Here is a 54363-nt window from a genome sequence, read left to right as displayed (position 1 = left end):
TTCTCTCATGTCCGTGCTGGTGCTGAAGTTCGCGTTCGAAAGATCCCGGTCGCGGACGTGCCATTTCTCCGGATAGACCTGCGTGACCTTGATCGGCAAGGCGAGCGAAGCCTCGACCCACGATCGCAGGATATTGGCATCGGGCGCGACGCCGACGACCTTGAGGCCACCGACACGGCCTTTCCGGCTTTTGACATAGGCAAGGTCGCCCAGCGTTTCGCAAGGGTGGTTCGATTTGGTCCGGGCATTGATGACAGGCGCGTCCGCGGTCGCCGCCAGTTCGCGCAGGGCGGTCAGCAGTTTTGTGCGGACGATCAGGACATCGAACCAGTTGTCGAGATAGCCGGCGAGGTCGGCGGTTTCCTCACGCGCATTGAAGCTGATCGGCGCCTGCACACAGATGCCGCCCATCGCCTGCACGCCAAGGCTGAAAGCCGTGGTGTTCCGCCAGCCGCCGTCATCGGCGATCAGCGCGACATGCTTGCGCTCCAGGCTTTGCGGCATACGGCGATCCGCCCATGCGCCGGCCAGGACGTTGGCGCGGTCGAGAAGCGAAAGGATGATGTCCGATGGCAGATCGTGGAATTCGAGAAAGCTTTTTCCGGTTCTGCCAGGCATCTTCGCTCCGATACATGAGACATGTCCATGTCGTCATTAGCATCTGAAAATGATCGGCTCGCAAGAGTATTCAGCGCATGGGCGCTACCGTTGCCGGAAGATTATCCCTATCGTTCCGGCCAGGAGGCGTGAGATTGGAGGGCGGGTACAAGCTTCGATGACAGCTCTCGGTCCGAAGCCGCCATTCGATAGTCTACGAGGCAAATCCCGCATCGGCTTTTGGCAACCACTGGGCAATTTGCTCCGGCGTAAGATTTGCTCCGCACAGTATTGTCGCAACCCTCGTCCCCTGCATGGTCGCGGCTGTCGCCAAAACACCGGCCAGCCCCGCAGCGCCTGCCGGTTCAACCAGCCGGTTCCACCTGGAATGCGCAAACCGCATGGCATCGATTATACAGGCATCGTCGACAAGCACGATGTCATCGATCGTCGTGGCCAGCCAATCGACGGCAACCGGAACCGGATCGCGTACAGCGATCCCATCCGCGATCGTTGTCGCCTTATCTGTGGGAACGGGGCGGCCTGCCTGCCATGAAAGCTGCATGCAGGGAGCCCCTTTCGCGGCGACAGCGATGACTTTGGTGGCGGGCGATGCCGTTTTGAACCAGCAGCCGATCCCTGCCGCCAGCGCACCATTTCCGAGGGGCACAAAAACCGCATCGATATTGCCGAATGCCTCGGTGAGTTCGGCCGCGATCGTTCCGGCGCCTTCCGCGATGCTGGCGCTTGCGCCATCCTCCACGAAGGTTGCCCCTCTTTCCGAGGCATATTCCCGGGCTCTTGCTTTCGCTGCGTCGAAGTCATCCCCAAACAGAATGACCTCCGCGCCGAGCCTGCGCATAGCCTCGATCTTCAGCGGATTGGCGGAGAGGCTGGCGAATACGGTCAGCTCACGGCCCAGTTTTGCCGCGCCGTAGGCGAGCCCTTGGCCAAAATTGCCTGCCGACGCTGTGACCAGAGGTCCTTTTTCCGCGCTTGTGTGCGCCAGATAATAACCGGTGCCCCTGCCTTTGAAGCAACGGATGGGATTATCCGTTTCGTCCTTGGCTGCAAGTGTCAGGCCGAGTGTCGCGTCGGTGAGCAATGCCGAGTTCAGGAAGATCGGATCGATCCGCCTTCTGGCATCGACAATATTCGAAGAGGATAGCTGAGATTGTTTTGTCATGGGGGCAATGATAGATCTCATCGATGCGGAAATTCATCGATATTTACGGCAATTTCGCTGTTTTTCCGCATAGATGGCTATATTTCGGGGGAAATGTGCGTGGATGAGAAGGATCGCGAAATTCTGTCGATTCTGCAGGACAATGCTGACCAGCCCGCGAAAGCTATCGCGCAAGCCGTCAATCTTTCGCCTTCTGCAGTCGAGCGGCGTATCAGCAAGCTTAAACGCGAGGGCGTGATCGACCGGATCGTCGCCGTCGTCAGTCCTGCTGCCGTCCGTCGGAACCTCAGAATTTTGGTCGAAATCGAAATACAAAATGAGTATCGCCACAATCTCGAAGCTTTCCAACGTTGGCTCGTCCAGGCGCCGGAAGTCCAATCCTGTTGGTACGTCACCGGCGACACTGACTTCGTCTTGTCGGTAACGGTGCGGGATATTGAAGAATACAACGCCTTCATCGAGCGGATGATGACAGATCAGCGAGAGCTTGTGCGCAAGTACAAAAGCCTGATCGCGCTCAAAACGATCAAGCATGGGATGGCTCTTTCGGTGGATGAATAGGGCGTCGCCGGTCGTCGTCGCCGCATTTCGGTTCTAAGGGGACTCTTGCTGTTACCCCGCCTCCTTTATGATAGGCATGCGTTGTTTCAGCATGCGAACGAGAAGGAGCCAGCCGCAATGAAATGCCTGCGCATCTATGCCACTCCGGACGGCGAGTCGCATTTCGACGAAGTCGAATTGCCGACGACGAAGACGTCGGTGCACCCCGATGCCATCCAGTTCGATGTTACGGCCAGTTATCCGGCGTCCCGCGTCCGCCTCACCCACATCCCAGCAGGCATGCGCGAGGTTGCCTGGCATAAAGTCCCGGAGCCGGTGCTTACGGTCAGGCTGGATGGTTCGGTTGAATACGAGACGAGCGACGGAGAGGTGCGCCACGTTCAGGCGGGTAGCTTCGTGTTGGTGGAGGACACACACGGCAAGGGCCATCTGTCACGTCATTCCCCAGAGGCGCAAACCGTCATCTGGATCTCACTGCCGAACGGTCTCGAATTGCCGCCAGCTTAGTCCGCCTAGGCGCGTCGTCAGCGCCGCGATTGAGAACGATCGCAATTGGCGCGAAGCGGGCGAACGCTGTCGTCGCCTTTCGGCCCATTGCAGGCAAACTGGATGCGTAACGCGTCACGCCCTGGAAAGTCCCTCTGCGGAAGCTTCTCGACCAACCGTTTTTCATTCCCGTTGAGCTGACACCATCTGCATGATGAGGGTGATCCGGTGAGCCCGGAAAGCGGGTCTTATTCTGCCGTGGCGTTCAAGCTGCGCCAATCCGTGAAGTGCCGCCCAAAAAGTTTCGGTAGCCGTATCCACATCCTGGGAGAACGGCGCGATCACGGTCGCCATGGCTCCGAAACCTTCACGGAGCTGGGTTGGCGTGTCGGATCTGGCGAAGCGCAGACCAGTCGGCAGGACAAACATCGCCTCGTACATCGCAGGCCAGGCGAAAGCGAAATCGAGATAGGCGGTCGCGACGCCTTCTACCAACTCTCTTGGCGTAGACGATGGCCGGATCGCGGCGCGGAGGATCGCCGCCAGCTCGCCGAAGCCTTCGAGCGCGACCGCTCCGACGATCTCATCGCGATTTTGGAAATGAGAATAGAGAACCGGCTGACTGAATTCTATCTCGTCGGCGAGACGCCGGATCGTGACGGAAGCCCAGCCCTCGCGTTCCGCGATTGTCCTCGCAGCGACAACGATCCGGCGTTCACGCTCCTCCCGTTCCCTGGCCTTGCGTTCGCTGATTCCCACCGTGTGCCTCTATCTTCATTCGCGTGATTTCTCTGAAGTTGAGACTATCAAATAAAGCGGCGATTGACAATCTAGCGACGCTAGAATACATACCATCGATATGAAATGGCGCCTGACACGGGTCATCACAGAAGAGAACATCAATGAATCTTCCAATTCAAATTTTCACGGGTGCAACGCTGCTCGATACCATCCTGGTCTGGCTAGCGTCCGGGGCGTTTCTCCTCGGCTCTATTATTAACGCGAGTGGACATCCGAAAATCCGCGCAGGTTTTGTGCGACTTGGTTTTCCATTCTGGTGGTGCTGGGTAACGTCCGCCCTTGAGTTCGCTACCGCGGTGCTGTTGGTCACAGCCGGCACCCGATACATTGGGGTCGCGTTGGGCACCTGCATCATGTTGGCCGCGATCGCAACCATCCTGCGTATCCGGAACTACCGCGAACTCCCGCCGACTCTCGTGTTCCTGTTGCTGCTGATACTGGCCAGTCTCAGCGGCCACGCCTGAGCATCTCGCGGTAAACAGAGCCATCCGTCTGAGAATCCGCGCGTAGCCAAGCGGATAAAGGTCTCCATCGCCCAGGCGTCGGATGTCATCCAAACTCCAATCATCAACCCATCCGGAAGTCGCCGGACGGAGCGAACTCGTCTCCGGACAGCGCAAAGCAACGGCCCAAAGGAGGCCAAAATCACCATGTCAAATACAGTCATCGTCTATCATTCCGGCTATGGCCACACGCAGCGGATGGCGGAAGCCATCGCGGACGGTGCGGGCGGAGCGCTTTACGCCATCGACTCCGACGGCAACCTTTCAGATGACGGATGGGCCGCGTTGGACGCCGCTGACGCCATCATCTTCGGATCGCCAACCTACATGGGCGGCCCGAGCTGGCAGTTTAAGAAGTTCGCGGATACTTCCTCGAAGGCCTGGTTTACCAACAAATGGCAGGACAAAGTCTTCGGGGGTTTCACCAACAGCGCCAGTTTGAATGGCGACAAACTTAACACCCTCGAATACTTCGTTCTTCTGGCTGGACAGCACGGAGGCCTGTGGGTCAGTCTGGGGATAAAGCCAGCGAATGTGAAGGCGTCGAAGCGGGACGACGCAAACAGGATGGGTTCGTACATCGCGCCAATGGCGCAGAGCGATGCAGACGCAGCCCCAAGCGAGATGTCTGCCGGCGACGTCGAAACCGCCCGCCTTTACGGAGCACGCGTGGCAGGGGTTGCGCAGCGGTTCGCGTTGGCTCAGGTCGCCTGATGCAATGCCCTAACTCCCAACACTTGAAAGACCAATGAACCTGGCGAGCAGAGCACTCGTCTTCAGAATGACCGACCCACGACGTAGCGGCGTGATCGTATCAGTAAACGCAATAACCAAAACGAAGGTCATTCGCTCTGCTCGCCCAGCACGGCGGCATCAACGGCATCGTATCGGCACTCAGTTTATCGCTGCTACTTCGCTGGCTGCTTCTCCAACAGGTCCGGCCGGCGCTCTTTCGTCAGCTTCTCGGCTTCCTGTCTTTGCCATTTGGCGATGGCGCCGTGGTCACCGGAGGTTCCGGCATGGATGTCGCCCGTCTATCCGCCAGAACCGCTTAGACCGCTCGAACTTCGGCAAGCCGCTTGACTGCGTACTCGTCCTGCCAGCAAACGGCGGCTTCCCACGCGGCCGACGCTTGCGCGGCAATATCATGCGCGCCTTCGTCGAGATCGGCAGCGTTGTCGGGCAGTACCAGGTCAAGGTCAGGGGCGTCGACGTGTGATTCATCCCAGTCGATTAACGCGACATGATCTGCAGTCATGCGGATGTTGCCAGGGTTGTTGGGGTTTCCGTGGACAACGCATGTCTGACGCCCGATTAGCCGCGCCCACGCCGCTCGACATCGAGTAACGCCTTCAGGCGGCATCGTGGCGAGGTTGATCCTCGTTCCGGTTTCGGCATGCAGGAGGTCGGTCGACGATTTCCAACCGGGGCGCTGCGGCCAGCCCCGCGTCAACCGATGCAGCTCGCGGAGCGTGTCGGCCACGCGACGCCAGTCAGACTCAGTCTCGGGCGGCCCGCCCTCGATGTATTTCATCACCACCAGACCGTCCACGAACAGCCGGCCGTCAATCGTCGGGATTGGCACTGGAACGATTATACCTTCGCGGTCGAGGTGTTGGAGTAGCTCGGTTTCCCATGTGAGATCAGCGTCGATCCTGGAGCCGAGGCGACCGACCGCGATCTGCCCGCGGACGCGAACACTCCACACCTCGTTGGCAATCCCACCAGTGAGCGGTTCGATGCGAACCGCGTCTTCGCCCCATTGCCTGAGTGCTTCCCATCCCATTGGCTGATACCTCAGCGGCCTTGATTCAATTAACAGACGAAATAATGAAAGCTCGCGACGCCACAATGTCCGCTTGACCCAAAGCAGCCCCATGCTGCCGCCTAGCACGGCGGCATCAAATGGCATCACATCAGCAGCCCAGTCTATCGCTGCTATGTCTTGGGCTGCTTCTCCAGCAGATCCGGCCGGCGCTCTTTCGTCAGCTTTTCGGCTTCCTGCTTCTGCCATTTGGCGATGGCGCCGTGGTTGCCGGAGATCAGGACTGCGGGGATTTCGCGCTCTTCCCAGACTTGGGGACGCGTATAGTGTGGGTGCTCCAGCAGGCCGCCCTCGAAGCTTTCGTGCAGGCCTGAGAGATCGTTGCCCATGACGCCGGGCAGGATGCGGACGATGGCGTCGAGCAGGATCAGCGCCGCCGGCTCGCCGCCGGAGAGGATGTAGTCGCCGATCGAGACCTCTTCGAGATCGCGTCCCTCGATCACCCGCTGGTCGACACCCTCGAAGCGGCCGCAGACGATGATGACGCCGTCGCCGGAGGCGAGTTCGCGCACACGCTTCTGCGTCAGCGGCTTTCCACGCGGGCTCATCAGCAGGCGAGGGCGATTGTCGTTTTCGGAGGCATGGTCGATGGCGCGGGCAAGCACATCCGGCTTCAGCACCATGCCGGCGCCGCCGCCGGCCGGCGTGTCATCGACGGTGCGGTGCTTGTCGGTGGCGAAATCGCGGATCTGCACGGTGTCCAGCGCCCATTGCCCGCGCTCCATCGCCTTGCCGGCAAGCGACGCGCCGAGATGGCCGGGAAACATCTCGGGGTAGAGCGTCAGAATGGTCGCCCGAAAACTCATGAGCAGATCACTTCTTCGTCTTGCCGGGCGGCTTCGGCGGCTTGCCGGTGAGATCGTCGGGGCTGTCGATCAGGCCGGCAGCCATCGGGTCGATCAGGATCTTGCCGCCTTCGAGGTCGATTTCCAGCACGGCTGCCTCGGAGAAGGGGATCAGCACCGGGCGCTTGCCCGGCCCTTTCAGCTCCAGCAGATCGCCTGCGCCGAAATCATAGACCCCGCTGACCGTGCCATAGGCGGTGCCCTTGTCATCGACCGCTTCCAGGCCCTCGAGGTCGGTATAGAAGAACTCGTCGTCCTCCAGCTCGTCATCGGGCAGGTTGTCGCGTTCGATATAGAGTTCCAGCCCGTTCAGAGCCTCGGCGGCATCGCGGTTGTTGACGCCGCGAAAGCGCACGACCACCACGTTCTTGGCCTCGCGGATTTCCAGCACTTCGAAGATGCGGCCGTCCATGCTGTGCAGATGGCCGTAATCGCCGAGCGCAGTCGGGTCCGAGGTAAAGGCGCGGGCGCGCACTTCGCCCCGCAGGCCCTGCGCGGCGCCGATGGTTGCCATCAATACCGGGTTTTCAAGTTTCGTCATGGTCTCGTTGCCGACTGCCGGAGGATCGATTGCGTTCTCTCATAAGATGAAGCGCACGAATAGGAAACAAAAAACGGGTGGCATGTCGCCATGCCACCCGTTTCAGATCGTCGTTACGGCTGATTATTCAGCAGTAGCAGCGGCGGCGTCAGCAGCCTTCTGTGCCTTTTCAGCAGCGCGTTCCTGAGCGCGCTTGCCCGGCTTTGCCTTTTCCGGGTTGCTCTTGACTTCGCGCTTGGCAACGCCGGCTTCGTCGAGGAAGCGCAGAACGCGGTCGGTCGGCTGAGCGCCGTTGTCGAGCCAATGCTTGATGCGGTCGGCGTCGAGTTCAACGCGCTTGGCGTCGTCCTTGGCAAGCATCGGGTTCCAGGACCCGACCTTTTCCAGGAAGCGGCCATCGCGCGGCGAACGGGCGTCGGCGATAACAACGTGGTAGTACGGGCGCTTCTTGGAACCACCGCGGGCGAGACGAATTTTCAGTGCCATGTTTCTTACTCCTTAGGCTTTTTGTAACCGCTTTCTGGGGCGGCGTGTTTATTTGCTGTTTTTGTGTGTCGCATGATCTCTTCCGAAAACCGCTTCACACTTTTCGGGATCATGCTTTGAGATCAGCAGCGATCTGTTCGTGATGCCGGATGACTTCCTTGATGACGAAGTTCAGGAACTTCTCGGCGAAATCCGGGTCCAGATTGGCGTCCCTTGCCAGAAGGCGCAGGCGTTCGATCTGGAATTCCTCGCGCGCCGGGTCGGCCGGCGGCAGGTTGTATTTGGCCTTCAGCACGCCGACCTCTTTGGTGCAGCGGAAGCGTTCGGCCAGCATATGCACCAGGGCTGCATCGATATTATCGATCGACTGGCGGTAGTTGCCCAATTGGGCCTTGACGTCTGGATCAATCATGGGGGTCAACGATCCTTCTCACTTCTTCTTCGGCAAACCGGGCAATCCCGGGAAACCACCGCCGAGGCCTGGCAGCTTTGCGCCGCCCAGACCCGGCAATCCGCCGCCACCGAGGCCCGGCATGCCGCCGGGACGGCCGAGGCCGGCGGCTTCGGCCTGCTTCTGCAGGGCTTCGAGCTGCTTGGGATCCATGCTCGATAGGTCGGGCATGCCGCCCATACCGCCGCCAAGACCCATCTTGCCGGCAAGGCCGCCCATCATCTGTTTCATCATGCCGCCTTTGCCCTTGCCGCCCATCATCTTCATCATGTCCGCCATCTGGCGGTGCATCTTCAGAAGCTTGTTGATGTCGGAGGCGTCGGTGCCGGAGCCGCTAGCGATGCGCTTCTTGCGGGAATGCTTGAGCAGATCGGGATTGGCACGCTCTGCCTTGGTCATTGAGGAGATGATGGCGATCTGGCGCTTGAACAGGCGATCGTCGAGGCCGGCTGCGGCCATCTTGTCCTTCATGCCGGACATGCCGGGCATCATCCCCATGATGCCGCCCATGCCGCCCATCTTCTGCATCTGGCCGAGCTGATCGGCCAGATCGTTCAGGTCGAACTTGCCCTTGGCCATCTTGGCGGCCATGGCGGCCGCCTTCTCGGCGTCGATGTTCTCGGCGGCCTTTTCGACCAGCGAAACGATGTCGCCCATGCCGAGGATACGGTCGGCGATGCGGCGGGGATGGAATTCTTCCAGCTCGCCCATCTTTTCGCCGACGCCGATCAGCTTGATCGGCTTGCCGGTGACGGCGCGCATCGAAAGGGCAGCACCGCCGCGGCCATCGCCGTCCATGCGGGTCAGTACCAGGCCGGTAATGCCGACGCGGTCGTCGAAGTTGCGGGCGAGGTTGACGGCGTCCTGACCGGTCAGCGAATCCGCGACCAGCAGGATTTCGTGCGGGTTGGACTTCTTCTTGATGTCCGCCATCTCGACCATGAGCGGCTCGTCGATATGTGTACGGCCGGCGGTGTCGAGGATGACGACGTCATGGCCGCCGAGCTTGGCGGCCTGCACGGCGCGGGCGGCGATATCGGTCGGCGACTGGCCGGCGATGACGGGCAGCGTGTCGATACCGGCCTGGACGCCGAGCTGGCGCAACTGCTCTTGCGCTGCCGGACGGCGCGTGTCGAGCGAGGCCATCAGGACCTTCTTGCGGTCGCGGCTGGTCAGGCGGTGGGCGATCTTGGCAGAGGTGGTGGTCTTACCGGAGCCCTGCAGACCGACCATCATGACGACGACCGGGGCCGGCGCGTTGAGATCGATGCCGACACCCTCGCCGCCGAGCATCTCGATCAGCTCGTCATGGACGATCTTGACGACCATCTGTCCAGGCTTGATCGACTTTAGGATCTCGGCGCCGACGGCCTTTTCACGGACGCGGTCGGTAAAGGAGCGTACGACATCCAGCGCCACGTCGGCTTCCAACAGCGCGCGGCGAACCTCGCGCAGTGCTGCGGAAACATCAGCTTCCGAGAGCGCACCGCGGCCTGTCAGTCCATTCAGAATGGAACCAAGACGGTCCTGGAGGTTTTCAAACATCGTTTCTTCCTTATCGATCGCTCGGGGCTTTTGATTTGCGCCTATGCCTTATCTTTCTCGGCTCCGCCTCGAAAGGGACATGCGCGGGTCATCGCCCGAAAACGTCGTGCTTTTCCATGACGAAAACAAGACGCAAAGCCAAAAAGCACCCGAGGGCGCAACGCGCTGTCGGGTGTTGACCTCCGGGATCTCTTTATACCTTGTAGGGTCCCGGTCGGTGGCTCGGAGGCTTGTGCTCGTCGCAGATGAGCGCGGATAAACAGGAAACGGCCGGCAAAGTCAAGCCAAAGGGCAAAAATGCCACAGGCCGTCAATGTGACCAGTCGGAGCCGTGAATGGGATTTCGCTGATAGCACAGTCCGCTATTGTTGTGCCTACCCGCCGTGACGATGTGATTCCCCGAGACAGACGCGAATGAACGATGCAGCCCTGACCAATCTCCTGACTGCCTGCCGCATCTATGCCGGCGGTCGTGTCGATGCGCGTTTCAACGAAGCGGCGCAGGCCTTCTACGCAGGTGCCAAGGCACAGCCGAAGATCGTGTCGCGGGCGGCGCGCGAGCTGCGCAGCCTGCCGCCTCCGGGCGCCGCGATCCTTGCCAATATGCTGGGCACCATTGCCGAGACGGGCGGTTCGCCGGAGCGCAGCGGTGCGGCGGTGTGGGAACTCTATCTTGCCTGGCTGCCGCAGATCCATCGCGGTTTTTCGAGCCGCAAGCCGCTCAGCCCCCGGCAGCAGCAATTGCTGGAGGCCTTTCAGCTCGTTGGCCGGTCGGTTGTCTCGCATCTTGCGATGATGCCTGAGGAGAGAAGGTTGGCGGGGGAAAATGCGGGCCTCATGCCGCAGCTTCAGGATCTGCAGGATCATACGCCTGGTGCTGCCTGGGTGCGGCAGATGTTTCTCTGCCACAGCGATGAGTTGATCGTTCTGCACCAGCCAAGCGGCCGGGGTTTCCGGCTGCGCTATGAGAACATCGCCAATTGCTGCCATCTCTTCACGCTGATCCAGGCGGCCTTCGGCGAAACCCTGCCGGGCGGGCGCGAGCCGAACCGGTTCATCGTCGACATGGCGCGGTGCGTGACGCTGGTGGAAGAGGGGACCGATGAAGCCTGGTGGCATTATGGTGCTCCGGCGGGTCAGGCTGCCATTGCGGGCGAGGTCTCCGTCGACGGCATCCCGCGCATCGACGGCACGCAGATCGTCCTTCTCTCGCCCGCCGCTGCCGTCGCTCCGCTCTGGGATACGAGCTTCTTTACGCCGCAGCTCTTCGCGATGCCGGCGAATGTCGTGATCGAACGCGAATTGACGGCGGTGGAGAGCGGCGAATGGTTGGCAAAGGCCGGCGTGCCGGCGGGACAAGGAGCCGGCACGCAATGACAGACAAATCCGGCTCCGGCAAAAAGCAGAACCCCTACTATCAAGGTCCTGTTTCCGACCATTTCGACGGACTGCGGTTTTTCAATCCCGAAGGCGTCGAGCCAGGCGGCCTGCTCGATCTGCTGAGATGGCAGTTCGGCGGCGGTCGGGTACGCTGGCCCAATCCGGTCGTCAGCGCCTTTCCACCGGCAAAGCCCGACAGGCATGTCTTCGGTGACACATTGCGGGTGACCATGGTCGGCCACGCCTCGATGCTGATCCAGGTGGCGGGGCTGAATATTCTGACCGATCCGGTCTGGTCGGAGCGGGCGAGCCCTTTCACCTTCATCGGGCCGAAACGGGTCGTTCCGCCCGGCATCCGTTTCGAGGATCTGCCGCCGATCGATCTCGTGTTGGTCTCACACAATCACTACGACCATCTCGATCTGGCGACGCTGAAGCGGCTGTACGAGGCGCATGCGCCCACTATCGTCACGCCGCTCGGCAACGACACGATCATCAAACGCGGCGTTCCCGGCGCGAAGATTTCCACCATGGACTGGGGCGACCATCTCGCCATCAACGCCAAGGTGACCATCGATGCCGAACCCTGCCATCACTGGTCGGCGCGGGGGGCCGGCGACCGCCGCATGGCGCTCTGGGCCGCCTTCGTCATCACCACGCCGGTGGGCAAGATCTACCATGTCGGCGATACCGGCTTTCATGGCGGCATCAATTATGAGGCGGTTCGGGAAAAGCACGGCGGCTTCCGCCTCGCCATCCTGCCCTTCGGCGCCTATGAGCCGCGCTGGTTCATGCGAGGCCAGCACCAGAACCCGGCGGAGGCGGTTCGCGGCATGACGCTTTGCAACGCCGCTCATGTCGCCGGCCATCATTTCGCGACCTTCCAACTGACCGACGAGGCCATGGACGCGCCGGTGCGGGCGCTGGATGCGGCACTTAAAGAACAAGGTGTGGAGCCGGATCGGTTTCGGCCGTTGAGAGCTGGGGAAGTGTACGACGTCCCGGTTGTCTGAGGGACAACGCACGGACAAATTGGATCGCGACGATCGTCAACGCGATCCGATTGCAAGAGTCCTTGCTCGCCCCTCATGCACTATTCGTTGATATCAGGCTCCACGAGCTTTGCGAGGTTCCGCAATGACTCCTGCCAGCCGAGATAGCAGGCCTCGGGCGGGATGACATCCGGCACGCCCGCCTGCGTAATGTTGACCTCGGTCCCGACCAGGACCTTTTTCAATGTCACGGTCACTTCCATTTCGCCGGGCAGGTTGGGGTCGTCGAATTTGTCCGTGTAGATCACCCGTTCGCCGGGAACGAGCTCACGAAATTCACCGCCGAAGGCATGGCTTTTGCCCGTGGTGAAATTGCGGAAGGACATTTTGAACGTACCGCCGACTGTCGGCTCCATGTGATGCACGGTGCAGGCAAATCCGTTCGGCGGTAGCCATTTGGCGAGCGCGTCCGCCTCGATGAATGCGCGATAGACCTTTTCCGGGCTGGTTGCCAGGACGCGGTGCAGTCGTATGGTATTCGGCATGGTTATCATCCTTCTGAATGGACGGAGTGAACGAGCCTAGGACGTGCGACGTTTGCATGATCCGACATTGGATCGAATTTTTATTGAAATAAACTGCGTTGGGCATCCCTCGGCGGGATTGTGATCAAGATCAGGTAGAGATCGGCTTCAACCGACACCAAAGCGACGTGAAGCCAAAGGATGCCTCCAAAGCCAGAGCCCATCATGCCACTGGTAATTCCCCGACATTTCCGCCATATACAGCTCGAAAACACTGATGGACATACCACCATGAGCAATACGGTCGAATTCGCGCGGATGAACGGGCTTGGCAACAAGATCCTGGTTGTCGACATGCGTGGCCGGAAAGACGTGGTGACGGCGGCAGCCGCGATTGCGCTCAATGCCGATCCGGCGACCGAGTTCGATCAGATCATGGCGATCCACGATCCGAAGGCGGAGGGCACCGATGCCTGGATCGATATTCTGAATTCCGATGGCACCAAGGCGCAGGCCTGCGGCAATGGCACGCGCTGTGTCGTGCAGGCGCTTGCGGCTGAAACCGGCAAGAAGGTATTCACCTTCCAGACCGTCGCCGGCATTCTGAACGCCGTCGAGCATGAGGACGGCACGATTTCCGTCGACATGGGCAGGCCGGTCTTCGACTGGGACAAGATCCCGCTGGCCGAGGAATTTGCCGACACGCGCCGCATCGAGCTGCAGATCGGGCCGATCGACAATCCCGTCCTGCATTCGCCTTCGGTGATGTCGATGGGCAATCCGCATGCAATCTTCTGGGTCGACAAGGACCCGATGTCCTACGATCTCGCCCGCTTCGGGCCGCTGCTGGAAAACCATCCGATGTTTCCCGAGCGCGCCAATATCACGCTGGCGCAGGTGCTTTCGCCGACCTTACTGCGTACCCGCACCTGGGAGCGTAGCGCCGGATTGACGCTTGCCTGCGGTTCCGCCGCATGCTCGTCCGCCGTCAGTGCCGCCCGCACCGGCCGCACCGGCCGCAAAGTGACGATCGACGTCGCCTCCGCGCCGGCCTCCGGCCAGCTCACCATCGAATGGCGAGAAAGCGACGATCATGTCGTCATGACCGGTCCGGCGGAATGGGAATGGTCCGGCTTGGTCGATCCCGTGACGGGTAGCTTCACGCGCGCTCAAGAGCAGGGGGCTCAGGCGCGGTGAGCGGGGTCGAGGTCATTACCTTCGGCTGTCGTCTCAACACCTACGAATCCGAAGTGATGAGGGCCGAGGCAGAGAAAGCCGGGCTCAACAACGCGATCCTGGTCAACACCTGCGCCGTCACCGGCGAGGCCGTGCGCCAGGCGCGCCAGGCGATCCGCCGTGCCCGCCGCGACAATCCGCATGCCCGCATCATCGTCACCGGCTGCGCCGCGCAGACGGAAAAGCAGACTTTCGCCGAGATGGCCGAAGTGGATGCCGTACTCGGCAACGAAGAGAAGCTGACCAGTGCGTCTTATCGTTCGCTGCCGGATTTCGGCGTTTCGGCGGAAGAGAAGCTGCGGGTCAACGACATTATGAGCGTGCGCCACACCGCGCCGCAGATGGTCAAGCATATTGACGGGCATGTGCGCGCCTTCATCCAGGTGCAGAATGGCTGCGACCATCGCTGTACTTTCTGCATCATCCCCTATGGCCGTGGCAATTCCCGCTCGGTGCCGATGGGCGCGGTGGTGAGCCAGGCGCGCAATCTGGTGGAAAGCGGTTACCGCGAGATCGTGCTGACCGGCGTCGACGCCACCAGCTATGGCGGCGACTTGCCGGGCGAGCCGACGCTCGGCCTTCTGGCGAAAACGCTGCTGAAACAGATCCCCGAGATCCGCCGCCTGCGGCTATCCTCGATCGACAGCATCGAGGCGGACGCGCATCTGCTGGACCTGATCGCCGACGAGCCGCGCTTCATGCCGCATCTGCATCTATCGCTGCAGCATGGCGACGACATGATCCTGAAGCGGATGAAGCGGCGGCATTCGCGCGCTGACGCCATTCGTTTCATCGAGGATGTCCGGCGTCTGCGGCCGGAGATGAGTTTTGGCGCCGATATGATCGCCGGCTTCCCAACCGAAACCGACGCGATGTTCGAAAATGCCGTCAGCCTGGCGGAAGAGGCTGCAATCGCCCATCTGCACGTCTTTCCCTATAGCCCGCGCCCCGGCACGCCGGCGGCACGCATGCCGCAGCTCGACCGCGCGCTGATCAAGGAACGCGCCGCACGCCTGCGCGCGGCTGGACAAAGACTGCATCAGGCCCATCTCGATAGTATGGTCGGTACGCGGCAATGGCTGCTTGTCGAAAACAACGGCTTGGCGCATACGGAAAACTTCACGCTTGTCGCAGCACCTGGCCTTCGGCCGCGCGACCTTGTGCAGGTGGCGATCACCAGCCACAATGGCAAGCACCTCGACATGCAACTTACGGCCGCCGACGCGGCCTGACCCCACGGAATTTTCATGGCGCTCAGTTTCATCAAAAAAGTCTTCACCTTCGGCCGCGAAAAGCCGGTGGAAGAGAAAGCGCCGGAAGAGGTTTCTTCGGTTGAGGTTGCTGTTGCTGCGCCGGAAGAGCCTGTGGTGGATTTGCCAGCGGCGTCCGAGATTGCCGAGCCTGTCGAGCCCCCCTCTGTCCCTTTGGGACCGTTGGGTCGAGCCACGGGTCTCGACCCGTCCTCCGGACCCCACCACGAGGGGGGAGATCGTTTGGAGGATGCCGCGCCAGCGGAGCAAGTACAAGAATCTCCGGAACAAGAATCTGACGAGCAGGTAGAACCTCCGGTCGCGCAGGTGTCCGAGGCTCTCGAACCAGCCATAGACGATGAAGTTGCAGCGGAACCAGAGCCAACTGCCGATTTTGAAGCTGACATTGTGGCAGAGGAAGTCACCCTCGAACCGATCTCCCCCCTTGTGGGGGAGATGTCCGACAGGACAGAGGGGGGTAACGAAGGCTCGGCAGACACAGACCTTTCGTCGAAAGACACCGACACCACTCCCATCCTCCCCAAAGGCTTCTCCACCGCCTCCAGTATCCCGGAGCCCGCTCCCGAAGCGCCCAAGCAAAAACTCTCCTGGTTCCAGCGCCTGCGCGCCGGCCTTGCGCGCACCTCGTCGCAGCTCACCGGACAGATCGCCGCGCTGTTCACCAAGCGCAAGCTGGACGATCAGACGCTGCAGGATCTGGAAGATCTGTTGATCCAGGCCGATCTCGGCGTCGAGACGGCGATGCGGGTGACCGATACGCTGGCCTCGGAGCGTTACGGCAAGGATGTGACTGGCGAGGACGTCAGCCGGATCATGGCGCAGGAAATCGCCAAGGTGCTGAAGCCGGTCGCCAAGCCGTTGCAGCTCGATCTCAGCCACAAGCCGCATGTCATCCTCATCGTCGGCGTCAACGGCACCGGCAAGACGACGACGATCGGCAAGCTGGCGGCGAAGCTGTCGGGCGCTGGTCTGAAGGTGATGGTTGCCGCTGGCGATACGTTCCGTGCCGCCGCCATCGAGCAGCTGAAGATCTGGGCCGACCGCACCAAATCGGAATTCATCGGCACCAAGCTCGGGGCGGACGCCGCCGGCCTTGCCTTCGATGCCTTCCAGCAGGCCAAGGCCAACAAGAGCGACGTGCTGATCATCGACACCGCCGGCCGGCTGCAGAACAAGACGGAGCTGATGGCGGAACTGGAAAAGATCGTTCGCGTGCTCGGCAAGCTCGATCCGGATGCGCCGCATACCGTGTTGCAGACGCTGGATGCGACAACCGGCCAGAACGCGCTGAATCAGGTGGAAATCTTCCGCAACGTCGCCGGCGTCAACGGCTTGATCATGACCAAGCTTGACGGCACGGCGCGCGGCGGCATTCTGGTGGCGATCTCGGCCAAGCATAAGCTGCCCGTCTATTTCATCGGTGTCGGCGAAGGTGTAGACGATCTCGAGCCTTTCGAGGCCGAGGAATTCGCCCAGGCTATCGCCGGGATCAACCCCGGAAATGGCCAATGAACGACAAGTCCAAACTCGACGACAATGAAAGTGCCGCAATGACGACCAGTGACCGTGACCTCGCCCCAAGCACCGCCGACAAGCATCATCCGCTGTTGAAGCTGGTGCTGGAACTCGGGCCGTTGCTGGTGTTCTTCTTCGCCAATCTGCGCGGCGAATGGCTGGTGCAGCAGTTCCCGGCATTGTCCGCGCTCGGCGGTCCGCTTTTCGTTGCGACTGGGCTGTTCATGGTGGCGACGGCGCTGTCTCTTATCGTCTCGAAGATCATGCTTGGCCATCTGCCGCTGATGCCCTTTGTTTCGGGCATCGTCGTCCTCATCTTCGGCGCGCTCGGCATCTATCTGCAGAGCGAAATCTTCATCAAGATGAAGCCGACCATCGTCAATGCCCTGTTCGGCGTGGCGCTGCTCGGCGGCCTCTTCTTCGGCAAGTCGCTGCTCGGCTATGTCTTCAACGCCGCCTTTCAGCTCGACGCGGAAGGCTGGCGCAAGCTCACCTTCCGTTGGGGTATTTTCTTCCTGGTTCTTGCCGTGCTCAACGAAGTCGTCTGGCGCGGGTCGAACTGGCTTTACCTGCCCGACGTCAAGGCCGCGGATAATCTTTGGGTGAACTTCAAAGTCTGGGGCACGATGCCGATCACCATTCTCTTCACGCTGTCGCAGATGCCGTTGATCATGAAGCACACGATCGAGCCGCCGGCGGAAGCCGAATGATGGCCACGCTCTCGAACGCTGAGAACCGTTACCAGCGACAGAGCTTCTGGCTCATCGCCTGCGCCGTGGTCCTGCTCGTGCAGATCGTCGCGGAATATATGATGGGCCGGGTGCCGATCTGCACCTGCGGCTATGTCAAGCTCTTCGAACCCGTGGTCAATTCCAGCGGCAATTCGCAGCATATCGCCGACTGGTACACGCCGTCGCACATCATCCACGGCTTCCTGTTCTTCGGGTTGACGCATCTGATCATGCGCCGCAAGCCGCTCTCCATGCGCCTGTTCGTTGCCATGCTGATCGAATCCGGCTGGGAGTTATTGGAGAACTCGCCCATCATCATCAATCGCTACCGCGCGGCAACGATCTCGCTCGACTATGTCGGCGACAGCATTCTGAATTCGGCGATGGACGCGGTGTTCATGGTCGTCGGCTTCCTGTTCGCCTGGCGGGCGCCGGTGGTGCTGACCATCGTAATCGCGATCTTCTTCGAGCTTCTGACCGGCTGGCTCATCCGCGACAATCTCACCCTGAATGTCATCATGCTGGTCTGGCCGATCGAGGCGATCAAGACCTGGCAGGGCGGGCTTTAAGTCTTTACCCTCGCTCCAGCGGGGAGAGGGTGGCGCGTAGCGCCGGGTGAGGGGGCGTCACCGGGAGAATTGCAAAGTTATATAGTTTGGAATCCCCCTGTCATTTTGTAGAATGGATTGAGAGGTAACATCTCTTTCTGTTTTTGTTATAGATTTGCACGAACGAATAGTTCTCAGTGATCTGCCGCATTCACTTTTTGCGCGAGTTGAGGTATATTGACGCAACGCAGAGAGGGCGGAGTGGATGAGGGTTGCATTCGTAGTTATCGCGGTGATTGCCGTTTTGCTTTCAGGCTGTAATGACGAGCCCAAGCACTATTTGGTATTATGCGATGCTCAGGACGCCAATGGCTGGTCGTTGGTCAATACCGAGAAATCGAACGGTTACATCATGGCCTGCACCTACCAATCACAAGACAAGTTGCAGAGCTATACACGCCGCTGCGATGATAGCGGATGTAATATCCAATAATGATGATTAAGTGCGTTCAGGCCCATAGGGTTTGACGATCACTGTTGGTGCAAACGTATTTTCATGAGCGATCAAGCTTCGCTTGCTGATATTAAATACATAATTCCGCAAAAATTGCCTTTCGCTTACCGCTTAAGCCCTGTTGGGCACCTTCTCCTCGTGGGGAGAAGGGGCTACGAGGTTGGCTTCCCCAGCGCTTTATCAATCGCCGGATACAGCCCTTCCTTCAGGCTCGTGGCCGTAAAAGGTCCAACCTGCTTGTAGAGGATCGTGCCGTCGGGAGCGACGAGGTAGGATTCGGGGATGCCGTAGACGCCCCAGTCGATCGCGGCCGAGCCATTCGGATCGATGCCGATGGCGGTATAGGGATTGCCGAGCTCGCCGAGGAAGCGCAGCGCGTTTTCGCTGGTGTCCTTGTAGTTGATGGCGACGATGTTCAGGCGGCCGTCCTGGGCGAGCTGCTTCAGGACGGGATGTTCCTCGCGGCAGGGGATGCACCAGGAGGCGAAGACGTTGACGAGCGTCAGCTTGCCCTTGATGGCGGCATCGGTCAGCGGCGGCAGGTTGGAGCCGTCAAGCGGCGCCATCGCCAGTGCCGGCGCTTTCGTGCCGATCAGGGCGGACGGGATGGCGGAAATATCGGTGCCGTGGACTTCCTGATCATACATCACCTTGCCGACGGCGAGCGCAATGCAGGCAAAGACGATCAGCGGAATGAGCGCCATCAGATAGCGTGCGGTCCCGCCCGATTTCGGCTCACCGCTTTTCTCGGTTTCGATGCTCATTGCGCCTTGTCCTTGGGCGCACTCTGCGACCGGCGGCGGATGCCGGAGGCTTCGAGCACTGCCATTTCCTTGCGGCGCAAACGGCCGTCGATCCATGTCCAGGCGATGACGGCAATGATCATGGCGGCGGCGAAGCCATAGGAGCCGTAGACGTAGAAGGGATGAGTCATGCTAGTCCTCGCGGGCGGCGATGCGCGCGGCGAGACGACGCTGCGCGGCGATGCGGCGGCGCCAGATCTCGTTGCGGATCGCCATCAGGTGCAGCGTGAAGAACAGCAGCGTGAAGGCAAGCGCCATGGTGAAGAGCGGCCAAAGGAATTCCGCATCGATGGCCGGGCCGTCCATACGCATGAGGCTTTCCGACTGATGCAGCGTGTTCCACCAGTCGACCGAGAATTTGATGATCGGAATATTGATGAAGCCGACGAGGATCAGCACTGCAGTGACGCGCGCAGCCCTAGAGGGGTCGTCCATGGCGCGGTTGAGCGCGATCAGGCCGAGATACATCAAAAAGAGAATGAAGACCGAGGTCAGCCGGGCGTCCCAGACCCAATAGGTGCCCCACATCGGCTTGCCCCAGAGCGAGCCGGTGACTAACGCAATCAGCGTGAAAGCAGCGCCGAGAGGCGCTGCGGCCTTGGCCGAGACATCGGCGAGCGGATGGCGCCAGACCAGCGTGCCGATCGCCGATAGGCTCATGATCGTGTAGCACATCATCGACAGCCAGGCGGCCGGCACATGGATATACATGATGCGGACGGTATCACCCTGCTGGTAGTCGCCTTCGGTCGAGAAGGAGAGATAGAGGCCTATCGCGAAGAGTATGGCCGTGATCGCCGCCAGCCACGGGATCAGACGCGCCGACAGCGCCAGGAACCGGGTCGGGTTGGCGAGGTCGGAAAATCGGCTGATCGCAGGGCTGATATCGCTCATGCGGTTTGTTTAACCCGATATGCTTTTGACGGCAATCGACCGGATTGCCTGAGATCGATCAATCCGTCGTGTTGCGCAGGGCGAGTGCCGCTGCCACCGGGCCGAGCACGGCAAAGAACAAGGTAAGCGCCAGCAGGATGAGGAAGGGCGGCAGGAAGGGCTGCGGACCTTCTACGGCGGCATAGGTGGTGCTGACGCCGAAGATCAGCACCGGAATGGCGAGCGGCAATACCAGGATCGACACCAGCAAGCCGCCGCGCGGCAAGGCAACGGCAACGGCCGCACCGACGGCGCCGATGAAAGTGATCGCGGGCGTGCCGACAAGCAGTGTCAGGGCCGTCGCACCGATCGCCGTCTCGTTCATGTTCATGAAGAGCCCGAGCAGGGGCGAGGCGATCACCAGCGGCAGGCCGGTCGCCACCCAATGGGCGGCGCATTTGGTGAGCACCGTCAGCACCAACGGCGTTTCCTGCATCACCAGCAGATCGAGTGACCCGTCATCGCGTTCCGCCTGAAACAGCCGGTCGAGGCCGAGCAGGGCAGAGAGCAGTGCACCGATCCAGACGATGGCCGGGCCGATGCGCGACAGCAGCTTGAGGTCGGGACCGACACCAAAAGGAATGACGGCGACCACCGTCAGGAAGAAGAGAATGCCGATGAGCGCGCCGCCGCCGGCGCGGACCGATAGTTTGAGGTCGCGGAGGAAGAGGGCGGTCATGGGTGGCACCGGGTCTGTAGGATGCTGCCTTTCGCTTGGCTTAAGGCGCGAGAAGCTGGTGCTTCTCGCCACCCCCCTCTGCCCCTTTGGGGCATCTCCCCCACAAGGTGGGAGATCGTGGGTGGCAGCTTCCTCTTGCCCCGTTTGGCCCTGTAATGCTCCGCGAATTCAGTTGCTTGTTGGTTGGGGAGCAGTGAGCCGCGAGCTCCCAATCTCCCCCTTTGTGGGGGAGATGTCACGATAGTGACAGAGGGGGGTAGCTCGTCGTGAAACGATGGGCGCCTTGAGCGGAGCGAAAGGCAATGTCTCCTCCTCATCCCCAAACCCCTTCATTCACCCCGGAAAACCCCGTCATCCGCATCTCCCGCGTATTCTCCAGCCCCAGCGGCTGATGCGTTGCCGCGAGCACGATCCCGCCCGCTTTCTGATACGACGAGATCAGATCCGCGAGCAGCCGGTCCGCCGCCGCATCCAGTGCCGCCGTGGGTTCATCGAGGATCCAGATCGGGCGATAGGCGACCAACAGTTTTGCGAAGGCTATCCGGCGTTGCTGGCCGGCAGAGAGGTAGCCGAAGGGGAGGTGGGTGATGTTGGCAAGGCCGACAGATTCGGCCGCATCTTCGATCGCAAGACCGGCGCCACCCTCGATATCGCCGAGAAAGTCTTTCCAGAATGTCAGGTTCTCCGCAACCGTAAGTTCGGATTTCATCGCATTGCGGTGGCCGAGATAGTGGCTGGCTTCCCCCGGCTGACGGTCCGATTCTCCTTGGGAATCCGCGAGAATCACCCGGCCTTTTTCCGGTCGGAGAAGACCTGCGACGACACGCAAAAGTGTTGATTTTCCCGAGCCGTTTCGGCCTGTCAGGATCAATGCCTCGCCGCCCTCCAAGTCAAAGGAAACGTTCGCGAAAATCAGGTCCTCGCCTCGCCTTGCGGCCAGGTTTTCAGCGCTTAGATGCATTAGCTCAGGCTTTCCCCGTTTTCGTTGTCGCAGTGCGAAAAAAATCTCGAATTTTGCGCTTAGCCACTCTGGCAAGTCTTTACGAAATTATCTATAAGACCGGCAACCACGCCAGCGGTCGGCGTGAATTTCATCCTTGCGCCGAACATAAGGTGTTTTGCCTTACGTGCGGACAGCGGAAATGGCCGTACCCGCATCCTGATGTGCATAAAGTGCATAGGCGTTCGCACGACTGTGTTGGCTATCAGAAACGGGGTATCTCGTGTCTAAATCTCTTGACAGTTTCAATTGTCGGTCCACGCTGACCGTGGGCGGAAAAGACTATGTCTATTTCAGCCTGCCGAAGGCCGAGGCCAATGGTCTGCCTGGTGTTGCCAAGCTTCCCTATTCGATGAAGGTGCTGCTGGAAAACCTGCTGCGCTTCGAAGACGGGCAGACGGTCACCAAGGAACATATCCTTGCCGTCGCCGAATGGCTGACCAACAAGGGTACCGTCGAGAACGAAATCGCCTATCGCCCGGCGCGCGTGCTGATGCAGGACTTCACCGGCGTTCCCGCCGTTGTCGATCTCGCCGCCATGCGTGACGCGATGGTGTCGCTCGGTGGCGATCCTGAAAAGATCAACCCGCTCGTTCCCGTCGACCTCGTCATCGACCACTCCGTCATTGTCGACGAATTCGGCACGCCGCAGGCTTTTGCCCGCAACGTCGAACTCGAATACGAGCGCAACGGCGAGCGTTACCGCTTCCTGAAGTGGGGCCAGCAGGCGTTCAAGAACTTCCGTGTCGTCCCTCCCGGCACCGGCATCTGTCACCAGGTGAACCTCGAATATCTCGGCCAGACCGTCTGGACGAAGGAAGAGGATGGCGAGACGATCGCCTATCCCGACACCTGCGTCGGCACCGATTCGCACACGACCATGATCAACGGTCTCGGCGTTCTTGGCTGGGGCGTTGGCGGTATCGAGGCTGAAGCCGCCATGCTCGGCCAGCCGGTTTCCATGCTGCTGCCGGAAGTCATCGGCTTCAAGCTCACCGGCAAGCTCAAGGAAGGCGTCACGGCGACCGACCTGGTGCTGACCGTCGTGCAGATGCTGCGCAAGAAGGGCGTCGTTTCCAAGTTCGTCGAATTCTTCGGCCCCGGCCTCGACGCGCTGCCGCTCGCCGACCGCGCCACCATCGGCAACATGGGTCCGGAATACGGCGCGACCTGCGGCTTCTTCCCGGTCGACAAGGAAACCCTGAACTATCTCAACATGTCCGGCCGTACGAAGGATCGTATCGCACTGGTCGAAGCCTATTCCAAGGCGCAGGGCATGTGGCGTGACAACGACGGCGCCGATCTCGTCTTCACCGACACGCTCGAACTCGACCTTAGCGACGTCGTGCCGGCTATGGCTGGCCCGAAGCGCCCGGAAGGCCGTATTCCTCTGGAAAACATCGCCTCCGGTTTCGCCGGCTCGCTCGAAACCGAATACAAGAAGCCCGGCCAGCTTTCGAACCGCTATGCGGTTGAAGGCACGGACTTCGATCTCGGCCATGGTGACGTGGCGATCGCCGCCATCACGTCCTGCACCAACACCTCGAACCCGTCGGTTCTGATCGCAGCCGGCCTTCTCGCCCGCAACGCCGTTGCCAAGGGCCTGAAGAGCAAGCCGTGGGTCAAGACCTCGCTGGCACCGGGAAGTCAGGTCGTCGGCGAATATCTCGCCAAGTCCGGCCTGCAGGCCGATCTCGACAAGCTCGGCTTCAACCTGGTCGGCTTCGGCTGCACCACCTGCATCGGCAATTCCGGCCCGCTGCCGGCGCCGGTCTCGAAGACGATCAACGACAAGGGCCTGATCGTTGCCGGCGTTCTCTCCGGCAACCGCAACTTCGAAGGCCGTATCTCGCCTGACGTCCAGGCCAACTATCTGGCCTCCCCGCCGCTCGTCGTCGCCTATGCGCTCGCCGGCACGGTGCAGCTCGACCTGACCAAGGAGCCGATCGGCGAAGACCAGGACGGCAAGCCGGTCTTCCTCAAGGATATCTGGCCGACCTCGCATGAAATCCAGGAATTCATCCTGAAATACGTCACCCGCGAACTCTACGAATCCAAGTACGCCGACGTCTTCAAGGGCGATGCCAACTGGCAGGCCGTGCAGATTCCTCCGGGCCAGACCTATGCCTGGGACGACAACTCGACCTACGTCCAGAACCCGCCTTATTTCGTTGGCATGGGCAAGACCGGCGCCGGCATTTCCGACATCAAGGGTGCCCGCGTTCTCGGCCTCTTCGGCGACAAGATCACTACCGACCACATTTCGCCTGCCGGTTCGATCAAGGCTGCTTCGCCGGCTGGTTCCTACCTGCTCGGTCATGGCGTCGGCGTTGCCGACTTCAACCAGTACGGCACGCGTCGCGGCAATCATGAAGTGATGATGCGCGGCACCTTCGCCAATATCCGCATCCGCAACCACATGCTCGGCCCGAACGGCAAGGAAGGTGGCTACACCATCCACTATCCGTCCAAGGAAGAGATGTCGATTTACGATGCGGCCATGCAGTACAAGGCCGAGGGCGTTCCGCTCGTGATCTTCGCTGGTGTCGAATACGGCAACGGCTCGTCGCGCGACTGGGCTGCCAAGGGCACCAACCTGCTCGGCGTGCGCGCCGTCGTCGCCCAGTCCTTCGAGCGTATCCACCGCTCGAACCTGGTCGGCATGGGCGTCATCCCCTTTGTCTTCGAGGACGGCACCACCTGGGCCACCCTCGACCTCAAGGGCGATGAAGTCGTCACGATCGAAGGCCTGGAAGACATCAAGCCGCGCGAGCGCAAGATCGCCAAGGTCACCTATGGCGACGGCACGGTCCGGGATATCCCGATCATCTGCCGTATCGATACGCTGGATGAGGTCGTCTACGTCAACAATGGCGGCATCCTGCAGACGGTTCTGCGCGATCTCGCTGCCTGATAGCCATTGAGGCCATGTTTGGACGCCGTCGGGGGGAAACTTCCCCGGCGGCGTCTTGTTTTTCACGCTGATGTGTTCGCCGTGGTGGCCTTAGGCCCTGCTCTCACCCCATCGTGACTTTTAGTCATCGCGCTTAGCTATTATCTCTTGTTTCAGATTTATCAGGCTTGATGAGAGCTTTACGGATACCCTGGAAAGCGGCAGGCGATTTCAGGGTGCTGTATTGGCTTTCGCCTTCAGCGTCTGAGAAAGAGGTATAACGGCATGCGCCTTCGATTTTCGGTTTCACTTCTGGCAGGCATCGCGCTCGCGAGTTCGCTGCATGCGCAGGAGCTTGCCAAGATCAAGGGGGTTGTCGAGCTCTTCACGTCTCAGGGCTGTTCTTCCTGCCCGCCGGCGGATGCCGCGTTTCGCAAGCTAATCCGGCAGGGCGACGTCGTGGCGCTCGCCTATCATGTCGACTACTGGAACTATCTTGGCTGGAACGACACGATGGCGTCCAAGGACAATACGGCGCGCCAATATGCCTATGCGCGGACGATGGGCCGCAGCGGGGTCTATACGCCGCAGGCGATCATCAATGGCCGAGACCATATGAGTGGTGCCGACTTCGACGGCATCAATGTCAAGCTCGACGACTTCCAGCACCAAGGCAAGGGACTGACGATCCCGGTGACCGCCGCGATGAAGGGCGACGAGCTGGAGATCAAGATCGGCGCCGGCCAGGGCAAGGCGAATGTGGTCGTTGCCTATTTCGACAAGGAACAGCTCGTTTCGCCGAAGGGTGGCGAAAACAACGGCCAGCAGATCGCCTATCTGCATGCGGTCTCGGACGTCGAGACCGTCGGCATGTGGGACGGCAAGCAAATGAGCGTCGTGCTGCCTGCCAATGTCCTGGACAAGGACGGCCGGCGCGGCATGGCGGTTCTGCTGCAATCTTCCACGTCGTCCGGCGATCCGGCGGCGATCATCGGCGCGACCGTGCTGACGATCGGCTCCGACGGCTGATCGTTTTCGGCCAGGGCTGAAGAAGTCTTAGTCCGATAGGTCGCAACACGATGAAGTGCCCGGCGAGGACGCATTCGGGGCTGGGGTTCGGTCGACGCGCCCCCGGCCGGGCCGTTTGGCGCGGCGGCGCCAAACGGCTACCAATAGTTCCGGAAAATGGGGCGTCGTTTTGACTGAAATGCGGCGGCGCGGAGATGCTTTCCTCCGGCGTAAAAATTTGTGAGTGGCCGCCGGTCTTGCAATTTGGTGCGGCTGAGGCAAACTGTCATCCTCTTGTCATGACCAGCCCCTGGGGGATTGATGACTGATCAGCCGGATTTGCGACACGGCGAAAGCCGTTCCGTCGACACCAATTCTTCCGTCGTTGTTGATCTCAGGGAATACAAGCAGAACAGGGATCCGCTGCCGGTAACCTTCCATCGCAGGGAGCTGGATGCGATCCTGTGGATCTACGGCCGCATGGTCGGCGAGGGCGAGTGGCGGGACTATGCCATCGACCATCTCGGAGACAAGGCGGTCTTTTCCGTCTTCAAGCGCTCCGGTGAACTGCCGCTCTTCCGCATCGAGAAAAACCCGAAGCTCGCCGCCAAGCAGGGCGCCTTCAGCGTGGTCAACACCAACGGCATGATCCTGAAGCGTGGCCACGAGCTGAGCCAGGTGCTGAAGGTTTTCGACAAGCAGCTGAAGCTGGTGGAGAAGTGATCTCGATTATCTCGAGCAATCGGTCCTGACTGTGATCAACGGCTGATGGACAAACGAAAAACCCCGCCAGTGGGCGGGGTTTTTCGTTTGGAGCCTGGTCGCGTCGAAATTAGAACTTCAAGCCGACGCCGAGGTTTATCGACTGTTCGGTGAGGTCGCTCTTCACGCCCTGCAATTCCTTGCTGCCGAAATCGCTGTAGCGGTATTCCGCGCGGGCGAAGATGTTGTTGGTGAAGGCATAGTCGACACCGGTGCCGGCCGTCCAGCCGCTGAAGACGACCTTGCCGTCGCCCGAGCCGGAAACATCGGCGAAGCCGCGAGCAGCGGTCCATCCGGCCGCGCCGTAGATCAGCAGGTTGTCGAAAGCATAGCCGACCCGTCCGCGAACCGCGCCCGACCAATCGGTGCCGACGCTGGATGCGTTGGCGACGGCCTTATTGTTCCAGTTGTAGTCGATATTGCCGTCAACGCCGACGACGACCTTGTCGAACTGATAGTTGTATCCGAAGAAGTTGCCGAAAAAGCCGCCCTTGAAGTCTTCAGACTGGTCGCCACTGCCGAACTTGAAGTTGCCCTTGGTGATCGCGCCGCCGCCGTGGACACCGAGATAAGGGCCGGACCAGGTGAAGACTGAAGCCGGAGCTGCAGCCGCAACAGGCTCCTCGGTCAGATCAGCGGCAACCGCGGACGTGGAGGCCAGCGCGAGCAAGGCGGGAATGAGCAGATATTTCATATATATTTCCTTCTATAAATCATATGTGCCAATGCGATGCCCACAGGTTGCGGCGTGCGATCCTGCCTCAACGCGAGGGAAAACGAATCTCTGAACAAGTCGGGAAATCGGCGGTTGCGGAGCGTTATCGCCGTCAAAATAGCGAATCGAATGTTGCCGTGGCTGCTTTAATGTTGAGAAATGTTGCGGGATCGTATCCGGCTCTTCTCCGGACACTGGGATCGTCTGGAGCTTTCGCCCCAGCCCCATTGTTATCCGGCTGGCCCGGCGTCTTTTCTCGAGGGAAAAGGAGAGACTGCCTTACTCGCTGAACAGGGTTCCCGGATAGGCCGAGGGATCGGGGTCCGTTTCCGCACCGTCGCCCAGCGCCTTCTGCATCAGCATCGTGTCCAGCCAGCGGCCGTGCTTGTAGCCCGTGCCTTTGAGCAGCCCCGTTTCCGCGAAGCCGGCGGCGCGGTGAAGGGCGATGGAAGCGGGTGCGGCACCGCCGATGACGGCGATCATCTGGCGAAAGCCGAGGGCTTCGCATTCCTCCACCAGCTTTGCCAGCAGCAGCTTGCCGAGGCCGCGACCGCGTGCTTCAGGCGCAATGTAGATCGAATCCTCCACCATCCAGCGATAGGCCGGTCGCGTACGGAAGGCCGACGCATAGGCGTATCCGAGAACTTTTCCGCTCTCGTCCTCGGCGACGATGTAGGGATAGCCCTTGTCCCGGATCGCCTGGAAGCGGCTTGCCATTTCCGCCTCGTCCGGTGGGATGAGCTCATAGCTTGCCGTGCCGTTGAGAACGGCGTCGCGATAGATGGCGGTAATCCGGGGGAGGTCGTTCGGGGCGGCCTGGCGAAGGCGGGAGGACATCTGGGTTTATTGCCTGATCTGCGGTTTGGGGACATGATATAAAATCGCGCGTGCAGGTTAGGCAAACAGAAAAGGCGGCCGAGGCCGCCTTTTCGAACTTTCATTCAGGTCGCTGCAATTATTTGCGGTTGCCCATGAACTGCAGCAGGAACATGAAGAGGTTGATGAAGTCGAGGTAGAGCGACAGGGCGCCCATGATCGCCTTGCGGCCGGCCACGGCAACGTCGTCGGCCTGATAGTACATTTCCTTGATCCGCTGCGTGTCGTAGGCGGTGAGGCCTGCGAAGATCAGCACGCCGATCACCGAGATCGCGAACTGCATGGCGGACGAAGCCAGGAAGATGTTGACGAGCGACGCGATGATCAGGCCAAACAGGCCCATCATCAGGAACGAACCCATCGCCGACAGATCACGCTTGGTCGTGTAGCCGTAGAGCGACAGCGCGCCGAATGAGGCGGCGGTCACGAAGAAAGTCTGCACGACGCTCTGGCCGGTGTAGATGATGAAGATCGACGACAGCGACAGGCCCACCAGCGCGGCGTAGACCCAGAAGGTCGTCGTCGCGGCGGCCACGCTCATGCTGTTGATCCTGAAGCTCAGGAAGAACACCATCGCCAACGGTGCGAAGATCACGACCCACTTCAGCGGGCTCTGGTAGATCGCCTGGCCGAAGGCAGTGATCTGGCCGTCGGAGAAGGAGAGCGAGAATGCGAAATAGGCGGCCAGACCTGTGATCGCCAGACCCAGCGCCATCAGGTTGTAGACCTTGAGCATGTAGGCTCGAAGGCCCTCATCTATCATCGCACCGGTCTGCGCGCCTGCTTGCGGCGTCCGGTTTTGGTAATTGCGAAAGTCAGCCATGTTTTCCTCTTTTAAGCTCCGATATGATTACGGTGTCGGGCGATTTCGTCCCAGGCGCCGCTGCGGAGCTCCAGCATGCCTGCGTAGAATATGAGGCTTTCAAGGCTTTTGCACAAGGCCCAAGCGGTTGGGGCGGGGTTAAATCGATGTAATATCGGGCCGTTTCGCGGTGAAGAGGCGCGGCCCGATCGTGGTTCATAACTCGCGCAGAACGGGCGCCGCTTTCTGGCCGAGCACGCGCCAGGTGCCGATAAGGCCGATGCCGACCGTCAGCAGCAGCGCGATGACAAGCGTCGAAAAGGCGACGTCGGGCAGGAAGGTCGACGGTAGTTTCATGATACGGCTGACGACATACCAGGCGGCCGTCGAGCCGGCGAGGAGGGCGAAGATGGCCGTGGCGGCACCAAGGATCAGATATTCGTAGCTGAAGGCGCGGATCAGCATCGCCCGCGTCGCGCCGAGCGTCTTCAGCACCACCGCATCATGTGTGCGGGCGCGGTTGCCCGCTGCCAGCGCGCCGGCAAGCACCAACACGGAGGCGATGAGTGCGACGGAGGCCGCGGCGCGGATGGCGGTGGCAAGCTGCCCGACCAGCGTATTGACGATGTCGATCGCGTCCTTGACGCGGATGCTGGTGATGGTCGGATAGGTGTTGGTGACGTTCTTCAGGATCGCGGCTTCCTGCACCGAGGTGGCGGAAGGATCGGTCAGGGTCGCAAGCCATGCATGCGGTGCGCCCTTGAAGGTGTTGGGGGAGAAGATCATGACGAAGTTGATCGACAGCGACTGCCACTGGACCTTGCGGAAGCTGGCGACCTTTGCCGTCACGTTGCGGCCAAGCACGTTGACGGTCAGCTTGTCGCCGAGCTTCAGGCCGAGCGCCTTGCCTTCTTCATCCGAGAAGGAAACCAGTGGTTCGCCGCTATAGTCCTTGCCCCACCATTCGCCTTCTGTGAGGGCGGCGTTTTCGGGCATGGTATCGGCGTAGGTGATGCCGCGATCGCCGCGCAGCACCCATTGGCCGGCCGGCGGCACCTTTATCTTGCTGACGTCTTCGCCGTTGAAGGCACCGATGCGGCCGCGCAGCATCGGTGCCTCGACGAGCTTGCCCTCTGGTGCCTGGGCCTGCACGACCTTGCGGAAGCCGTCGAGCTCCGAGCTTTGAATATCGACGAAGAAGAAATTCGGTGCCTGTTCGCTCATGCGCCCGGTCAGCTGCTGGCGCATGTTGCCGTCGATCAGCGTCAGCGTTACCAGAAGCGCCAGGCCGAGGCCGAGCGACAGGACGACGGAGGAGGTCAGCGCGCCCGGCCGATGGATGTTGCCGATCGCCAGCCGCAGGGCCGGCGAGTGCACGCGCGGGCTGCGGCGGGCAAGCCATGACAACAGCGCGGCCACCGCACGAAGCACGACGAAGGCACCCGCGATCGAGACGATGAAAACGACGGCGATGCGGCGGTCGTAGGCGGTATAGATCGCAAGGGCTGCCAGTGCCGCCATCAGCAGGCCAGCGGTCAGCAGATAGGGCCAGCCCGGCAGGCGGCGCGCTTCGAAGCCCTGTTCCCGGAAGAGCGCGGTTGCCGGCACTTCGCGGGCATGGCCGAGCGGCGGAATGGCGAAGGCGAGCGTCGTCAGCAGACCGAAAAGGGCAGCCAGCGCCAGCGGGCCGGGATAGAGCTGCGGCGCGGTGGAGATCGGCAGGAATTCGGCCATGAATTGCGAGGCCAGCATCGGTGCGATGGCGCCGAACACGAGGCCGATGGCAACGCCGGCAAGCGCGATCAGGGCGATCTGTATCAGGTAGATCATCACCACGACGAAGGCTGGCGCGCCGAGGCATTTGAAGGTGGCGATGGTGGTACGCTTGGCATCGAGGAAGGCGCGCACGGCATTGGCGACGCCGACACCGCCGACGATCAGGGCGGTGAGGCCGACCAGGGTCAGGAATTGCGAGAAACGGGTGATGTTGTCGGCAAGCGCCGGGGCGGCCCGGTTGCTGGTCTGGACCGACCAGCCGGCCTGCGGGAAAGCCGCATTGGCGCGGGTGGTGATATCGCGCAGACCGCTGGCGGGATCGTCCATGCGGATCTTGTAGACCTGTTCGACCAGGCTGCCGGTGGTGATCAGCCCGGAAGTTTGCAAGGCCTCGCGGCTGGTGAGCAGTCGCGGGGCGAAGCCGAAACCTTCGGAGACCGCGTCCGGCTCGGTCTTCACCGTGCCGGTGACCCGAAGCTTTGTGTTGCCGAGCAGCAGTTCGCTGCCGATTTTGAGGTTCAGCCGTTCGAGAAGCAGGGGGGCGATGACGGCGCCATAGGTCCCGTCCCTGGCGACGAGCAGCGTCGACAGCGGCTGGTTCGGATCGGCCTCGAAGGTGCCATAGAGCGGATAGGCGCCATCGACCGCCTTGACCTGAACCAGCGCCTGGTCGGAGCCGTCGGGCAGGCGGGCCATGGAGCGCAGGCCGGTGGATCGCGAGATCTGGCCGAGGCTTTCGAGATAGGCCAGTTCGTCCGGCTTTGCTTCGCGATTGTTGAGTTCGAAGCGGACGTCGGCGGCAAGGAGCGACTGGCCCTGGGTCGAGATCGCGTCGGTGATCGACTGCGAGACCGAGTTGACGGCGGCAATCGCGCCGGTGCCGAGCGCGATGCAGGCGAGGAAAATGTAGAAGCCGCCGAGACCGCCGCGCAATTCGCGCAGCGCCAGGCGGAAGGCAAGCGTGAAGCGTGTGCCTGCCACCGTCATGCTATCGCCGCCTGGCTCGTCCGCGCGTGGGCGCTGTCGCCCTCGATCTCGCCGGAGCGGACGCGGATCTGGCGGGAGCAGCGGGCGGCGAGGGAGGGATCGTGGGTGACGAGCAGCATCGTCGTGCCGCGCTCGGCCTGCTGGGCAAACAAAAGGTCGGCGATCTGCCGTCCGGTATCGGTGTCGAGGTTGCCGGTCGGCTCGTCGGCGATCAGAAGGGCCGGCGAGGGGGCAAGCGCGCGGGCGATCGCCACGCGCTGCTGTTCGCCGCCCGAAAGCTGGCCGGGATAATGGCTCAGCCGCTCGCCGAGGCCGACGGCCTCCAGCTCTTTCCGGGCGATGTCGAAGGCGTCGCGGACATTGGCGAGTTCCAGCGGCACGGCGACATTTTCCAGCGCCGTCATGTTGGCGATGAGATGGAAGGACTGGAAGACGATGCCGATATTGCGGCCGCGGAAATCAGCGACGCGATCCTCGCTCAAGGCATGCAGGGGCGTGTCGCGGATCAACAATTCGCCGCTATCGAGCTTTTCAAGGCCGGCCAGCACCATCAGCAGCGTCGACTTGCCGGAGCCTGAGGGGCCGACGATGCCGACGGCCTCACCCTCCATGATCGTGAGGTCGATACCCTTCAGCACATGGACGGAGGCGGCGGCATTGCCGAGCGTCAAATCCGCCTTCTTCAGCTCGATGATGGTTTTTGCCAATGCGGGACGCCCTATATACATCTGAGATCATGGCGGGCGCGATTTGGCCCGCGCAGCGAATTTAGGGAATGGATCATGAGTTTTAAAGCTGCTGCGTTTCACTTCGGTGTCATTGCTTTCAGCCTTTTGTTTGGCGTGGCGGGTGCGGCCGAGGCGCGGACCATCCAATTGGTCGGTTTCGGCGACAGCCTGATGGCCGGCTACCAGCTGCCGCCGGGCGACGGATTTCCGGCCAAGCTGGAGGCGGCGCTGAAGGCAAAGGGGTTGGACGTGGCGATCGCCGATGCCGGCGTGTCGGGCGACACGACGTCGGGCGGGTTGTCGCGCATCGACTGGTCGGTGCCGGACGGGACCGACGGGGTGATCCTCGAGCTCGGTGCCAACGACGCCTTGCGCGGCATTCCGCCGGAAGACACCGAAAAGAACCTGGATACGATCATCGCCAGGCTGAAGGCGCGCAACATTCCCGTGCTGCTTGCCGGCATGCTGGCGCCGCCGAACATGGGGCCGGACTATGCGGCCAAATTCAATCCGATCTACCAGCGGCTTGCCGATAAATATCAGCTGACGCTCTATCCGTTCTTTCTCGATGGGGTTGCGACGCATGCGGATCTGCAACTGAATGACGGCATGCATCCGAACCCGCAGGGGGTCGATGTGATGGTGCAACGCTTCGAGCCCGTCGCGGCTAGTTTCATAGGGACGATTGCCGCAGCTGCGAAATAGATGCTTGCACCGGCTGCAATTGCGTGATTCCCTGCTTATACCTGCAAGAGATTCGGGGAGTGCTCGTAATGCCGAGACTTTTTACCGCCCTCGAAATTCCGCGCAACGCGGCCATGAGCCTTTCGTTGTTGCGCGGCGGTCTTCCCGGTGCCAGATGGATCGACGTTGAAAATTATCACATCACCCTTCGTTTCATCGGCGATGTCGATGGGCGCACGGCGGATGAGATCGTCGACCGTCTGGACCGGATCGACCGGCCGGAATTCCAGCTGCGGCTGGAAGGTATCGGCTCCTTCGGTTCCAAGAAACCACATTCGGTCTGGGCCGGCGTCACGCAGACGCCCGACATGTACGCCCTGCAAGGCGAGATCGAGCGCATCTGCCAGCGTATCGGCCTGCCGCCGGATCCCCGCAAATTCACGCCGCATGTGACGCTCGCCCGTCTAAAATCCTCGCGCGTCGACGATGTGGTGCACTATCTCTCCGGACGTGGCGACTTTCATACCTCGCCGTTCACGGTGGGCCGCTTCGTGCTGTTGTCATCGCGCGAATCGGTCGGCGGCGGTCCTTACCTCACCGAAGAGGTCTTCCCGCTTCATGAGGCCCGCAGTGCCTTCCCCAGTGTGGGAAGCAGCGCGTTGCAGCCCGCCAAGAGCATGGTGTAGACCGCCTCGAAACCCTCGTGGCCGCCATAGTAAGGGTCGGGAATGTCCTTATTGCTGCCCAGCGCGAGGGCGTTGAAGAGATGTAGCCTGCCGAGCGCATCGGCAGGCGCGATTTTCCGCAAATTCTTCAAATTGTCTTGATCCATTGCCAGGATCAGGTCGAACCGGTCGAAGTCCACGGCTTCGATGCGACGTGCGCGTTGGCCGGAAATGTCGACGCCGTGGCCGGCGGCCGCAGCCACCGAGCGGCGGTCCGGTCTTTCACCCTGATGCCAGCCGCCGGTGCCAGCCGAATCGACCTCGAACGCGGAGCCGCGACCGGCCTCGGTCGCAAGATGCCGAAAAATACCTTCGGCGAGCGGTGAGCGACAGATGTTGCCGGCGCAAACAAACAGAATCCTGAAGCGGTCCATGATATCCTTCAACCGATCGAGAGGAGTGACCTTGCCATGAAATACGAAAAGCTGGAACCGGCCGCAATCGATGAAACCGTCGCTGGCCTTGTCGGCTGGACATTGGCCGCGGACCGTCTGTCGATTTCGAAGAGTTACAAATTCCGCAATTTTGTCGAAGCCTTCGGTTTCATGACCGAGGCGGCACTGACGGCGGAGAAACTCAACCATCATCCGGAATGGTTCAATGTCTATTCGCGTGTCGACGTGAAACTGACGACCCATGATGCCAATGGCCTGACCGATCACGACGTCAAGCTCGCAAAAGCGATGGAAAAGGCGGCGGCGCGACGGGCCGATTGAATCGCGGAGAGCGATCACCATATGTTTATGCGCCCTGGAACAAGGGGCTTCGATGGAGTGCGTGGAATGGATGACATCAAGTATGGGGAGATCCTGATGCCTGGTGACGAAGAGACCCAAAAACGTCAGGAGAAGTCGGTGCGCAGCAAGTTCTGGCCGACCTTGCGCAAGGCGGCACGGTACATTCCGTTTTCCCGCGATGTCGTTGCGGCCTTCTACTGCGCGCTCGATTCGCAGACGCCGACGCGCGTTCGCGGCATATTGCTCGCCGCGCTCGGCTATTTCGTCATGCCGATCGATATCATCCCCGATTTTTTCGCGGTCATCGGCTTTTCGGATGACGTCGCGGTGCTGACGCTCGCCTTCAGCATGATCAAGGGCCATATCCGCCAGGAACATTATGACGCCGCCGACCGGGCCTTGGCCAACGAGCCCGAGGCTGCGAAGACGGCGTGAGTCCCGCCCTGCGGGGCGTGGCGGAAATCCTGCCGGGTTTCCAGACCTTTATCAGGTCCTCCTGATTTTAGAGAGGTCAAATTCTTGCCTGAATCTTTCTGTCATAACTCGATCCCGTAGGATGGTGTTCCGCCATCCGGGTTTTCCAATTCTTCCTGATGCGTTTCAGGCCTGGCGCGGCGCTTGAATTGAAATGGCACAGACGGGGGCACTTAATGCTCCGTTGACGGTTTGGTAACCTGAATAAAGTCAAAATAGGGCAGCTCATGAGCATAGGCAGGCGTGCGTACTCAAATCGCCTCGAGCTCTGGACCGCAAGAAATCGGCAGGAAACCATGTTTGTAAAAAGCTTCGCAATCGCCCTCTCGCTCGTTCTGGCCGGCACCGGCATTGCCTCCGCGCAGACCAAGAAGCAGGCGCCCGCACAGGCGCAGGCAGCAGCACCGGCGGCTCCGACGCGCATCCAGCAATTCGATGCCTGGGGCGCCTATTCCTACCAGGCCGGCGCGGGCAAGGTCTGCTACGTTCTTTCCGTGCCGACGACCAAGATGCCGGCCACCGGCATCGATCACGGTGACAACTTCTTCATCGTTTCCCAGCGCCCGGGTCAGAACATCTCTTATGAGCCGCAGGCAATGATGGGCTATCCGCTCAAGGACAATTCCAAGGTCGATGTCGTCATCGACAACAAGACCTTCGTGATGTTCACCAAGGACAAGGCAGCCTGGGTCGAGAATGCCGCGCAGGAACCGGCGCTGGTCGCAGCGCTCAAGTCCGGCCATTCGCTGAAGGTCACCGCGACCTCGAAGAGGGGCACCGGCACCACTTATACCTACTCGCTGAAGGGCGTTACCGCGGCGCTCAAGCAGATCGAAAACTGCAAATAGGATCGATGATGCTGCGATCACGCCAAAGTGATTGCGGGTTCCATCGAGACCGAAGTGCTAAGGCCGGCCCAGGTGGCTGGCCTTTTGCTTTTTCAAGAGGGATGACGCGGACTGAAATTAATGCTAAAGGCCGCCCCAACAAGCGGTGTGTTTTGCAAGTTTCTTGCCCGCACCTAGATGAACCTTCTGATTTCAGTGCCTTGCCCGCGCCCGCAGCTTTCCAGCTTTTGGGGGCATCGCCGATATGAACCATTGGAATATCCTATGTCCGCCATCGATGTCATGACCCCATCCAAGCTCAAGCCGATGCCCGTGTCGCAGCCGGTCGAGCTTTCACCGAAACCGTCGCTGATCGGCCTGACGCGCGAGGAGATGGGGGCGGCTCTCAAGGAGAAGGGCGTCGCCGACAAGCAGGTCAAGATGCGCGTCAGCCAGCTCTGGAACTGGATCTATGTGCGCGGCGTCTCCGATTTCGACGCCATGGCGAATGTCTCCAAGGACATGCGCGAAATGCTGAAGGCGCATTTCACCATCGCCCGGCCGGAGATCGTCGAGGAGCAGGTCTCCAACGACGGCACCCGCAAGTGGCTGCTGCGTTTCCCGCCACGCGGCGCCGGCCGTCCCGTCGAGGTCGAAACCGTCTATATTCCCGAAGAAGGCCGCGGCACGCTCTGCGTTTCCAGCCAGGTCGGCTGTTCGCTCACCTGTTCCTTCTGTCACACCGGCACGCAGCGCCTGGTGCGCAACCTGACGGCGGAAGAAATTCTGTCGCAGCTGCTTCTGGCGCGCGACCGGCTCGGCGATTTTCCGGACCGCGAAGCGCCGCAAGGCACGATCATGCCGGCGGAAGGCCGCAAGGTCAGCAACATGGTCATGATGGGCATGGGCGAGCCGCTCTACAATTTCGAAAGCGTCAAGACGGCGCTGCTGATCGCCTCCGACGGCGACGGCCTGTCGCTGTCGAAGCGGCGCATCACGCTGTCCACCTCCGGCGTCGTGCCGGAAATCTACCGCACCGGCGATGAGATCGGCGTCATGCTGGCAATCTCGCTGCATGCGGTGCGCGACGATCTGCGCGACATGCTGGTGCCGATCAACAAGAAGTATCCGCTCAAGGAATTGATGGACGCCTGCCGCGCCTATCCCGGCCTTTCGAATGCCCGGCGCATCACCTTCGAATATGTGATGCTGAAGGGCGTCAACGACAGTCTCGAGGACGCCAAGGGGCTGATCCAGCTTCTGAAGGGCATCCCGTCGAAGATCAACCTGATCCCCTTCAATCCCTGGCCGGGCACGAATTACCAGTGTTCGGATTGGGAGCAGATCGAGAAATTCGCCGATTTCATCAACGCGGCCGGCTATGCCTCGCCGATCCGTACGCCGCGCGGCCGCGACATTCTCGCCGCTTGCGGCCAGTTGAAGTCGGATTCGGAGCGCATGCGCAAGACCGAGCGACTGGCTTTTGAGGCCATGATGATCGCCAATCACGGCGAGGATTGAGATTGATGCTTCTCGGGTTGCGCAGGCCTCTGCGGCTCCTGTGGGGCTATCTCGGCGCCTGTGTGCTGATGGGCTTCGTGCTCGCTTCCGTCGCCGCCTGGACCGTGCCCGGGATGGCCGCGCCAGAGCTGTTCGCACTCACCGTCGCCCTGACCAAACTTGCGATGATCGTCAGCATCCTGCCGTCGCTTGTCGTCATTCCGCTTTTCGAATGGCGCGGCATGCGTCGCTGGTACGGCTATGCGATCTATGGCGCCTTGCTGTCGGCGGTGGCGTCCGTCCTGATTTCGGGTGGCCTGGGCAAGCCGCAGGCCCTGAACCTGATCACCGTGGTTGTCTGCTTCGCCTTTCTCGGCGCTGCCAGCGCCACCGTCTATTGGTGGATCGCCGGCCGCTTTGCCGGGCGGGCGCTCAACGCGCCTGCGTGAGGAAAATCTTCGCCGCGAAGATCGAAAAGACGCCGGCGAAGGTATAGTCGAGACCGCGCAGGACGCCGCGATTGTTCTGCAGCCAGGACGACAGCTTGTCGGCGGCGAGAACGACGATGATGTTCACCGGCACGCCGACAACAATGAAGAAGAATCCCAGGAACAGCAGCTTGTGTGTGACGGCCGGGTCGCCCGCCGTAACGAACTGCGGCAGGAAGGTCATGAAAAAGATGATGACCTTCGGGTTCAGCAGATTGACCCAGAAGCCGTTGGCGATGTTGGAGAGCGGTGTTTTCCTGGCCGCGTCGACCTGCATGACCGACAGGCTGGAACCGAAGCGGATCGCCTGGATCGCCAGCCACAGCAGATAGGCGGCGCCGCCGGTTTTCAGCATGGTGAAGGCAATGGGCGAGGCTGTAATCAGCGCCGAGATGCCGAAGGCCACCAGGCATGTGTGGACGACGACGCCGAGGGTGGTGCCGAGGACGACGAAGAGCGCTGCCCTTTTGCCCTGTGCCAAGGCACGGCTGATCGAGAGCGTCATGTCGGGGCCGGGGGTCATCGCGAGAAGCAGGGTTGCCGCGGTAAAGGCGAGAAGGGTCGACAGGCTGGGTAGGAAATCCATCGGGGCAGCTCCGAAAGCCGGATAGGGGATCAGCGTTTTCTATCCGGCTTTCGGCGATTTGCAAATCAATCCTTCTTTTCCAGGAATGCCTTGAACTTGTCGGCATAATCCGGATGCCAGCGCGATAGCGGCGGGCGATTTTCGACGATATCGCCGGCGGCCCAGAGCATGCGGCGCTCGTCGGTCGGCCGGGCCACGTCGTTATCCGGGCAGAGGATGTAGAAGTCGCCGCGCTCAAGGCTCTCCACCATGAAATCGACCGTCTGTTCCGCCGTCCAGGCGGCAGCCGGCTTTTCACGGCGATCGCCTTGGGTGAGGCCGGTGAAGACGAAGCCGGGGATCAGCAGATGCGCCGAGATTTTTGCGCCTTCCGTGTTGCGCAATTCATGCTGCAAGGCTTCGGTAAAGACCTTCACGCCGGCCTTGGAGACATTGTAGGCGGGGTTGCCGGGCGGCGTGGTGATGCCCTGCTTCGATCCGGTGTTGATGATCAGGCCGGGTTCGCCGTGGGCAAGCATTGCCGGTCCGAAGACGCGCGTGCCGTTGATGACGGCGAGGAGATTGACGCCGAAAATAGCGTCCCAGCCGGCCTGCGGGCTGAAGATCGAGGTTTCCGGCCCGATGCCGGCATTGTTCATCAGCACATGCACCCGGCCGAACCGCTGCAGGACGGCGCGTTCGAGGGCTTCGAGTGCTTCTTTCTGGGCAACGTCCGTTTCGACCGCCATCACATGCTCTTCGCCGCTGATTGCTTCGAGTTCGGCGCGTGCATCGGCAAGCCGATCACCGCCGAGATCGGCAATGGCGACGCTCATGCCGAGCCCGGCGAAATATTTTGCCGCGGCAAGGCCGATGCCGGAGGCGCCGCCGGTGATGACGGCAACATTGGATTTTTTGAAAATGTCTTGAATATCGGTCACGAGCAGGGTCCTCCCCGGGCATTGTTTGGATAATGGCAGATATGACGCGTCGTTCTGACTAGTCAAATCGAAATCATCGAGTCTTCGAATTGGATCGATCTTGAGACTTCCTCTTGTCGCGAGCAGGGCATGAACCGGGCGCACTTCCCCTTGCACCTTGCGATAATCTCGCTAAAAGTGCCGCGACACAGGGTTTGCGGGCCTCTCCGCAGGCTCGCATTGAAACGGATCTCATTATCATGGCATCACATAAAGACGTGAAGAAAGTCGTTCTCGCCTATTCGGGCGGTCTCGACACCTCGATTATCCTGAAGTGGCTGCAGACGGAGCTTGGCGCCGAAGTCGTCACCTTCACCGCCGATCTCGGCCAGGGCGAAGAGCTGGAGCCGGCGCGCAAGAAGGCCGAGCTGCTCGGCATCAAGGAAATCTATATCGAGGATGTGCGCGAAGAGTTCGTGCGCGATTTCGTCTTCCCGATGTTCCGTGCCAATGCCGTTTATGAAGGCGTTTACCTGCTCGGCACCTCGATTGCCCGCCCGCTGATCTCCAAGCACCTGATCGAAATCGCCAAAAAGACTGGCGCCGATGCGATTGCTCATGGCGCCACCGGCAAGGGCAACGACCAGGTCCGTTTCGAACTGTCGGCTTATGCGCTGAACCCGGACATCAAGATCATCGCGCCATGGCGCGACTGGACGTTCAAGAGCCGCACCGACCTGCTCGAATTTGCCGAGAAGCACCAGATCCCGGTCGCCAAGGACAAGAAGGGCGAAGCGCCGTTCTCCGTCGACGCCAATCTTCTGCACTCCTCGTCCGAAGGTAAGGTTCTGGAAGATCCGTCGCAGGAAGCACCGGAGTATGTGCATATGCGGACGATTTCGCCGGAAGCCGCTCCCGACAAGGCGACCGTCATTAAGGTCGGCTTCGAGAAGGGTGATGCCGTCTCGATCAACGGCGAGCGCCTGAGCCCGGCGACGCTACTGGCAAAGCTCAATGATTATGGCCGCGACAACGGCATCGGCCGCCTCGATCTCGTCGAGAACCGCTTCGTCGGCATGAAATCGCGCGGCGTCTACGAGACCCCCGGCGGTACGATCCTGCTTGCCGCCCACCGCGCTATTGAATCGATCACGCTCGATCGCGGCGCTGCTCACCTCAAGGATGAGCTGATGCCGCGTTATGCGGAGCTGATCTATTACGGCTTCTGGTTCTCGCCGGAACGCGAAATGCTGCAGGCGCTGATCGACAAGAGCCAGGAGCACGTCGAAGGCGAAGTGACGTTGAAGCTCTACAAGGGCAATGTCATGACCATCGGCCGCGAAAGCCCGAAGTCGCTCTATTCCGACAAGCTGGTCACCTTCGAGGACGACCAGGGCGCCTACGACCAGAAGGATGCGGCCGGCTTCATCAAGCTCAACGCGCTGCGCCTGCGCACGCTCGCCAAGCGCAACCTGACCAAGTAAGCAGAATTGAAAGCAAATATAGCCCGCTTCCGATCATCGGAGGCGGGCTTGTCTTTTCCGGCTTGGTAGACGGGCTGGAGTTACTCCGCCGGCCTCAATTCGCGTTCCATCTCGACCGGCAGATCCGCATTCTGCAGATTGCTGCGGAAGGCGCGGAGCGCGTGATGCAGCTCGTCCTGCAGACCGTTATTGAAACCTTGCACCGCATCGCGCTCCACTGCACAGATCTCCTTGCCGATCTGCTTCAGCTTGGCGTCGGCGGCTTCCGACAACACGATGCGCTTGGCGCGGCGGTCGAGGGGATCAGGCTGCCGCTCGATCAGGCCGCGTGCCTGCAACTTGTCGAGGAAGGCGCTGACCGTCATCGGTTCCAGGCCCATGCGACAGGCGATGTCAAGCTGTCGGCTGCCATTGACCGCGGCAACCTGCATCAGCGTGCGCGCTTCGCCCGCCGTTAGGCCTAGTCCCGCGACCAGAATGCGCCGCTCGAAGGCCGCTCGCATCAATCGGGCGCAATCCGCTACCAGAAAGGCAAGCGAATCCGTATCTATCCTGCTGCTCATAAGCGCTTCCCTACCTACGCTTGTTTTTAGGCCCCGGTAAATTCTTAGTGATATCGCCCCCTAAATTCAATGGATTCTTTATTTTAAACACGACTCGGTTGGCTTGACCCGATTCGCCGTGTCGTTAGTCTGTCACAGTTGCCATCGGGAACTTTCAATATGACGCAATCACTTATCGTCGGCGCCTTTCTGGCGGCGTTGTTCTATGTGTTGATCCCCGGTCCGGCCTTTCTGGCGCTGCTCGGCATCGGTGCCGGACAAGGGCGCAAGGCCGGTGCCTTCTTCATGAGCGGCCATCTCGTCGGAGATCTCATATGGTCTTCGCTCGCCTTGGTTGCAATCGTTGGCGCAAAAACTCTCGGCACCTTCGTCTTCGATCTGCTTGGGTTGCTCTGTGGCTTCTATCTCGCCTGGATCGGCTGGAGTGCGGTGACAGCCAAGCCACGAGCGGACGGCAAGACGCTGCTCAATGTCGACCGTCCGTTCCGTCGCGGCCTGATCTTCGGCGTCACCAATCCGAAGGGATATCCGGTGGCGCTCGCGACCTTCACCGCGCTGGTGGCGGGGTCTGCCGGGGCCTTGACGTTCAATGCGCTCCCCTTGTTGGTTACCGTTTCTCTCGCCGGCTTCATCACCGCCGACATCATCCTGATCGGCATCATCGGCGCGGGTGTCGTCCGGCGTTTCTATCGCGCTCACGAGCGGCTGATCGTGCGTTGTTCCGGCGTGCTCTTCATGGGCTTTGCGGCGCAGGCGCTGTGGCATGCGACGCCGGGCCTGCTCGGCTGGCGCAAGGCCTGACCATTTCTCAATCTTTGTTCCGTCTCCGCCATACCAATCCGGCGGAGCGGGCCTTATATCGTGCTTCGATCAGAAGTTTGCCGAAAGGATGCCTCGCATGTCTTCCCACGCCGCCGTCAATCCCGCGCTCGTCGAATGGACCGGACACCAGGGCCTGCCACGTTTCGACGCTGTGAACGACGCCGATTTCGCGCCTGCCTTCGACGCGGCCCTTGCTTCCCACGAGACCGAGATCGAAGCGATCGCCAACAATGGCGAGGCGCCGACCTTCGCCAACACCGTCACCGCGCTCGAGATTGCCGGTGACGCGCTGTCGCGGGTGTCCGCGCTGTTCTGGAACAAAGCCGGAGCGCATACGAATGAGGTGATCCAGACGCTGGAGCGCCAGATCGCGCCGAAGATATCGCGGCATTATTCGAAGATCGGCATGAATGCAGCGCTTTTCGCCCGCATCGACGCGCTCTGGGAAGGGCGCGACGCTCTCGGCCTGACGCTGGAAGAGACCCGGGTTCTGGAGCGGCACTGGAAGGGTTTTGTGAAGTCGGGCGCCAAGCTGCCGAAGGTCGAGCAGGAGCGGCTTGCCACGATCAACGAAACCTTGGCGGGCCTCGGCGCGCAGTTCGGTCAGAATGTCCTCGGCGACGAAAAGAGCTGGGCGCTGATCCTTTCCGAAGACGCCGATCTTGCCGGCCTGCCCGATTATCTTAAGGACGCGATGGCGGCGGCAGCCCGGGAGCGGGGCGAGGAGGGCAAATATGCCGTCACCCTGTCGCGCTCGATCATCGAGCCGTTCCTAACGGCCTCCGAGCGCCGCGATCTGCGCGAACAGGCCTTCAAGGCCTGGGTGGCGCGCGGCGAAAATGGCGGCGAGACCGACAATCGCAAGATCATCCGCGAGACGCTGGCGCTGAGGGCCGAGAAGGCCAAGCTACTTGGCTACGCTAATTTTGCCGAGCTCAAGCTCGACAACACCATGGCGAAGACGCCGGAGGCGGTGAACGATCTCTTGAAGGCGGTTTGGGCGAAGGCTGCCGTGCGTGCCGGCGAGGAAGAGGCCGATATCGCCGCGCTGATTTCGCAGGAGGGCCGTAATCACGAGGTCATGCCCTGGGACTGGCGGCACTATGCCGAGAAGATCCGGACGCAGAAGTTTGATTTTTCCGAGGCCGAGCTGAAGCCCTATCTGCAGCTCGAAAAGATCATCGCCGCCTGCTTCGATGTCGCCGGGCGCCTGTTCGGCATCCGCGCCGTCGAGCAGAAGGGCGTTCCCGCCTATCACCCCGATGTCCGCGTCTTCGAAATCCGCGATCGTTCCGACAGGCTGGTGGCGCTGTTCCTCGGTGATTATTTCGCCCGCAGCTCGAAGCGTTCCGGCGCCTGGATGAGCTCGTTCCAGTCGCAGCATAAGTTGCGGCTGCCGAACGGCGATGTCGGCGAGCTGCCGATCATCTACAACGTCTGCAATTTCGCCAAGCCCGCCGAAGGCAAGCCGGCGCTCCTGTCGCTGGACGACGCCCGCACGCTGTTCCATGAATTCGGTCATGCGCTGCACGGTATGCTCTCCAACGTCACCTATCCCTCGGTTGCCGGCACCGGCGTGTCACGCGATTTCGTCGAACTGCCGTCGCAGCTCTATGAGCATTGGTTGACCGTGCCCGCCATCCTCAAGCAGTATGCCGTGCATTATGAGACCGGCGAGCCGATCCCGCAGGCACTGCTCGACAAGGTTCTCGCCGCCCGCACCTTCAATGCCGGCTTCAACACGGTGGAGTTCACCTCGTCGGCGCTGGTCGACATGGCCTTCCACACGCGTGGCGCCGTCGAGGATCCGATGGCGGTGCAGGCCGAGGTGCTCTCGGAAATCGGCATGCCGAAATCGATCGTCATGCGCCATGCCACGCCACATTTCCAGCATGTGTTTTCCGGCGACGGCTATTCGGCCGGGTATTATTCCTACATGTGGTCGGAAGTGCTCGACGCCGACGCCTTCTCCGCCTTCGAGGAAACCGGCGACGCCTTCAATGCGCAGATGGCCGAGAAACTGAAGGCCAACATCTATTCCGTCGGCGGCTCGATTGACCCGGAAGATGCCTACAAGGCCTTCCGCGGCAAGCTGCCAAGCCCGGATGCGATGCTGAGGAAGAAGGGGTTGGCGGCTTGATTTAGCCGAAGGGCGTGAGGCTCCATTCCGCGCAAGATGATAGGCGATTGAAGCGCTTATCATCTCTGTGCCATTCGCGATGACTAATCTCCCTTTTCGCTCGCCAGATTAGTCCCGGCGAGCGTTCTGCGCAGGCGCAGCAGATATTCGGCGCGATTGAACGGATCGGCACCAGAGCGCCGGCGCGATCGCTGTGAACCAGCCGCTGGGGCATAGTGATCAAAGGACGATTCCATGGTCCCCATGCCGCTCGTCAGCCCTGGCACCTGTTGCTGGATGTTTCGGATCATCGCAGACGCTATGGTGCCTTCCAGTCGGGCCGCATCGTTGGTAATCACGGAATCCTTCGTTGATGCGCCTGATTTCGCGAGCAAGGTGAGCAAGCCGTTCAACGTCGCTGCAGGAGCTTCGATGTAAAAGCGGTCGACTGGCTCGCATATGATGGTTTGCGCGGTCGATAGGGCGGTTGCCAGCACCAGAGGTGTCAATTGTCGAAAATCGGCGGCAGTGCTTGTCGGAGAACTCTGCCGGGCTGCGGTCATGGCCACATGGCAATCGATGACCTGCCAGCCGAAGATACCCTGCTTCAGCGTTTCGAATACGCTTTCCTCGACTGCGCGATAAAAGCTTGCGGGCATCTGACCAACATCTACTTCCAGCGCGAAACTATTGCCTGCCCCTTCCTGTCGCGGTTCGACGCGCAGTCCGACGGTCGCAATAAATGGATTGGGATACTTGAACATGATTTCGAGGCCAGTCCCGGTTTTGACAAGTCTCTCCACGCAAATGACCGTGCTTGCTTCAAATATCGCCTCAAGACCGAAGTCCGTCAGCAGCGTCGACTGGATGACCTCCTTTTGCACCTCGCCATACAGCGACACGAAGACTTCGTTTACGTCCTCGTCCCTGCGCAGATTGATCAACGGGTCCTGTTCGGCCAACTGGTTCAGCGCCAGCCAGAGCGCCGCATTGTCGGAGGGGCGCCGTGCGACGATGCGGGTTTCAAGGGTGGGCGGGGCAAAGTTAGCATGACCACCTGAGCGCGGGTCGGCTCCCAACGCATCGCCGATCCGAGCGTTGCTCAGGCCACTTACGCGGGTGATCTGCCCGGCTCGGGCGCTGGCAACATTATGAACCCGTCCTGCCTCGAAAACGTGGATTCCGGTCACCCTTGCCGCGCCTTTCGGCAATTCCAGATATTGCCGGAGCCGGATGGTGCCGGATGTAAGGTAGATATAGGACAGTTTTTCGCCGCCCCATCCGCGCTCGATCTTGAAGATCTTTCCGACGACCGGACCGTCCGAATCGAGGTCGCGGTGGGGGAGCATTGTCGCAATGGCCAATGCCAGGGCAGGCACGCCAACGCCGGTCATCGCGGCTCCCGCAAAGGCAGGATGCACCAGGCCTTTGGCGACCTGATCAACCAAAGAGCGTTCAAGTCTTTCGATGGTCAGACGATCCGGGGCCTGGACATAATCACCCAGCAGCGTGTCGTCATTTTCCGCCAGTGTTTCGCACAGGGCTGTGAAAACTGGTTCACCTCCCAAGTCACGCGCCTCCACCCGGGCAAGCTTGCTGCCGGCATCGATGATGGCCGACATCGCAATGGGCTGGACCGGCAATTGGCGGGCAATGGCTCCCAGCACGTCATCATATCGCGCGCCGAGGCGATCAACCTTGTTGATGAAGAACAGGAATGGAACGGCAAGACGTTGCAATGCCCGCACCAACACGCGCGTCTGTGCCTGCACGCCTTCGACCGCCGAAACAACGACCACTGCCGCGTCGAGCAGTCCAAGCACCCGCTCTACCTCAGCGATGAAATCAGGGTGGCCGGGCGTATCGATGAGATTAACGACCGTATCGCCGATGGTGAAAGACACGACGGCAGCCCTGATCGTGATGCCACGTTGTCGTTCGAGTTCGAGGCTATCCGTTTGTGTGCTGCCGGTGTCGACGCTGCCGAGCTTGTCGATGACGCCCGCGTCAAAAAGTAGTCGTTCGGTAAGGCTAGTCTTGCCTGCATCCACATGGGCCAGGATGCCCAGATTCAAAGTGCGCATGAACCCTCAACTTCTCAGAATTTCGAATGTGATTTTCGTGAGAAGTGAATCGGCGCATTGGAACCTCTACATGTTGGTAGCTATGGCTTGATGCGAAACCCTCTGTGGTTTTACAGAGGCGCGGGCTAAACTCTAAAGACGTATTCGAAAATATGTCAAGCAAGGCCATATCGCTGCTTTCGCGCCTCCCCCCTTTCGCAAACGCGAAAAAAAGGGTATGAGCGCGCCAAACGTAATTGGCGTGTTTACTTTATATCGCGCCTCAGCCCCAGAGATATAAGATTATGGCACTTCGCAACATCGCGATCATCGCGCACGTTGACCATGGGAAAACCACCCTCGTTGACGAGCTTCTGAAGCAGTCCGGTTCCTTCCGCGAGAACCAGCGCACCGTTGAGCGCATGATGGATTCCAACGATCTGGAAAAAGAGCGCGGTATCACCATTCTCGCCAAGGCGACCTCCGTCATCTGGAAGGGCGTTCGCATCAACATCGTCGACACGCCCGGCCACGCCGACTTCGGCGGTGAAGTCGAGCGCATCCTGTCGATGGTCGATGGTGCTATCGTGCTGGTCGATTCCTCGGAAGGCCCGATGCCGCAGACCAAGTTCGTGGTCGGCAAGGCGCTGAAAGTCGGTCTTCGCCCGATCGTCGCGATCAACAAGATCGACCGTCCGGACGCTCGCCATGAAGAAGTCATCAACGAAGTCTTCGATCTTTTCGCAGCGCTCGACGCCACCGACGAGCAGCTCGATTTCCCGATCCTGTACGGCTCTGGCCGCGCCGGCTGGATGAACTATTCGCCGGAAGGCCCGGTTGAGGAGGGCCTTGGTCCGCTTCTCGATCTGGTGCTGAAGCATGTGCCGGAGCCGAGTGTCGGCGAAGAAGATGGCGCATTCCGCATGATCGGCACGCTTCTCGAAGCCAATCCTTTCCTCGGCCGCCTCATCACTGGCCGTATTCATTCCGGCTCGATCAAGCCGAACCAGGCCGTCAAGGTTCTGGGCCAGGACGGCAAGCTGATCGAAACCGGCCGCATTTCCAAGATCCTCGCCTTCCGTGGCATCGAGCGCACGCCGATCGATGAAGCCCATGCAGGCGATATCGTCGCCATCGCCGGCCTGTCCAAGGGCACCGTCGCCGACACGTTCTGCGATCCGTCGGTGACCGAGGCGCTGCACGCCCAACCGATCGATCCGCCGACCGTCACCATGTCCTTTATCGTTAACGACAGCCCGCTGGCTGGCACCGAAGGCGACAAGGTTACTTCGCGCGTCATCCGCGACCGCTTGTTCAAGGAAGCCGAAGGCAACGTCGCGCTGAAGATCGAAGAAGCCGAAGGCAAGGATTCGTTCTACGTCTCCGGCCGCGGCGAATTGCAGCTCGCCGTTCTGATCGAAACCATGCGCCGTGAAGGCTTCGAGCTTGCCGTGTCGCGTCCGCGCGTCGTCATGCACAAGGACGAAGCCACGGGCGTGATGCTGGAGCCGATCGAAGAAGTCGTCATCGACGTCGATGAAGAACATTCCGGTGTGGTCGTGCAGAAGATGTCCGAGCGCAAGGCAGAAATGGTCGAGCTTCGTCCGTCCGGCGGCAATCGCCTGCGCCTGAAGTTCTTTGCACCGACCCGCGGCCTCATCGGCTATCAGTCGGAACTGCTGACGGATACGCGCGGCACTGCCATCATGAACCGTCTGTTCCATGATTATCAGCCCTTCAAGGGCGCGATCGGCGGCCGCTCCAACGGTGTCCTGCTGTCCAACGCATCCGGCGAAGCCGTCGCCTACGCGATGTTCAACCTGGAAGATCGCGGTCCGATGATCATCGATCCGGGTGAAAAGGTTTATGCCGGCATGATTATCGGCATCCACACACGCGACAACGACCTTGAAGTCAACGTCCTCAAGGGCAAGCAATTGACCAACATCCGCTCGGTCAACAAGGACGAGGCCGTCAAGCTGACGCCGCCGATCCGCATGACGCTTGACCGCGCGCTCTCCTGGATCCAGGACGACGAGCTGATGGAAGTCACGCCGAAGTCGATTCGTCTGCGCAAGATGTATCTCGACCCGAACGAGCGTAAGCGCATGGAAAAGGCGCGTTCTGCTTAACGGAACGGCCTGTATCGCTTCGAACCACTCAACCCCGGCCATTGTGCCGGGGTTTTATTTTGTGTGTTCGATTTTTGGACCCTTGTGGCAAAGGTTAAAAAGGCGTTAATTTTCAGCAGTCGTCCACGGATAAAGGCTGTGGGCAAGTCGGCCGTCTTCGTAAATGAGGATGGTTAATTTGGGCTGGCGAGACCAGAGTAAACGTTATGAAGACGTTGTCGATTGATGTTCGGCGGGCAGAACCGCATGATGCCCGGGCCATTTCGGAGGTGCACCGCCAGTCGTGGCAGTACACCTATTCCGGCATCATTCCGCATCGTGCGCTGAGCCAGATGATCGAACGGCGCGGCGAAAGCTGGTGGCGCAAGGCGACCAGCGGTCCGGCCACGCTTCTCGTTCTCGATGTCGCCGGCGAGATTGCCGGCTATGCCACGCTCGGTCTCAACCGCGCCCGCGCTCTGCCGCAGGAAGGCGAGATCTACGAGCTTTATCTTCGCCCGGAATATCAGGGTATCGGTCTTGGCCGGCTGCTGTTTGGTGAAGCGCGCCGGTTGTTGAAGTCGCTCGGCTGCAAGGGTCTTGTCGTCTGGTGCCTCGAAGAGAACGAGAATGCCGACCGGTTCTATCGCGGCCAGGGCGGCGCCGATTTCTGTGAGGGTGTCGAGACCTTCGACCGCAAGCAGATCAAGAAGATCGGCTTCGTCTGGCCTTGAGAGTGCCGCATCGTCTCGGCTGCGATCCCCGATAAAATCCCGTACTCTACCAATGCATTGTTGCGTTGCGGAATGATTCCGATTATCTGGCTTGCGGCAACCATCCTGAATATTTAGGGGACACGCATGCGTATCGACGCGATTTCCATTGGTAAGAACCCGCCCGAAGACGTCAACGTCATCGTTGAAGTTCCGGTCGGCGGTCACCCGATCAAGTATGAAATGGACAAGGAGGCCGGCACGCTGGTCGTCGACCGTTTCCTCTACACGCCGATGACCTATCCGGGCAATTACGGCTTCGTTCCCCACACGCTTTCCGAAGACGGCGACCCGATCGACGTGCTGATCGCCAGCACTCGTCCGCTGGTGCCGGGCTGCGTCATCAATGTTCGCCCGATCGGCGTGCTGAAGATGGAAGACAATTCCGGCAAGGACGAAAAGATCATTGCCGTTCCGTCGCCGAAGCTGACGCTGCGCTACGAAAAGGTCAAGGAACATACCGACCTGCCGGAGATCACGCTGAAGCAGATCGAGCATTTCTTTGCGCACTACAAGGATTTGGAACCCGGCAAATGGGTGAAGATCTATGGCTGGGGCGGTTCCAAGGAAGCTGGTGAGCTTATTCTCGAAGCCATCGAGCGCGCCAAGAAGGCGAAGGCCTGATCAGTCCTTCACGATAGTTTTCAGCCTGCCTATCAAATCCTCCGGGTCGCCATCGATCCGGAGGATTTTTTTACGTGCTGTGTCGCCGGAAATCACGCTGAGCGAGGATTTGGGGATGCTAAGGCGCTTGGCCAGCAGCGCGATCAGCGCCTTGTTGGCCTTGCCCTTTTCCGGCACAGCGGACACTCTGACCTTCAGATAGGCCTCACCATCGGCTCCGGTCTCGATACCATCAATGGCGTCACGCCCGCCATTGGGCGTGAGCCGGACCGATAATCTCACATGCTCGGCAAAAGCTTGCCAAGCGTCGCTCACTACAGAAACATTGGGTAGATGGAAGTTCTCAGGAGCTGCCGCAAGAAAAAGATAATTAGCAGTAGGATGATCGGCGAAATATCGATGCCGCCGAGATTGGGCAGTATGCGGCGGATCGGGCGCAGCGCCGGTTCGGTGACTGCATACAGAAAGCTTCCGACCGAATTGACGAACTGATTGCTCGAATTGATGACGTTGAAAGCATAGAGCCAAGAGAAGATGGCGCTGGCGATCAGCACCCAGGTATAAAGATTCAAAGCCAGATCAATGGTTTGAAATAAGGCGAGCATGTCCGTCTCCATTTCGTGGTTGACAGACATGTAGACATTGGCGACTTAACGGGCAAGCCCCATGCTTTGACACAGGCTGAATCATGCCTAACAGGCCGAGCGAGCGCGTTCTGCGCCATTGCTCCGGTCGGAAAGTCTCACATATGTCGTTGGTTGCCAGCGGAGACAGATTTGCCGCGTTCCGGCATATCGCCTACACCTATTTCTTCTTTGCCCGTTTTCTGACCGGCTTTGCCACGCAGGTCGTCAGCGTTTCCGTCGGCTGGCAGATGTACGAGCATACCGGCAAGCCGATCTATCTCGGCCTGATCGGCCTGGTGCAGTTCCTGCCGTCGCTGCTGCTGATCCTGGTGACCGGCACTGTGGCCGACCGCTACAACAGGCGCATGATTGCCGCCATCTGCATTCTCGTCGGGACGATCTGCACGGCTGTGCTGCTGTTTCTGACGGTCACCAACACGTTCGCGCCGTTTCCGGTCTTCCTCATTCTTACGGTCTTCGGCATCGAGCGCGCGTTCATGACGCCGGCGACACAGTCGCTTGCTCCCAATCTCATTCCACCTGCGGATCTTTCGAACGCGGTAACCTGGAATTCGATGTCCTGGGACGCCGCCGCCATCCTTGGCCCGGTCGCCGGCGGCCTGCTTTACGGCATCGGCCCGAGCGTTTCCTATGGCGTCGCCGTCCTGTTCTTCGCGGCCGGTTCTGTGCTCACCTTTCTCATTCCGAAGCCGCAGCAGCGCGTGGCCCATCAATCGAAGAGTCTGAACGAAATCCTTGCTGGCTTCCGTTTCATCTGGTCGGAGAAGGTGGTGCTGGGCGCAGTCTCGCTCGACCTGTTCGCCGTGCTGCTCGGCGGCGCCGTGGCGCTGATGCCGATCTTTGCACGCGATATTCTGACGCTCGGTCCCTGGGGCCTCGGCCTCCTGCGCGCCGCGCCGAGCTTCGGCGCCATCGCCATGGGCCTGTTTCTGGCGACCTATCCCATCCGGCACCGGGCTGGGATCTGCATGTTTATTGGCGTCGGCATGTTTGGCCTGGGAACGCTGATCTTCGGCATATCGCATACGCCGTGGCTGTCGATCACGGCCCTTGCGATCATGGGCGCGTCGGACCTGATCTCGGTCTATGTTCGCGAAACCCTGATCACGCTTTGGACGCCGGATCATGTGCGCGGCCGCGTCAACGCCGTCAACATGGTCTTTGTCGGCGCCTCGAACGAGCTCGGCGAATTCCGGGCGGGCACCATGGCCAGCTATTTCGGCGCCATCCCTGCCGTCGTCATCGGCGGCATCGGCACGCTGGCGGTGGCGATCATCTGGGCGACGGGCTTCCCGCAACTGCGCAAGATCGACAGTTTGAACGCACCGGACCGCGAGGGCGCGCCGCAGGCGGCGTAAAGGTGCACCATGGTAAAGCAGCCGGATCGATATAGTTCATTCTCAACGCTGCGAGAGCATGAAACCGAGGGTGTCGACTATCGCATCCGTGTGGAAGCGAGATCATCGCCGGCCACCATCATTGCTCCCCACGGAGGTTTCATCGAGCCCACGACGTCGGAGATCGCGCTGGAAATGGCGTCCGACACTTTCTCCGCTTACTGCTTCGAGGGATTGAGAGCGGGCAGGGCGCATCATGAGCTGCACATCACCTCGGACCGTTTTGACGAGCCGAAGGCGCGTGCTCTGGTTTCGGCATCCTCGATTGTCGTTGCCATTCACGGCCGGATCGACAGGGACGATCCGGAGGCCTCCTGGGTCGGTGGCCTTGATGAGGTCCTTCGCGACGTGATCGTGCAAGCATTGTCCGAGGGTGCGTTCAGGGCCGTTGCGAGAGTGAAGGGCGAGCCTCTGGCAGGCACGGCGGCTGGCAATATATGTAATGGCGGCAAGCGGAATGTGGGCGTTCAGCTGGAGATCCCGAGAACGCTGCGGGACGAGCTTGCTGCCGATAGCGAACGCTTAAGGCGCTACGCCGCGTCGGTGCGTCAAGCAATTAGGCGATACATGTCGATGTTGGAGCCGAGCTGAGATATCGGGCAGCTCAAGCCGCCATCGCCTGCTTGCCCTCGAACACCATGTCGAGGAATTCGGAGAGCCAGGTTTTCAGCGGCGGATCGAAGATCATGCGGCCTTCCAGATGCTCGCGGCCCTGCTGGGCGTTCGGCATGCAGAAGCGGTGTTCGCCGTGCACGACCCAGCGCTGCATCATCGCACGCGTGAGTTCTGCGTGGAACTGCAGGCCCCAGGCATTGGCGCCATAGCGGTAAGCCTGGTTGGGATAGGTCTCGCCGGTTGCCAGCAGCTCGGCGCCGTGCGGCAGGTCGAAGCCTTCGCGGTGGAAGTGATAGACCATTTGCGGCCAGCGGCGCATCAGAAGCCGGCCCCTTTCAGTCGGCTGCAGCGGATACCAGCCAATTTCGGTCTTGCCGTCGTCGCGCGCCTTCACCTTGGCGCCGAGATGGCGGGCAAGCATCTGCGCGCCGAGACAGATGCCGAGATAGGGGCGGTTTTCCTTGAGCGGCACATCAAGCCAGTCAATCTCCGCCTTGACGAAATCGTCGGGATCATTGGCGCTCATCGGCCCGCCGAAGACCACCGCGCCCGCGTGACCCTCCAGCGTCGTCGGCAGTCCATCGCCGAGCACCGGGCGGCGGACATCGAGATCATAGCCCTTGTCCAGAAGCATGTGACCGACGCGGCCGGGGCTGGAGCGCTCCTGGTGCAACACGATCAGGACGGGGCGGCGATCCTTGCCGCGCCGTGGCGCTTCAATCATCATCGCCAGTCTCCATCGCGTGGCCCGGGGCGCGGGCAGCGGCCTCCTGGCGTTTCACGATGCGCTCGCGATCGGAGATGCCCATGAGATCGGCGATCCGCCAGATCGCGTGATCCTCCATCTCGCTGCGCTCGCCATCGGCATAGACGATGTCCCAGAGGATGCCGAGGAGCTCAAGTCGCTGCTCGCTATTCAGATGGCGTTTCAGGTCGGAGGTGAAGCGGTAGTAATCGACCGCCTCGCTCTCGGCTTCCTGGCCGGCGGCGATCAGCGCGTCGAGCTGGCGGCCGTCGAGACCGTACTGGCTCTTCAATAGCTTGCGCAGCCGTTTTTTTTCGCTGTCCTCGATCTTGCCGTCCGCTTCCATCACCTGAAAACACAGAGCCGCCACCGCGATGCGCGGGTCGTCTGGTGCAAAACCGGATTTGGAGTGGTCTTTCGTCAGGCTGTGGAAAAATTCCTGAAAGCGTTCAAACATTCGGTTCCATTCTTAGAGCAACTGAGCACTTTCTTCCGGAAAGCGCTGCGCGCTCCCTGAGATCATGCCCTAGAACAACTTGAGCCGTGTCTTGGGGTCCGGTTCAAGTTCTCGATTTTTCACACCCGGATCATCCGGCGCACCGCCGAAGAAGGGCCTTGGTTCCGGCTCCTTCGCCGGCTCGGTTGCGGCGGCGGCTGTTGCCGGCTTCGCCGCGATTGGTTCCAGCTCTATAACAGAGGTGCGGGTAGTCGGCGATGCAACTATTGGTGAAGTCGCCTTTACCGCAGCGGTTGCGGGAGTAGCCTCGCGCATCGGCGGCAGCGACTTCAGCGCGGCATCGACCGAAACGGCCGCGCCTTCTTCCAGTGGTCCCTCGATCTGGCCGAAGGGTGCTTTCCATTCGAAGGCATCGAGCCGGCCGGTGATGGGCGACAGTGGCAGCCATTTGTCGGAGACGAAGCCGTCGGCCACCCAGGCCGGATCACGCGGTGCGCGCAGCGCCTGCGCCATCCAGTGGCGG

The 54363-nt window shown here is 60.7% G+C and carries 58 protein-coding genes and 2 pseudogenes (1 of these 60 only partly in view); 29 read left to right on the top strand and 31 right to left on the bottom strand.

Annotated elements, in window-relative coordinates; translation table 11 throughout:
* Positions 1–618, bottom strand: partial view of an ornithine carbamoyltransferase gene (locus tag PMI03_RS13015; protein WP_007693796.1) — the 5' portion only. 255 nt of this gene lie to the left of the window's left edge; 618 of the gene's 873 nt are visible here — the first part of the coding sequence; the start codon lies at positions 616–618; its stop codon lies beyond the left edge, outside the window.
* A 193-nt stretch (positions 619–811) separates the two neighbouring features.
* A complete protein-coding gene (locus PMI03_RS13010) occupies positions 812–1783 on the bottom strand; it encodes a threonine/serine dehydratase (protein ID WP_007693794.1) in 972 nt (323 codons plus the stop codon).
* A gap of 93 nt (positions 1784–1876) precedes the next feature.
* Between PMI03_RS13010 and PMI03_RS13005 the strand changes: the two genes are divergently transcribed.
* On the top strand, positions 1877–2344 hold the full coding sequence (locus tag PMI03_RS13005) for an Lrp/AsnC family transcriptional regulator (protein ID WP_081500806.1): 468 nt from the start codon (positions 1877–1879) through the stop codon (positions 2342–2344).
* A gap of 117 nt (positions 2345–2461) precedes the next feature.
* Positions 2462–2851: a hypothetical protein gene (locus tag PMI03_RS13000; protein ID WP_007693790.1), complete on the top strand. Its 390-nt coding sequence runs from the start codon at positions 2462–2464 to the stop codon at positions 2849–2851.
* A gap of 162 nt (positions 2852–3013) precedes the next feature.
* On the opposite strand, the gene PMI03_RS12995 is transcribed toward PMI03_RS13000, so the two are convergent.
* Complete coding sequence (locus PMI03_RS12995; RefSeq protein WP_007693788.1) at positions 3014–3589, bottom strand: TetR/AcrR family transcriptional regulator; 576 nt, start codon at positions 3587–3589, stop codon at positions 3014–3016.
* A gap of 143 nt (positions 3590–3732) precedes the next feature.
* Here PMI03_RS12995 and PMI03_RS12990 point away from each other — a divergent pair, with 143 nt between their 5' ends.
* Positions 3733–4095, top strand: coding sequence for a DoxX family protein (locus tag PMI03_RS12990; RefSeq protein WP_007693786.1), 363 nt, complete (start codon positions 3733–3735; stop codon positions 4093–4095).
* Positions 4096–4281: 186 nt separating this feature from the next.
* Positions 4282–4848 carry a flavodoxin family protein gene (locus PMI03_RS12985; RefSeq protein WP_007693784.1) on the top strand — a complete coding sequence of 189 codons (567 nt, stop codon included), beginning with the start codon at positions 4282–4284 and terminating at the stop codon, positions 4846–4848.
* Between the two features lie 194 nt (positions 4849–5042).
* Here PMI03_RS12985 and PMI03_RS30975 read toward each other — a convergent pair.
* From PMI03_RS30975 to ffh, 7 genes and pseudogenes are all read right to left on the bottom strand, one after another.
* Positions 5043–5147, bottom strand: a pseudogene (locus tag PMI03_RS30975) (tRNA (guanosine(37)-N1)-methyltransferase TrmD); the annotation flags it as partial.
* 38 nt (positions 5148–5185) lie between these two features.
* A complete protein-coding gene (locus PMI03_RS12980) occupies positions 5186–5920 on the bottom strand; it encodes a phosphotransferase (protein WP_007693783.1) in 735 nt (244 codons plus the stop codon).
* A gap of 152 nt (positions 5921–6072) precedes the next feature.
* A complete protein-coding gene (gene trmD, locus PMI03_RS12975) occupies positions 6073–6765 on the bottom strand; it encodes a tRNA (guanosine(37)-N1)-methyltransferase TrmD (protein ID WP_007693782.1) in 693 nt (230 codons plus the stop codon).
* Positions 6766–6772: 7 nt separating this feature from the next.
* A complete protein-coding gene (rimM, locus tag PMI03_RS12970; RefSeq protein ID WP_007693781.1) occupies positions 6773–7345 on the bottom strand; it encodes a ribosome maturation factor RimM in 573 nt (190 codons plus the stop codon).
* Between the two features lie 123 nt (positions 7346–7468).
* Positions 7469–7831, bottom strand: coding sequence for a 30S ribosomal protein S16 (gene rpsP / locus PMI03_RS12965; RefSeq protein WP_007693780.1), 363 nt, complete (start codon positions 7829–7831; stop codon positions 7469–7471).
* A gap of 109 nt (positions 7832–7940) precedes the next feature.
* A complete protein-coding gene (locus PMI03_RS12960) occupies positions 7941–8243 on the bottom strand; it encodes a chorismate mutase (protein ID WP_007693779.1) in 303 nt (100 codons plus the stop codon).
* A gap of 18 nt (positions 8244–8261) precedes the next feature.
* Positions 8262–9827 (bottom strand): signal recognition particle protein, encoded by a 1566-nt coding sequence (gene ffh, locus PMI03_RS12955; RefSeq protein WP_007693777.1) that lies wholly within the window; start codon positions 9825–9827, stop codon positions 8262–8264.
* 414 nt (positions 9828–10241) lie between these two features.
* Here ffh and PMI03_RS12950 point away from each other — a divergent pair, with 414 nt between their 5' ends.
* Together PMI03_RS12950 and PMI03_RS12945 are read left to right on the top strand one after the other, a co-directional pair.
* Positions 10242–11204 (top strand): hypothetical protein, encoded by a 963-nt coding sequence (locus PMI03_RS12950; RefSeq protein WP_007693775.1) that lies wholly within the window; start codon positions 10242–10244, stop codon positions 11202–11204.
* Positions 11201–12220 (top strand): MBL fold metallo-hydrolase, encoded by a 1020-nt coding sequence (locus PMI03_RS12945; RefSeq protein ID WP_007693773.1) that lies wholly within the window; start codon positions 11201–11203, stop codon positions 12218–12220. Before PMI03_RS12950 ends, PMI03_RS12945 begins: the two co-directional genes overlap by 4 nt.
* Positions 12221–12300: 80 nt before the next feature.
* On the opposite strand, the gene PMI03_RS12940 is transcribed toward PMI03_RS12945, so the two are convergent.
* Positions 12301–12744, bottom strand: coding sequence for an SRPBCC family protein (locus PMI03_RS12940; RefSeq protein WP_007693771.1), 444 nt, complete (start codon positions 12742–12744; stop codon positions 12301–12303).
* Between the two features lie 270 nt (positions 12745–13014).
* Between PMI03_RS12940 and dapF the strand changes: the two genes are divergently transcribed.
* From dapF to PMI03_RS12915, 5 genes are read left to right on the top strand one after another with little or no spacing between them, the layout of a single operon-like run.
* On the top strand, positions 13015–13920 hold the full coding sequence (gene dapF, locus PMI03_RS12935) for a diaminopimelate epimerase (protein WP_007693769.1): 906 nt from the start codon (positions 13015–13017) through the stop codon (positions 13918–13920).
* On the top strand, positions 13917–15191 hold the full coding sequence (gene mtaB, locus PMI03_RS12930; protein WP_007693767.1) for a tRNA (N(6)-L-threonylcarbamoyladenosine(37)-C(2))-methylthiotransferase MtaB: 1275 nt from the start codon (positions 13917–13919) through the stop codon (positions 15189–15191). Before dapF ends, mtaB begins: the two co-directional genes overlap by 4 nt.
* Before the next feature lie 15 nt (positions 15192–15206).
* Complete coding sequence (gene ftsY, locus PMI03_RS12925) at positions 15207–16742, top strand: signal recognition particle-docking protein FtsY (protein WP_007693765.1); 1536 nt, start codon at positions 15207–15209, stop codon at positions 16740–16742.
* Positions 16743–16780: 38 nt separating this feature from the next.
* Complete coding sequence (locus PMI03_RS12920; protein ID WP_374188750.1) at positions 16781–17455, top strand: septation protein A; 675 nt, start codon at positions 16781–16783, stop codon at positions 17453–17455.
* On the top strand, positions 17452–18045 hold the full coding sequence (locus PMI03_RS12915) for a DUF2585 domain-containing protein (RefSeq protein WP_007693761.1): 594 nt from the start codon (positions 17452–17454) through the stop codon (positions 18043–18045). Before PMI03_RS12920 ends, PMI03_RS12915 begins: the two co-directional genes overlap by 4 nt.
* Positions 18046–18690: 645 nt before the next feature.
* Here the strand turns inward: PMI03_RS12915 and PMI03_RS12905 are convergent.
* The 5 genes from PMI03_RS12905 to ccmA all read right to left on the bottom strand — a co-directional run bounded on the left by PMI03_RS12905 (position 18691) and on the right by ccmA (position 21914).
* On the bottom strand, positions 18691–19302 hold the full coding sequence (locus tag PMI03_RS12905; protein ID WP_007693756.1) for a DsbE family thiol:disulfide interchange protein: 612 nt from the start codon (positions 19300–19302) through the stop codon (positions 18691–18693).
* Positions 19299–19472: a heme exporter protein CcmD gene (gene ccmD / locus PMI03_RS12900; RefSeq protein WP_007693754.1), complete on the bottom strand. Its 174-nt coding sequence runs from the start codon at positions 19470–19472 to the stop codon at positions 19299–19301. The genes PMI03_RS12905 and ccmD overlap by 4 nt, the downstream gene beginning before the upstream one ends.
* Before the next feature lies 1 nt (position 19473).
* The gene (locus PMI03_RS12895; protein WP_007693751.1) at positions 19474–20235 is read right to left on the bottom strand and encodes a heme ABC transporter permease; all 762 of its coding nucleotides are present in this window, start codon (positions 20233–20235) and stop codon (positions 19474–19476) included.
* A 58-nt stretch (positions 20236–20293) separates the two neighbouring features.
* Positions 20294–20953, bottom strand: a complete 660-nt coding sequence (gene ccmB / locus PMI03_RS12890) for a heme exporter protein CcmB (RefSeq protein WP_007693750.1) — start codon at positions 20951–20953, stop codon at positions 20294–20296.
* Positions 20954–21266: 313 nt separating this feature from the next.
* Positions 21267–21914, bottom strand: a complete 648-nt coding sequence (gene ccmA, locus PMI03_RS12885) for a heme ABC exporter ATP-binding protein CcmA (protein WP_007693748.1) — start codon at positions 21912–21914, stop codon at positions 21267–21269.
* A gap of 262 nt (positions 21915–22176) precedes the next feature.
* Here ccmA and acnA point away from each other — a divergent pair, with 262 nt between their 5' ends.
* The 3 genes from acnA (at position 22177) to PMI03_RS12870 (ending at position 26577) form a co-directional block, all read left to right on the top strand.
* A complete protein-coding gene (acnA, locus tag PMI03_RS12880; protein WP_039973924.1) occupies positions 22177–24867 on the top strand; it encodes an aconitate hydratase AcnA in 2691 nt (896 codons plus the stop codon).
* A gap of 264 nt (positions 24868–25131) precedes the next feature.
* Positions 25132–25875 carry a thioredoxin family protein gene (locus PMI03_RS12875; RefSeq protein WP_007693744.1) on the top strand — a complete coding sequence of 248 codons (744 nt, stop codon included), beginning with the start codon at positions 25132–25134 and terminating at the stop codon, positions 25873–25875.
* 300 nt (positions 25876–26175) lie between these two features.
* Complete coding sequence (locus PMI03_RS12870; protein WP_007693742.1) at positions 26176–26577, top strand: DUF2794 domain-containing protein; 402 nt, start codon at positions 26176–26178, stop codon at positions 26575–26577.
* Positions 26578–26686: 109 nt separating this feature from the next.
* On the opposite strand, the gene PMI03_RS12865 is transcribed toward PMI03_RS12870, so the two are convergent.
* The 5 genes from PMI03_RS12865 to PMI03_RS12845 all read right to left on the bottom strand — a co-directional run bounded on the left by PMI03_RS12865 (position 26687) and on the right by PMI03_RS12845 (position 32479).
* Positions 26687–27310, bottom strand: a complete 624-nt coding sequence (locus PMI03_RS12865) for an outer membrane protein (protein WP_007693740.1) — start codon at positions 27308–27310, stop codon at positions 26687–26689.
* Between the two features lie 300 nt (positions 27311–27610).
* Positions 27611–28168 carry a GNAT family N-acetyltransferase gene (locus PMI03_RS12860; RefSeq protein ID WP_007693738.1) on the bottom strand — a complete coding sequence of 186 codons (558 nt, stop codon included), beginning with the start codon at positions 28166–28168 and terminating at the stop codon, positions 27611–27613.
* A 118-nt stretch (positions 28169–28286) separates the two neighbouring features.
* On the bottom strand, positions 28287–29030 hold the full coding sequence (locus PMI03_RS12855) for a Bax inhibitor-1/YccA family protein (protein WP_007693736.1): 744 nt from the start codon (positions 29028–29030) through the stop codon (positions 28287–28289).
* Positions 29031–29225: 195 nt separating this feature from the next.
* Positions 29226–31772, bottom strand: a complete 2547-nt coding sequence (locus PMI03_RS12850; RefSeq protein WP_007693734.1) for an ABC transporter permease — start codon at positions 31770–31772, stop codon at positions 29226–29228.
* Positions 31769–32479 carry an ABC transporter ATP-binding protein gene (locus PMI03_RS12845; RefSeq protein ID WP_007693732.1) on the bottom strand — a complete coding sequence of 237 codons (711 nt, stop codon included), beginning with the start codon at positions 32477–32479 and terminating at the stop codon, positions 31769–31771. Before PMI03_RS12845 ends, PMI03_RS12850 begins: the two co-directional genes overlap by 4 nt.
* Before the next feature lie 75 nt (positions 32480–32554).
* Here PMI03_RS12845 and PMI03_RS12840 point away from each other — a divergent pair, with 75 nt between their 5' ends.
* Together PMI03_RS12840 and thpR are read left to right on the top strand one after the other, a co-directional pair.
* On the top strand, positions 32555–33205 hold the full coding sequence (locus PMI03_RS12840; RefSeq protein ID WP_007693729.1) for an arylesterase: 651 nt from the start codon (positions 32555–32557) through the stop codon (positions 33203–33205).
* 68 nt (positions 33206–33273) lie between these two features.
* Positions 33274–33870, top strand: coding sequence for an RNA 2',3'-cyclic phosphodiesterase (thpR, locus tag PMI03_RS12835; protein WP_007693727.1), 597 nt, complete (start codon positions 33274–33276; stop codon positions 33868–33870).
* Here thpR and PMI03_RS12830 read toward each other — a convergent pair.
* Entirely contained in the window at positions 33801–34283 is a 483-nt protein-coding gene (locus PMI03_RS12830; protein ID WP_007693725.1) for a low molecular weight protein-tyrosine-phosphatase, read from the bottom strand. The genes thpR and PMI03_RS12830 overlap by 70 nt on opposite strands.
* 36 nt (positions 34284–34319) lie before the next feature.
* Here PMI03_RS12830 and PMI03_RS12825 point away from each other — a divergent pair, with 36 nt between their 5' ends.
* From PMI03_RS12825 to PMI03_RS12805, 5 genes are all read left to right on the top strand, one after another.
* Positions 34320–34625: a 4a-hydroxytetrahydrobiopterin dehydratase gene (locus PMI03_RS12825; RefSeq protein WP_007693723.1), complete on the top strand. Its 306-nt coding sequence runs from the start codon at positions 34320–34322 to the stop codon at positions 34623–34625.
* 66 nt (positions 34626–34691) lie between these two features.
* Positions 34692–35081: a YkvA family protein gene (locus PMI03_RS12820; RefSeq protein ID WP_007693721.1), complete on the top strand. Its 390-nt coding sequence runs from the start codon at positions 34692–34694 to the stop codon at positions 35079–35081.
* A 335-nt stretch (positions 35082–35416) separates the two neighbouring features.
* On the top strand, positions 35417–35968 hold the full coding sequence (locus tag PMI03_RS12815; protein ID WP_034521703.1) for an invasion associated locus B family protein: 552 nt from the start codon (positions 35417–35419) through the stop codon (positions 35966–35968).
* A gap of 264 nt (positions 35969–36232) precedes the next feature.
* Positions 36233–37468: a 23S rRNA (adenine(2503)-C(2))-methyltransferase RlmN gene (gene rlmN / locus PMI03_RS12810; RefSeq protein ID WP_007693718.1), complete on the top strand. Its 1236-nt coding sequence runs from the start codon at positions 36233–36235 to the stop codon at positions 37466–37468.
* A gap of 5 nt (positions 37469–37473) precedes the next feature.
* On the top strand, positions 37474–37896 hold the full coding sequence (locus PMI03_RS12805; RefSeq protein ID WP_007693717.1) for a hypothetical protein: 423 nt from the start codon (positions 37474–37476) through the stop codon (positions 37894–37896).
* Here the strand turns inward: PMI03_RS12805 and PMI03_RS12800 are convergent.
* Both PMI03_RS12800 and PMI03_RS12795 read right to left on the bottom strand, forming a co-directional pair.
* The gene (locus PMI03_RS12800; protein ID WP_007693716.1) at positions 37880–38521 is read right to left on the bottom strand and encodes a LysE family translocator; all 642 of its coding nucleotides are present in this window, start codon (positions 38519–38521) and stop codon (positions 37880–37882) included. The two genes, PMI03_RS12805 and PMI03_RS12800, sit on opposite strands and share 17 nt — an antisense overlap.
* 65 nt (positions 38522–38586) lie before the next feature.
* Positions 38587–39441: an SDR family NAD(P)-dependent oxidoreductase gene (locus tag PMI03_RS12795; RefSeq protein WP_007693715.1), complete on the bottom strand. Its 855-nt coding sequence runs from the start codon at positions 39439–39441 to the stop codon at positions 38587–38589.
* A 239-nt stretch (positions 39442–39680) separates the two neighbouring features.
* Between PMI03_RS12795 and PMI03_RS12790 the strand changes: the two genes are divergently transcribed.
* Complete coding sequence (locus PMI03_RS12790) at positions 39681–40904, top strand: argininosuccinate synthase (RefSeq protein ID WP_007693714.1); 1224 nt, start codon at positions 39681–39683, stop codon at positions 40902–40904.
* 80 nt (positions 40905–40984) lie between these two features.
* On the opposite strand, the gene PMI03_RS12785 is transcribed toward PMI03_RS12790, so the two are convergent.
* The gene (locus PMI03_RS12785; RefSeq protein ID WP_007693713.1) at positions 40985–41467 is read right to left on the bottom strand and encodes a MarR family winged helix-turn-helix transcriptional regulator; all 483 of its coding nucleotides are present in this window, start codon (positions 41465–41467) and stop codon (positions 40985–40987) included.
* Positions 41468–41626: 159 nt separating this feature from the next.
* Here PMI03_RS12785 and PMI03_RS12780 point away from each other — a divergent pair, with 159 nt between their 5' ends.
* On the top strand, positions 41627–42268 hold the full coding sequence (locus tag PMI03_RS12780) for a LysE family translocator (RefSeq protein ID WP_007693712.1): 642 nt from the start codon (positions 41627–41629) through the stop codon (positions 42266–42268).
* 97 nt (positions 42269–42365) lie between these two features.
* Positions 42366–44429: a M3 family metallopeptidase gene (locus PMI03_RS12775; protein ID WP_007693711.1), complete on the top strand. Its 2064-nt coding sequence runs from the start codon at positions 42366–42368 to the stop codon at positions 44427–44429.
* Positions 44430–44512: 83 nt separating this feature from the next.
* Here the strand turns inward: PMI03_RS12775 and PMI03_RS12770 are convergent, their stop codons facing one another.
* Entirely contained in the window at positions 44513–46492 is a 1980-nt protein-coding gene (locus PMI03_RS12770; protein WP_007693710.1) for a translation factor GTPase family protein, read from the bottom strand.
* 284 nt (positions 46493–46776) lie between these two features.
* Between PMI03_RS12770 and typA the strand changes: the two genes are divergently transcribed.
* The 3 genes from typA (at position 46777) to ppa (ending at position 49979) form a co-directional block, all read left to right on the top strand.
* Complete coding sequence (typA, locus tag PMI03_RS12765; protein ID WP_007693709.1) at positions 46777–48603, top strand: translational GTPase TypA; 1827 nt, start codon at positions 46777–46779, stop codon at positions 48601–48603.
* A 206-nt stretch (positions 48604–48809) separates the two neighbouring features.
* Positions 48810–49316, top strand: a complete 507-nt coding sequence (locus PMI03_RS12760) for a GNAT family N-acetyltransferase (protein WP_007693708.1) — start codon at positions 48810–48812, stop codon at positions 49314–49316.
* Positions 49317–49442: 126 nt separating this feature from the next.
* The gene (gene ppa, locus PMI03_RS12755) at positions 49443–49979 is read left to right on the top strand and encodes an inorganic diphosphatase (protein WP_007693707.1); all 537 of its coding nucleotides are present in this window, start codon (positions 49443–49445) and stop codon (positions 49977–49979) included.
* Here ppa and PMI03_RS12750 read toward each other — a convergent pair whose 3' ends face one another.
* Positions 49980–50294 (bottom strand): DUF167 domain-containing protein, encoded by a 315-nt coding sequence (locus tag PMI03_RS12750; protein ID WP_007693705.1) that lies wholly within the window; start codon positions 50292–50294, stop codon positions 49980–49982.
* The gene (locus PMI03_RS12745; protein WP_007693703.1) at positions 50294–50584 is read right to left on the bottom strand and encodes a YggT family protein; all 291 of its coding nucleotides are present in this window, start codon (positions 50582–50584) and stop codon (positions 50294–50296) included. Before PMI03_RS12745 ends, PMI03_RS12750 begins: the two co-directional genes overlap by 1 nt.
* Positions 50585–50727: 143 nt before the next feature.
* On the opposite strand from PMI03_RS12745, the gene PMI03_RS12740 reads away from it, so the two are divergent.
* Positions 50728–51984: an MFS transporter gene (locus PMI03_RS12740; protein WP_039973920.1), complete on the top strand. Its 1257-nt coding sequence runs from the start codon at positions 50728–50730 to the stop codon at positions 51982–51984.
* 9 nt (positions 51985–51993) lie between these two features.
* On the top strand, positions 51994–52614 hold the full coding sequence (locus PMI03_RS12735; RefSeq protein ID WP_007693699.1) for a poly-gamma-glutamate hydrolase family protein: 621 nt from the start codon (positions 51994–51996) through the stop codon (positions 52612–52614).
* Positions 52615–52627: 13 nt separating this feature from the next.
* Here PMI03_RS12735 and PMI03_RS12730 read toward each other — a convergent pair whose 3' ends face one another.
* The 3 genes and pseudogenes from PMI03_RS12730 to PMI03_RS12720 form a co-directional block, all read right to left on the bottom strand.
* Positions 52628–53362, bottom strand: a complete 735-nt coding sequence (locus PMI03_RS12730; protein WP_007693697.1) for a glutamine amidotransferase — start codon at positions 53360–53362, stop codon at positions 52628–52630.
* A complete protein-coding gene (locus tag PMI03_RS12725; protein WP_007693694.1) occupies positions 53355–53840 on the bottom strand; it encodes a TerB family tellurite resistance protein in 486 nt (161 codons plus the stop codon). Before PMI03_RS12725 ends, PMI03_RS12730 begins: the two co-directional genes overlap by 8 nt.
* A gap of 69 nt (positions 53841–53909) precedes the next feature.
* A pseudogene (locus PMI03_RS12720) lies at positions 53910–54363 on the bottom strand (heme biosynthesis protein HemY); the annotation flags it as partial.

This window comes from Rhizobium sp. AP16, assembly GCF_000281735.1.
GTDB lineage: Bacteria > Pseudomonadota > Alphaproteobacteria > Rhizobiales > Rhizobiaceae > Rhizobium > Rhizobium rhizogenes.
This window is presented reverse-complemented; position numbering and strand designations above follow the sequence as displayed.

Excerpts from the sequence above, each read along its gene's own strand:
- PMI03_RS13010 (WP_007693794.1), bottom strand. The coding sequence starts at position 1,783 with ATGACAAAACAATCTCAGCTATCCTCTTCGAATATTGTCGATGCCAGA.
- PMI03_RS13005 (WP_081500806.1), top strand. The coding sequence starts at position 1,877 with ATGTGCGTGGATGAGAAGGATCGCGAAATTCTGTCGATTCTGCAGGAC.
- PMI03_RS13000 (WP_007693790.1), top strand. The coding sequence starts at position 2,462 with ATGAAATGCCTGCGCATCTATGCCACTCCGGACGGCGAGTCGCATTTC.
- PMI03_RS12990 (WP_007693786.1), top strand. The coding sequence starts at position 3,733 with ATGAATCTTCCAATTCAAATTTTCACGGGTGCAACGCTGCTCGATACC.
- PMI03_RS12985 (WP_007693784.1), top strand. The coding sequence starts at position 4,282 with ATGTCAAATACAGTCATCGTCTATCATTCCGGCTATGGCCACACGCAG.
- PMI03_RS12980 (WP_007693783.1), bottom strand. The coding sequence starts at position 5,920 with ATGGGATGGGAAGCACTCAGGCAATGGGGCGAAGACGCGGTTCGCATC.
- trmD (WP_007693782.1), bottom strand. The coding sequence starts at position 6,765 with ATGAGTTTTCGGGCGACCATTCTGACGCTCTACCCCGAGATGTTTCCC.
- rimM (WP_007693781.1), bottom strand. The coding sequence starts at position 7,345 with ATGACGAAACTTGAAAACCCGGTATTGATGGCAACCATCGGCGCCGCG.
- rpsP (WP_007693780.1), bottom strand. The coding sequence starts at position 7,831 with ATGGCACTGAAAATTCGTCTCGCCCGCGGTGGTTCCAAGAAGCGCCCG.
- PMI03_RS12960 (WP_007693779.1), bottom strand. The coding sequence starts at position 8,243 with ATGATTGATCCAGACGTCAAGGCCCAATTGGGCAACTACCGCCAGTCG.
- ffh (WP_007693777.1), bottom strand. The coding sequence starts at position 9,827 with ATGTTTGAAAACCTCCAGGACCGTCTTGGTTCCATTCTGAATGGACTG.
- PMI03_RS12950 (WP_007693775.1), top strand. The coding sequence starts at position 10,242 with ATGAACGATGCAGCCCTGACCAATCTCCTGACTGCCTGCCGCATCTAT.
- PMI03_RS12945 (WP_007693773.1), top strand. The coding sequence starts at position 11,201 with ATGACAGACAAATCCGGCTCCGGCAAAAAGCAGAACCCCTACTATCAA.
- PMI03_RS12940 (WP_007693771.1), bottom strand. The coding sequence starts at position 12,744 with ATGCCGAATACCATACGACTGCACCGCGTCCTGGCAACCAGCCCGGAA.
- dapF (WP_007693769.1), top strand. The coding sequence starts at position 13,015 with ATGAGCAATACGGTCGAATTCGCGCGGATGAACGGGCTTGGCAACAAG.
- ftsY (WP_007693765.1), top strand. The coding sequence starts at position 15,207 with ATGGCGCTCAGTTTCATCAAAAAAGTCTTCACCTTCGGCCGCGAAAAG.
- PMI03_RS12920 (WP_374188750.1), top strand. The coding sequence starts at position 16,781 with ATGACGACCAGTGACCGTGACCTCGCCCCAAGCACCGCCGACAAGCAT.
- PMI03_RS12915 (WP_007693761.1), top strand. The coding sequence starts at position 17,452 with ATGATGGCCACGCTCTCGAACGCTGAGAACCGTTACCAGCGACAGAGC.
- PMI03_RS12905 (WP_007693756.1), bottom strand. The coding sequence starts at position 19,302 with ATGAGCATCGAAACCGAGAAAAGCGGTGAGCCGAAATCGGGCGGGACC.
- ccmD (WP_007693754.1), bottom strand. The coding sequence starts at position 19,472 with ATGACTCATCCCTTCTACGTCTACGGCTCCTATGGCTTCGCCGCCGCC.
- PMI03_RS12895 (WP_007693751.1), bottom strand. The coding sequence starts at position 20,235 with ATGAGCGATATCAGCCCTGCGATCAGCCGATTTTCCGACCTCGCCAAC.
- ccmB (WP_007693750.1), bottom strand. The coding sequence starts at position 20,953 with ATGACCGCCCTCTTCCTCCGCGACCTCAAACTATCGGTCCGCGCCGGC.
- ccmA (WP_007693748.1), bottom strand. The coding sequence starts at position 21,914 with ATGCATCTAAGCGCTGAAAACCTGGCCGCAAGGCGAGGCGAGGACCTG.
- PMI03_RS12875 (WP_007693744.1), top strand. The coding sequence starts at position 25,132 with ATGCGCCTTCGATTTTCGGTTTCACTTCTGGCAGGCATCGCGCTCGCG.
- PMI03_RS12870 (WP_007693742.1), top strand. The coding sequence starts at position 26,176 with ATGACTGATCAGCCGGATTTGCGACACGGCGAAAGCCGTTCCGTCGAC.
- PMI03_RS12865 (WP_007693740.1), bottom strand. The coding sequence starts at position 27,310 with ATGAAATATCTGCTCATTCCCGCCTTGCTCGCGCTGGCCTCCACGTCC.
- PMI03_RS12860 (WP_007693738.1), bottom strand. The coding sequence starts at position 28,168 with ATGTCCTCCCGCCTTCGCCAGGCCGCCCCGAACGACCTCCCCCGGATT.
- PMI03_RS12855 (WP_007693736.1), bottom strand. The coding sequence starts at position 29,030 with ATGGCTGACTTTCGCAATTACCAAAACCGGACGCCGCAAGCAGGCGCG.
- PMI03_RS12850 (WP_007693734.1), bottom strand. The coding sequence starts at position 31,772 with ATGACGGTGGCAGGCACACGCTTCACGCTTGCCTTCCGCCTGGCGCTG.
- PMI03_RS12840 (WP_007693729.1), top strand. The coding sequence starts at position 32,555 with ATGAGTTTTAAAGCTGCTGCGTTTCACTTCGGTGTCATTGCTTTCAGC.
- thpR (WP_007693727.1), top strand. The coding sequence starts at position 33,274 with ATGCCGAGACTTTTTACCGCCCTCGAAATTCCGCGCAACGCGGCCATG.
- PMI03_RS12830 (WP_007693725.1), bottom strand. The coding sequence starts at position 34,283 with ATGGACCGCTTCAGGATTCTGTTTGTTTGCGCCGGCAACATCTGTCGC.
- PMI03_RS12825 (WP_007693723.1), top strand. The coding sequence starts at position 34,320 with ATGAAATACGAAAAGCTGGAACCGGCCGCAATCGATGAAACCGTCGCT.
- PMI03_RS12820 (WP_007693721.1), top strand. The coding sequence starts at position 34,692 with ATGGATGACATCAAGTATGGGGAGATCCTGATGCCTGGTGACGAAGAG.
- PMI03_RS12815 (WP_034521703.1), top strand. The coding sequence starts at position 35,417 with ATGTTTGTAAAAAGCTTCGCAATCGCCCTCTCGCTCGTTCTGGCCGGC.
- rlmN (WP_007693718.1), top strand. The coding sequence starts at position 36,233 with ATGTCCGCCATCGATGTCATGACCCCATCCAAGCTCAAGCCGATGCCC.
- PMI03_RS12805 (WP_007693717.1), top strand. The coding sequence starts at position 37,474 with ATGCTTCTCGGGTTGCGCAGGCCTCTGCGGCTCCTGTGGGGCTATCTC.
- PMI03_RS12800 (WP_007693716.1), bottom strand. The coding sequence starts at position 38,521 with ATGGATTTCCTACCCAGCCTGTCGACCCTTCTCGCCTTTACCGCGGCA.
- PMI03_RS12790 (WP_007693714.1), top strand. The coding sequence starts at position 39,681 with ATGGCATCACATAAAGACGTGAAGAAAGTCGTTCTCGCCTATTCGGGC.
- PMI03_RS12785 (WP_007693713.1), bottom strand. The coding sequence starts at position 41,467 with ATGAGCAGCAGGATAGATACGGATTCGCTTGCCTTTCTGGTAGCGGAT.
- PMI03_RS12780 (WP_007693712.1), top strand. The coding sequence starts at position 41,627 with ATGACGCAATCACTTATCGTCGGCGCCTTTCTGGCGGCGTTGTTCTAT.
- PMI03_RS12775 (WP_007693711.1), top strand. The coding sequence starts at position 42,366 with ATGTCTTCCCACGCCGCCGTCAATCCCGCGCTCGTCGAATGGACCGGA.
- PMI03_RS12770 (WP_007693710.1), bottom strand. The coding sequence starts at position 46,492 with ATGCGCACTTTGAATCTGGGCATCCTGGCCCATGTGGATGCAGGCAAG.
- typA (WP_007693709.1), top strand. The coding sequence starts at position 46,777 with ATGGCACTTCGCAACATCGCGATCATCGCGCACGTTGACCATGGGAAA.
- PMI03_RS12760 (WP_007693708.1), top strand. The coding sequence starts at position 48,810 with ATGAAGACGTTGTCGATTGATGTTCGGCGGGCAGAACCGCATGATGCC.
- ppa (WP_007693707.1), top strand. The coding sequence starts at position 49,443 with ATGCGTATCGACGCGATTTCCATTGGTAAGAACCCGCCCGAAGACGTC.
- PMI03_RS12745 (WP_007693703.1), bottom strand. The coding sequence starts at position 50,584 with ATGCTCGCCTTATTTCAAACCATTGATCTGGCTTTGAATCTTTATACC.
- PMI03_RS12740 (WP_039973920.1), top strand. The coding sequence starts at position 50,728 with ATGTCGTTGGTTGCCAGCGGAGACAGATTTGCCGCGTTCCGGCATATC.
- PMI03_RS12735 (WP_007693699.1), top strand. The coding sequence starts at position 51,994 with ATGGTAAAGCAGCCGGATCGATATAGTTCATTCTCAACGCTGCGAGAG.
- PMI03_RS12730 (WP_007693697.1), bottom strand. The coding sequence starts at position 53,362 with ATGATTGAAGCGCCACGGCGCGGCAAGGATCGCCGCCCCGTCCTGATC.
- PMI03_RS12725 (WP_007693694.1), bottom strand. The coding sequence starts at position 53,840 with ATGTTTGAACGCTTTCAGGAATTTTTCCACAGCCTGACGAAAGACCAC.